Source organism: Streptomyces sp. CNT372 (assembly GCF_000377145.1).
The window spans coordinates 339,637-395,914 of record NZ_KB897781.1; the positions used below are offsets into that span (position 1 = coordinate 339,637).

The 56,278-nt window shown below is 72.4% G+C and carries 50 protein-coding genes and 2 pseudogenes (2 of these 52 running past the window's edge); 24 read left to right on the top strand and 28 right to left on the bottom strand.

The genetic code is table 11. The features are described 5' to 3' along the window. The 7 genes from pulA to C593_RS0114345 form a co-directional block, all read right to left on the bottom strand. Positions 1 to 5,106 carry the 5' portion of a pullulanase-type alpha-1,6-glucosidase gene (gene pulA, locus C593_RS0114315; protein ID WP_018847984.1) on the bottom strand. The gene continues 288 nt to the left of window position 1, outside the view, so the window shows 5,106 of its 5,394 coding nt (coding positions 1–5,106); it begins with the start codon at positions 5,104 to 5,106; its stop codon lies beyond the left edge, outside the window. Positions 5,107 to 5,425: 319 nt separating this feature from the next. Beyond that, the gene (locus tag C593_RS0114320) at positions 5,426 to 7,126 is read right to left on the bottom strand and encodes a carbohydrate-binding module family 20 domain-containing protein (RefSeq protein WP_026277685.1); all 1,701 of its coding nucleotides are present in this window, start codon (positions 7,124 to 7,126) and stop codon (positions 5,426 to 5,428) included. A gap of 369 nt (positions 7,127 to 7,495) precedes the next feature. Next, positions 7,496 to 8,557 (bottom strand): LacI family DNA-binding transcriptional regulator, encoded by a 1,062-nt coding sequence (locus tag C593_RS0114325; protein WP_037745851.1) that lies wholly within the window; start codon positions 8,555 to 8,557, stop codon positions 7,496 to 7,498. Beyond that, on the bottom strand, positions 8,542 to 10,191 hold the full coding sequence (locus C593_RS0114330) for a glycoside hydrolase family 13 protein (RefSeq protein WP_018847987.1): 1,650 nt from the start codon (positions 10,189 to 10,191) through the stop codon (positions 8,542 to 8,544). Before C593_RS0114330 ends, C593_RS0114325 begins: the two co-directional genes overlap by 16 nt. A gap of 103 nt (positions 10,192 to 10,294) precedes the next feature. Further along, on the bottom strand, positions 10,295 to 11,179 hold the full coding sequence (locus tag C593_RS0114335; RefSeq protein ID WP_018847988.1) for a carbohydrate ABC transporter permease: 885 nt from the start codon (positions 11,177 to 11,179) through the stop codon (positions 10,295 to 10,297). Continuing rightward, positions 11,176 to 12,186 carry a carbohydrate ABC transporter permease gene (locus C593_RS0114340; protein ID WP_018847989.1) on the bottom strand — a complete coding sequence of 337 codons (1,011 nt, stop codon included), beginning with the start codon at positions 12,184 to 12,186 and terminating at the stop codon, positions 11,176 to 11,178. The genes C593_RS0114335 and C593_RS0114340 overlap by 4 nt, the downstream gene beginning before the upstream one ends. Before the next feature lie 54 nt (positions 12,187 to 12,240). Then, positions 12,241 to 13,515, bottom strand: a complete 1,275-nt coding sequence (locus C593_RS0114345; protein ID WP_018847990.1) for an extracellular solute-binding protein — start codon at positions 13,513 to 13,515, stop codon at positions 12,241 to 12,243. Between the two features lie 408 nt (positions 13,516 to 13,923). On the opposite strand from C593_RS0114345, the gene C593_RS0114350 reads away from it, so the two are divergent. From C593_RS0114350 to C593_RS0114360, 3 genes are all read left to right on the top strand, one after another. Further along, the gene (locus C593_RS0114350; RefSeq protein ID WP_026277686.1) at positions 13,924 to 14,946 is read left to right on the top strand and encodes a LacI family DNA-binding transcriptional regulator; all 1,023 of its coding nucleotides are present in this window, start codon (positions 13,924 to 13,926) and stop codon (positions 14,944 to 14,946) included. A gap of 275 nt (positions 14,947 to 15,221) precedes the next feature. Next, positions 15,222 to 16,046, top strand: a complete 825-nt coding sequence (gene uppS, locus C593_RS0114355) for a polyprenyl diphosphate synthase (protein ID WP_018847992.1) — start codon at positions 15,222 to 15,224, stop codon at positions 16,044 to 16,046. Further along, a complete protein-coding gene (locus C593_RS0114360) occupies positions 16,043 to 17,638 on the top strand; it encodes an oxygenase MpaB family protein (protein ID WP_018847993.1) in 1,596 nt (531 codons plus the stop codon). Before uppS ends, C593_RS0114360 begins: the two co-directional genes overlap by 4 nt. Before the next feature lie 103 nt (positions 17,639 to 17,741). Here the strand turns inward: C593_RS0114360 and C593_RS0114365 are convergent, their stop codons facing one another. Continuing rightward, positions 17,742 to 20,066 carry a SpoIIE family protein phosphatase gene (locus C593_RS0114365; RefSeq protein ID WP_018847994.1) on the bottom strand — a complete coding sequence of 775 codons (2,325 nt, stop codon included), beginning with the start codon at positions 20,064 to 20,066 and terminating at the stop codon, positions 17,742 to 17,744. Positions 20,067 to 20,438: 372 nt separating this feature from the next. On the opposite strand from C593_RS0114365, the gene C593_RS0114370 reads away from it, so the two are divergent. Beyond that, the gene (locus C593_RS0114370) at positions 20,439 to 20,975 is read left to right on the top strand and encodes a hypothetical protein (RefSeq protein ID WP_018847995.1); all 537 of its coding nucleotides are present in this window, start codon (positions 20,439 to 20,441) and stop codon (positions 20,973 to 20,975) included. Positions 20,976 to 21,041: 66 nt separating this feature from the next. Here C593_RS0114370 and C593_RS0114375 read toward each other — a convergent pair whose 3' ends face one another. The 3 genes from C593_RS0114375 to C593_RS0114385 all read right to left on the bottom strand — a co-directional run bounded on the left by C593_RS0114375 (position 21,042) and on the right by C593_RS0114385 (position 24,452). Beyond that, positions 21,042 to 21,959, bottom strand: coding sequence for a carbohydrate ABC transporter permease (locus C593_RS0114375; protein ID WP_018847996.1), 918 nt, complete (start codon positions 21,957 to 21,959; stop codon positions 21,042 to 21,044). Beyond that, entirely contained in the window at positions 21,956 to 23,011 is a 1,056-nt protein-coding gene (locus C593_RS0114380; RefSeq protein ID WP_018847997.1) for a carbohydrate ABC transporter permease, read from the bottom strand. The genes C593_RS0114375 and C593_RS0114380 overlap by 4 nt, the downstream gene beginning before the upstream one ends. Positions 23,012 to 23,102: 91 nt before the next feature. Then, complete coding sequence (locus C593_RS0114385) at positions 23,103 to 24,452, bottom strand: ABC transporter substrate-binding protein (RefSeq protein WP_018847998.1); 1,350 nt, start codon at positions 24,450 to 24,452, stop codon at positions 23,103 to 23,105. Positions 24,453 to 24,875: 423 nt separating this feature from the next. Here C593_RS0114385 and C593_RS0114390 point away from each other — a divergent pair, with 423 nt between their 5' ends. From C593_RS0114390 to C593_RS0114400, 3 genes are all read left to right on the top strand, one after another. Further along, a complete protein-coding gene (locus C593_RS0114390) occupies positions 24,876 to 25,901 on the top strand; it encodes a LacI family DNA-binding transcriptional regulator (protein WP_018847999.1) in 1,026 nt (341 codons plus the stop codon). A gap of 315 nt (positions 25,902 to 26,216) precedes the next feature. Next, positions 26,217 to 27,632: a GH1 family beta-glucosidase gene (locus tag C593_RS0114395; RefSeq protein WP_018848000.1), complete on the top strand. Its 1,416-nt coding sequence runs from the start codon at positions 26,217 to 26,219 to the stop codon at positions 27,630 to 27,632. A gap of 155 nt (positions 27,633 to 27,787) precedes the next feature. Further along, the gene (locus tag C593_RS0114400) at positions 27,788 to 28,690 is read left to right on the top strand and encodes an endo alpha-1,4 polygalactosaminidase (protein ID WP_018848001.1); all 903 of its coding nucleotides are present in this window, start codon (positions 27,788 to 27,790) and stop codon (positions 28,688 to 28,690) included. A gap of 117 nt (positions 28,691 to 28,807) precedes the next feature. Here the strand turns inward: C593_RS0114400 and gdhA are convergent, their stop codons facing one another. Next, positions 28,808 to 30,319 (bottom strand): NADP-specific glutamate dehydrogenase, encoded by a 1,512-nt coding sequence (gdhA, locus tag C593_RS0114405; protein ID WP_486591134.1) that lies wholly within the window; start codon positions 30,317 to 30,319, stop codon positions 28,808 to 28,810. Positions 30,320 to 30,417: 98 nt separating this feature from the next. Beyond that, positions 30,418 to 32,076: an FAD-dependent oxidoreductase gene (locus C593_RS0114410; RefSeq protein WP_018848003.1), complete on the bottom strand. Its 1,659-nt coding sequence runs from the start codon at positions 32,074 to 32,076 to the stop codon at positions 30,418 to 30,420. Positions 32,077 to 32,318: 242 nt separating this feature from the next. Here C593_RS0114410 and C593_RS0114415 point away from each other — a divergent pair, with 242 nt between their 5' ends. From C593_RS0114415 to C593_RS0114445, 7 genes are all read left to right on the top strand, one after another. Continuing rightward, complete coding sequence (locus C593_RS0114415; protein WP_026277689.1) at positions 32,319 to 33,440, top strand: SchA/CurD-like domain-containing protein; 1,122 nt, start codon at positions 32,319 to 32,321, stop codon at positions 33,438 to 33,440. 135 nt (positions 33,441 to 33,575) lie between these two features. Continuing rightward, positions 33,576 to 34,004 carry a cupin domain-containing protein gene (locus C593_RS0114420; RefSeq protein ID WP_018848005.1) on the top strand — a complete coding sequence of 143 codons (429 nt, stop codon included), beginning with the start codon at positions 33,576 to 33,578 and terminating at the stop codon, positions 34,002 to 34,004. Beyond that, positions 34,001 to 35,269, top strand: a complete 1,269-nt coding sequence (locus C593_RS0114425; RefSeq protein WP_020610310.1) for a beta-ketoacyl-[acyl-carrier-protein] synthase family protein — start codon at positions 34,001 to 34,003, stop codon at positions 35,267 to 35,269. Before C593_RS0114420 ends, C593_RS0114425 begins: the two co-directional genes overlap by 4 nt. Further along, entirely contained in the window at positions 35,266 to 36,516 is a 1,251-nt protein-coding gene (locus C593_RS0114430; RefSeq protein ID WP_018848007.1) for a beta-ketoacyl synthase N-terminal-like domain-containing protein, read from the top strand. The genes C593_RS0114425 and C593_RS0114430 overlap by 4 nt, the downstream gene beginning before the upstream one ends. A 51-nt stretch (positions 36,517 to 36,567) precedes the next feature. Then, positions 36,568 to 36,825, top strand: coding sequence for an acyl carrier protein (locus C593_RS0114435; RefSeq protein ID WP_018848008.1), 258 nt, complete (start codon positions 36,568 to 36,570; stop codon positions 36,823 to 36,825). Between the two features lies 1 nt (position 36,826). Further along, the gene (locus C593_RS0114440) at positions 36,827 to 37,309 is read left to right on the top strand and encodes an SRPBCC family protein (protein WP_018848009.1); all 483 of its coding nucleotides are present in this window, start codon (positions 36,827 to 36,829) and stop codon (positions 37,307 to 37,309) included. A gap of 36 nt (positions 37,310 to 37,345) precedes the next feature. Beyond that, a complete protein-coding gene (locus tag C593_RS0114445; protein WP_018848010.1) occupies positions 37,346 to 37,681 on the top strand; it encodes a TcmI family type II polyketide cyclase in 336 nt (111 codons plus the stop codon). Positions 37,682 to 37,773: 92 nt separating this feature from the next. Here the strand turns inward: C593_RS0114445 and C593_RS0114450 are convergent, their stop codons facing one another. Beyond that, positions 37,774 to 38,802 (bottom strand): methyltransferase, encoded by a 1,029-nt coding sequence (locus C593_RS0114450; protein ID WP_018848011.1) that lies wholly within the window; start codon positions 38,800 to 38,802, stop codon positions 37,774 to 37,776. A gap of 23 nt (positions 38,803 to 38,825) precedes the next feature. Further along, on the bottom strand, positions 38,826 to 39,908 hold the full coding sequence (locus C593_RS0114455) for a right-handed parallel beta-helix repeat-containing protein (RefSeq protein WP_018848012.1): 1,083 nt from the start codon (positions 39,906 to 39,908) through the stop codon (positions 38,826 to 38,828). Positions 39,909 to 40,106: 198 nt separating this feature from the next. Between C593_RS0114455 and hemC the strand changes: the two genes are divergently transcribed. Then, positions 40,107 to 41,057, top strand: coding sequence for a hydroxymethylbilane synthase (gene hemC, locus C593_RS0114460; RefSeq protein ID WP_026277690.1), 951 nt, complete (start codon positions 40,107 to 40,109; stop codon positions 41,055 to 41,057). Positions 41,058 to 41,141: 84 nt separating this feature from the next. On the opposite strand, the gene C593_RS0114465 is transcribed toward hemC, so the two are convergent. Together C593_RS0114465 and C593_RS0114470 are read right to left on the bottom strand one after the other, a co-directional pair. Beyond that, a complete protein-coding gene (locus C593_RS0114465; RefSeq protein ID WP_018848014.1) occupies positions 41,142 to 41,597 on the bottom strand; it encodes a hypothetical protein in 456 nt (151 codons plus the stop codon). Positions 41,598 to 41,911: 314 nt separating this feature from the next. Further along, positions 41,912 to 42,475: a hypothetical protein gene (locus tag C593_RS0114470; RefSeq protein ID WP_018848015.1), complete on the bottom strand. Its 564-nt coding sequence runs from the start codon at positions 42,473 to 42,475 to the stop codon at positions 41,912 to 41,914. A 191-nt stretch (positions 42,476 to 42,666) separates the two neighbouring features. Here C593_RS0114470 and C593_RS0114475 point away from each other — a divergent pair, with 191 nt between their 5' ends. After that, positions 42,667 to 43,359, top strand: a complete 693-nt coding sequence (locus tag C593_RS0114475) for a 4'-phosphopantetheinyl transferase superfamily protein (protein ID WP_018848016.1) — start codon at positions 42,667 to 42,669, stop codon at positions 43,357 to 43,359. A gap of 183 nt (positions 43,360 to 43,542) precedes the next feature. On the opposite strand, the gene C593_RS0114480 is transcribed toward C593_RS0114475, so the two are convergent. From C593_RS0114480 to C593_RS0114500, 5 genes and pseudogenes are all read right to left on the bottom strand, one after another. Continuing rightward, a complete protein-coding gene (locus tag C593_RS0114480) occupies positions 43,543 to 43,974 on the bottom strand; it encodes a VOC family protein (protein ID WP_026277691.1) in 432 nt (143 codons plus the stop codon). Between the two features lie 404 nt (positions 43,975 to 44,378). Continuing rightward, positions 44,379 to 44,588 (bottom strand): hypothetical protein, encoded by a 210-nt coding sequence (locus C593_RS0114485; RefSeq protein ID WP_078521504.1) that lies wholly within the window; start codon positions 44,586 to 44,588, stop codon positions 44,379 to 44,381. 199 nt (positions 44,589 to 44,787) lie between these two features. After that, a pseudogene (locus tag C593_RS32500) lies at positions 44,788 to 44,880 on the bottom strand (IS5 family transposase); the annotation flags it as partial. Positions 44,881 to 45,301: 421 nt separating this feature from the next. Next, positions 45,302 to 45,847 (bottom strand): CAP family protein, encoded by a 546-nt coding sequence (locus C593_RS31010; RefSeq protein WP_158686845.1) that lies wholly within the window; start codon positions 45,845 to 45,847, stop codon positions 45,302 to 45,304. A gap of 375 nt (positions 45,848 to 46,222) precedes the next feature. Then, positions 46,223 to 46,774 carry a hypothetical protein gene (locus tag C593_RS0114500; protein ID WP_018848021.1) on the bottom strand — a complete coding sequence of 184 codons (552 nt, stop codon included), beginning with the start codon at positions 46,772 to 46,774 and terminating at the stop codon, positions 46,223 to 46,225. 90 nt (positions 46,775 to 46,864) lie between these two features. Between C593_RS0114500 and C593_RS0114505 the strand changes: the two genes are divergently transcribed. Next, positions 46,865 to 47,206 carry a helix-turn-helix transcriptional regulator gene (locus C593_RS0114505; RefSeq protein ID WP_018848022.1) on the top strand — a complete coding sequence of 114 codons (342 nt, stop codon included), beginning with the start codon at positions 46,865 to 46,867 and terminating at the stop codon, positions 47,204 to 47,206. Continuing rightward, on the top strand, positions 47,203 to 47,871 hold the full coding sequence (locus tag C593_RS32505; protein WP_018848023.1) for a permease prefix domain 1-containing protein: 669 nt from the start codon (positions 47,203 to 47,205) through the stop codon (positions 47,869 to 47,871). The genes C593_RS0114505 and C593_RS32505 overlap by 4 nt, the downstream gene beginning before the upstream one ends. A gap of 14 nt (positions 47,872 to 47,885) precedes the next feature. Here C593_RS32505 and C593_RS32510 read toward each other — a convergent pair. Further along, positions 47,886 to 48,311 (bottom strand): annotated as a pseudogene (locus C593_RS32510) (ATP-binding protein); the annotation flags it as partial. Between C593_RS32510 and C593_RS29675 the strand changes: the two are divergent. Together C593_RS29675 and C593_RS0114520 are read left to right on the top strand one after the other, a co-directional pair. Beyond that, positions 48,283 to 48,897 carry a Scr1 family TA system antitoxin-like transcriptional regulator gene (locus tag C593_RS29675; protein ID WP_018848024.1) on the top strand — a complete coding sequence of 205 codons (615 nt, stop codon included), beginning with the start codon at positions 48,283 to 48,285 and terminating at the stop codon, positions 48,895 to 48,897. The pseudogene C593_RS32510 and the gene C593_RS29675 sit on opposite strands and share 29 nt — an antisense overlap. Continuing rightward, positions 48,894 to 49,091, top strand: coding sequence for a DUF397 domain-containing protein (locus C593_RS0114520; protein WP_018848025.1), 198 nt, complete (start codon positions 48,894 to 48,896; stop codon positions 49,089 to 49,091). Before C593_RS29675 ends, C593_RS0114520 begins: the two co-directional genes overlap by 4 nt. Before the next feature lie 80 nt (positions 49,092 to 49,171). Here C593_RS0114520 and C593_RS31015 read toward each other — a convergent pair whose 3' ends face one another. The 4 genes from C593_RS31015 to C593_RS0114545 form a co-directional block, all read right to left on the bottom strand. Then, positions 49,172 to 50,053, bottom strand: coding sequence for a hypothetical protein (locus tag C593_RS31015; RefSeq protein ID WP_158686846.1), 882 nt, complete (start codon positions 50,051 to 50,053; stop codon positions 49,172 to 49,174). 456 nt (positions 50,054 to 50,509) lie between these two features. Then, positions 50,510 to 51,031 carry a chloramphenicol phosphotransferase CPT gene (cpt, locus tag C593_RS0114535; protein WP_018848027.1) on the bottom strand — a complete coding sequence of 174 codons (522 nt, stop codon included), beginning with the start codon at positions 51,029 to 51,031 and terminating at the stop codon, positions 50,510 to 50,512. Positions 51,032 to 51,104: 73 nt separating this feature from the next. Then, positions 51,105 to 51,959, bottom strand: a complete 855-nt coding sequence (locus C593_RS0114540) for an alpha/beta fold hydrolase (protein WP_018848028.1) — start codon at positions 51,957 to 51,959, stop codon at positions 51,105 to 51,107. Between the two features lie 215 nt (positions 51,960 to 52,174). After that, a complete protein-coding gene (locus C593_RS0114545; protein ID WP_018848029.1) occupies positions 52,175 to 53,233 on the bottom strand; it encodes a PP2C family protein-serine/threonine phosphatase in 1,059 nt (352 codons plus the stop codon). A 208-nt stretch (positions 53,234 to 53,441) separates the two neighbouring features. Here C593_RS0114545 and C593_RS0114550 point away from each other — a divergent pair, with 208 nt between their 5' ends. Further along, on the top strand, positions 53,442 to 53,945 hold the full coding sequence (locus C593_RS0114550) for a MarR family transcriptional regulator (RefSeq protein WP_037745872.1): 504 nt from the start codon (positions 53,442 to 53,444) through the stop codon (positions 53,943 to 53,945). Between the two features lie 193 nt (positions 53,946 to 54,138). Here the strand turns inward: C593_RS0114550 and C593_RS31020 are convergent, their stop codons facing one another. Further along, positions 54,139 to 54,621, bottom strand: coding sequence for a MarR family transcriptional regulator (locus C593_RS31020; RefSeq protein WP_018848031.1), 483 nt, complete (start codon positions 54,619 to 54,621; stop codon positions 54,139 to 54,141). Positions 54,622 to 54,761: 140 nt separating this feature from the next. Between C593_RS31020 and C593_RS0114560 the strand changes: the two genes are divergently transcribed. The 3 genes in view from C593_RS0114560 to C593_RS0114570 are tightly spaced (each overlapping or abutting the next) and all read left to right on the top strand, a layout consistent with a single transcriptional unit that may run on beyond the window. Then, on the top strand, positions 54,762 to 55,640 hold the full coding sequence (locus C593_RS0114560; protein WP_018848032.1) for an STAS domain-containing protein: 879 nt from the start codon (positions 54,762 to 54,764) through the stop codon (positions 55,638 to 55,640). Next, on the top strand, positions 55,637 to 56,047 hold the full coding sequence (locus C593_RS0114565; RefSeq protein ID WP_018848033.1) for an STAS domain-containing protein: 411 nt from the start codon (positions 55,637 to 55,639) through the stop codon (positions 56,045 to 56,047). The genes C593_RS0114560 and C593_RS0114565 overlap by 4 nt, the downstream gene beginning before the upstream one ends. Then, positions 56,025 to 56,278, top strand: the 5' portion of a protein-coding gene (locus C593_RS0114570) for an ATP-binding protein (protein WP_020610312.1). It continues 223 nt past the right edge of the window; the window shows 254 of its 477 coding nt (coding positions 1–254); the start codon lies at positions 56,025 to 56,027; its stop codon lies off the right edge, out of view. Before C593_RS0114565 ends, C593_RS0114570 begins: the two co-directional genes overlap by 23 nt.

Below are 56,278 nucleotides of genomic sequence, written 5' to 3' on the forward strand. Positions count from 1 at the left end.
GAACACCGGCTCGCCGGTGCGGATCCGGAGCAGGTCCCGGTAGGCGGCCGAGGCGCCCTCGATCTCGGCGCACCCCGCCTTCAGGCCCGGCGCGGTCAGCAGCGGCTTGGCGTACGGCCACTTGTCCTTGTTGTCCGCGGCGGGCGGCAGGCCCCGGCCGAAGCCGTTGCCCGCGCGGCAGTCCCAGTGGATCTCGTTGAACCAGTCGCCGCTGTCGTAGGAGTTGCGGTCCAGCGACTTGGAGCGCAGCAGGTCGGTGCCCGCCTGGGAGAGCGCCGGGCCCTGCGAGAGGGCGGCCGTCGCCATCGCGAGGACCTGCATCCTGGCCCGGTCCGCCGCCGGGGTGGCGGCAGGGAGCTTGAAGGCGAGGGCGTCGTACAGGGTCTCGTTGTCGTGGGCGTCCGCGTAGGCGAGCGCGTCACCGGGGACGGCGGCGTATCCGGCCGGAGAGCCGTTGTAGTCGACGTCCGAGCCCTTGACCTCGCGGCCGGAGGTGTCGGTGAAGCGGTACGAGGCCAGGTTCCCGGAGAGGCCGACCTTGACCAGGTCCTGGTAGTGCAGCAGCCGGGCCTTCTGCTCGGCGGGCGTGCCGTTGGCCTTCGAGTCGTTGGGCTCGGTGAACAGGCCGGAGGCGAACCCCTGCACACCCGGGTCCTCGTCGAACGGGCCGCCGCCGCGCACCGCGTCACGGGCCCGGTCGGAGAAGGTGGCGATGCCGGTGCCGGCCATGTTCTTCTGCGTGGCCTGCACGAAGCGGGAGTCGTCGGCGATCTCGCCGAAGTTCCAGCCCTCGCCGTAGAGGACGATCTTCTTGCCGTCGACGCCGTCCCGGGCGGGGGTCAGCTCGTCGAGGGCGGCCCGCACGGCGAGCATGTTCTCCTTGGGGTGGTGGCCCATCAGGTCGAAGCGGAAGCCGTCGACCTTGTACTCGCGGGCCCAGGTGACGACCGAGTCGACCACCAGCTTGCCCATCATGGCGTTCTCGGGCGCGGTGTTGGCGCAGCAGGTGGAGGTGGCCACGGAGCCGTCCTCCAGCAGCCGCTGGTAGTAGCCGGGCACGATCCGGTCGAGCACGGACTTGTCCGACTGCCCGGCGGCGACGGTGTGGTTGTAGACCACGTCCATCACGGTGCGCAGGCCCTGCTCGTTGAGCGCCTTCACCATCTGCCGGAACTCGACCGTGCGCCGGGTGCCGTCCGGGTCGGTGGCGTAGGAGCCCTCGGGGACGGTGTAGTGCAGCGGGTCGTAGCCCCAGTTGTAGGCGTCCTTCGCGGCGGCCTTCGCCACGCAGGCCTGCTGCTCCTCGGAGTCCGGTGCGTAGACCTTGAGGTCGCAGTCGGGGCGCTGCTGGTCCTTCTTCTTCTCGGGGATGGTGCCGATGTCGAAGGCGGGCAGCAGGTGGACGTGGGAGGTGCCGGCGTCGGCGAGGGCGCGCAGGTGCTTCGAGCCCTTGCTGTCCTTGTCGGCGAAGGCGAGGTAGGTGCCCCGGTGCTTCGGCTTCGCGGTCGCGTCGGCGATCGAGAAGTCGCGCACATGGAGTTCCTGGATCTGCGCGTCGCGCAGCGGGACGGCGGCCGGCTTGCGCAGCCGGTCCCAGCCGGCCGGGGCGAGGGAGCCGTCGGCGAGGTCGACGACGAGGCTCTTCCCGGAGTCGGCGGTGAGCGCGAGGGAGTAGGGGTCGGTGACCTTGTTGGTGACGACCTTCCCGGCGGCGGGCGCGAACACGGTCACCCGGAAGCGGTACGCCTTGCCCTTCCAGTTCTTGCGGCCCTCGGCGGTCCACACCCCGCTGGCCTCGTCCCGGCGCATGGCCACGGTCCGGCCACCGATCTCCAGGGCGACCCGCTGGGCGGTGGGGGCCCACAGGCGCAGGGTGGGCACCCCGCGCCGGTCGAAGACGGGGCCGAGGTCGGCCTTGGTGGCCTTCGCCGCGTAGAGGTCGTCGAGGACACCGGCGATCTGCACCCCGGTGGCGGTGAGGACGGCGCCGTTCGCCGTGTACTGCGCGGCGACGAGCTGGCCCTTCAGGGCCTCGCGCACCCGGTCGCGGTCGCGGTCGTCGACCGAGAACGCGGGATATTCCTTCAGGTGCGGGAACTTCTTCTTCTGGCTGTTCGTCAGTTCGGTGGGGTTCAGACGCAGGACCCTGTGGTCGCCGGTGAGGAAGCCGTCCTTCACCGCGAGCGAGCCGTCGCGGGAGTAGAGCAGCGCACTGGAGGCGGCGGTCGGCGCGCCCTTCCAGGCGAGGGTGTTCCGGTCGATCCAGACCGCGTGCGCCTTGGTGAGGTCGAGTGCGGCGCCGCTGCCCTTGGGCTGCGGGAGGAGGTACTTCTCCTGGCCGGCGAGCAGCCACACCTCGTGGCCGTTGGCCTTGAGGTCCAGGGACTGGTCGGAGGGCAGGTCCTTCTCGTCGCCCTTGTGGAGGATGTAGCTGAGCGAGGTGGCCCCGGGTGCGAGGGGCACCTCGAAGACGGCCCCGTAGGCGTCGGTGCGCACCGGCTCCAGGGGCTTGCTCCAGTCGGTGGGTTCGGCGGCGCCGGTCCAGGTGTGGAGGCCCCAGCCGTCGTACGCGGCGTCGGGGCGCTGGTAGTGGAGGACGGCCTTGGTGGTGTCCTGGGGCGGGTAGGCGCCGTCGGGGGCCTCGGTGCGGACCTCCGGCTTGCCCTGCTCGATCCAGACCTCGCCGGTCTTCGACAGGTCGATGGTGCGGTCGGCGTCGGTGTCCTTGACGCCGTCCTTGTTCACGGCGATGAACCCCAGAGAGGAGGCGCCGGGCTTGAGTTTGACGTACGCGAAGGCGCCGTAGGCGTCGCGGCCGGTGAAGGGCTTGCCGGCGGGCCAGGTGGTGCCCTCGCCGTCGGCGATGTCACCCCAGGTGTAGAGGCCCCAGTCGTCGTAGTCCCCGTCGGGGCGGTGGTAGTGGACGATCGCGTAGTCGCGCTGCGTGGCGGTGGGCGGCTGCGGGACCTCGGGGGCGCCGCTGGTGGTGGCGGCCGTGGCGCCGGCGGTGCGGCCCGCGCTGTCGACCACGACGGCCTTGTAGCGCAGAGCGGTTCCGGCGGGGGCGTCGACCTTGTGGGTGACCTTGTAGGGGGCGTGGTCGGCGGAGCCGAGGACCTGCCACGTGCCGTTGCCGGTCTGGGCGGCGAAGACGACGCGGTTCAGGCCGCCGCCGTCGGTGTCCGCCGTGATCTCGACGGTGCCGGTGGCGCCCGCCTCGGGGGCCTTCAGGGTGACGGAGGGCTTCGCGGTGGGCGCGGGCAGCGGCTTGGCGGCCTTGAGGACGAGGGAGCCGAGGGCCGGGACGGTGACGCGGACCGTGCCGTCGGCGCCGCTGGTGACGCGGGTGTCGCCGCCGTGGATCGCGGTGTACGCGGCGCGCGCGGGGCCGGCCGGGATCTCGACGGTCCTGGCCTCGGTGGCGCTGTTCACGGCGACCAGGTAGTCGGCGCGGGTGCGGGCGTCGGTCCGGGAGAAGGCGTACACCGAGCCCTCGGCGTACCGTTCCCGCTGGACGCCGTCGCGCAGGGCCGGGTGCTCCCGGGTCAGCTTCGACAGTGCGGCGATCCCCCGGTACAGCGGGTGGGAGGGGTCGTAGGCGTCCTGGGCGTGGGTGCGGTCGGTGCCGATCCGGTCGTCGTCGAGGTAGTCGGCGGTCTTCGAGGCGAACAGGGTCTGGCGGGCGTCCTTGTCGCCGCCCGCGCCCGCGAAGCCCTGCTCGTCGCCGTAGTAGACGACCGGGTTGCCGCGGCTGAGGAACATCAGCTCGTTGGCGAGGCGGTAGCGCTTGAGCAGTTCGGCGTCGTCGGCCTTGGGGTTGTCCTGCTTGAGGAAGGTGCCGAAGCGGCCCATGTCGTGGTTGCCGAGGAAGGGCACCGACTCATAGGCGTTGGCCTTGTCGGTGGTGTAGCGGTAGTCCTGACCGAAGAGGTTCGCCAGCTTGGACGCGGGCGCGCCCTGGGAGGCGAAGGCGCGGGCCGCGTCCTGGAACGGGAAGTCGAGGGTGGCGTCGAGCCTGCCCTCGGTGACATAGGGGGCGGTGACGGCCGGGTCGGCGGAGTAGACCTCGCCGAACATGAAGAAGTCGTCCCGGCCGCGCTTGGCCGCGTAGGCGTCCAGGGCCGTGGCCCACTGGGTCCAGAACTCCATGTTGACGTGCTTGACGGTGTCGATCCGGAAGCCGTCGATACCGAAGTCGCGCACCCAGCGCTGGTAGATCTTCTCCATGCCCTCGACTACCTCGGGGCGCTCGGTCCACAGGTCGTCCAGGCCGACGAAGTCGCCGTACTCGGAGGACTCCCCGGCGAACGTGGAGTCACCGCGGTTGTGGTACATCGACGGGTCGTTGAGCCAGGACGGGACCTTGAGGTTCCGCTTCTCCTTCGGCACCACCGGGGTGCGCGGGAAGGAGTCGTCGTCCACGCGCGGGAAGGGCCGGGAGCCGTCGGCGTAGTCGCTGTCGTCGAAGGGCTTCCCGTTCTTGGTCAGATAGGGGAGGGCACCCTTGGACAGGTAGTCGTAGGACTTCTCCTTGTAGTCCACGACGTCGGCGGTGTGGTTGGTGATGACGTCGAAGAAGACCTTCATGCCCTTGGCGTGGGCCTTGTCGATGAGGCGCTCCAGGTCGGCGTTGGTGCCGAAGTGCGGGTCGACCTGCGTGAAGTCGGTGATCCAGTAGCCGTGGTAGCCGGCGCTGGCGTCCTTGCCCACGCCCTGCACGGGCTGATTCTTGAAGATCGGCGCCATCCAGATGGCGGTGGTGCCGAGGCCCTTGATGTAGTCCAGCTTCTCGGTGAGGCCCTTGAGGTCACCGCCCTGGTAGAAGCCCTTGTCGGTGGGGTCGAAGCCGTGCTCCAGGCGCGAACCGGTGAGTCCGCCGCGGTCGTTGCGCCGGTCGCCGTTGGCGAAGCGGTCCGGCAGGACGAAGTAGAACTGCTCGCGGGTCAGGTCGTGGCGGGCCGGCTCGGCGGCCAGCGATCTGTCCGAGGGCGGCGGGGGTGGCTTCGGCGCGGCGGCCGCCGGCACGGCGGACACCAGCGCCGCGACCGTCGCCGTCGCCACGGCGGTGGCGGCCGCGGAGCGCAGTCGGAGGCGGGGGCGTATCACAGCGGGACTCTCCTGGTGAGGGTGGTCTGCTCGGTGGAGGAGGTAGGACAGGTACGAGAGGTACGAGTAGTACGAGAGGTGCGAGTAGTACGAGAGGTACGAGTAGTACGAGAGGTACGTGAGCTACGTCGGAGTGCGAGAGGTACGTCAGGCGTGAGAGGCACGTCAGGGCACGGGAGGTACGTCGCGGTGTGAGAGATGCGGGGCGGGTGGGGTGCGGGGCCGCCCCGCGCCCGGAAGGGGCGCGGGGCGGTCGCGGGGCCCGGCCCGGGCGGGCCGGCGCGGGATGGCGGCCGGGTCGGCCGCCGCACGGGGCGCGTCAGCCGCGCCAGGTGTCGTTCAGCACGACCTTGCCGGAGGCCGGGACGGTCGCCGTGCGGTCGGCACCGCTCTCCCAGGTGACGTTCCCGGCGCCGTCCTTGCGGAGGTACTTGTACGCGAAGGAGGTGCCTGCGGGCAGGTCGCGGTCGAGCTTCCACACCGGGTAGCTCGCCGGGTCGAGCTTGACGGCGGCGGCCGGGCTCCAGTTGCCGAGCTCGGCGCGGTTGCCGGTGACGTAGATGTTCTGGCCCATCACCGTGGTCGCGTTGACCGCGAAGGAGGCGCCCGTGTTCACCGGCGCCGGGTCGGAGCCGCCGGAGCAGTCGCGGGCCCCGGTGTGCAGGGCGACCGCCGTGTTGGGGCCGAGGGTGGCGGTGAAGCGGCCGGAGCCGTCCACCGAGACCGCGTTGCCGCTCTGCACATCGCAGTAGGAGCCGGAGGGCAGCGAGGTCTGGAAGGTGCGGGTGAGCGAGGAGCCCTCGTGGTTGATGGCGACATACGCCTTGCTGCCGCGGCCGAAGGCGATCCGGTCGCCGCCGTTGTCCCACCAGTCGGTGACGGCCTGGCCGCGCGCGGTGTTGCGGAAGGCGACCATGGAGGAGATCTCGCGCCAGGCGTGCTGGCACTTCCAGCCGTCCTGGTAGCAGGCGTTCACCCGGCCGCCGTTGGGCGGGCCGGCGTCCTTGTCGGACCACTCGTAGCCGGAGTGGACATCGGGCGCGCCGTAGGGCCAGGCGAGCATGAAGACGCTCGCGAGGGTGTACTCGGCGCCGTTCTTGTAGCTGAGGGTGTCGCCCACGCGCTCGGTGTCGTGGTTGTCCACGAACACCCCGGACTTGCCGGACGGCATGAAGCCCCAGCCCTCGCCGTAGTTCTTCAGGTGGGCGAGCTTCTCGTTCTGGAACACCTGCTTGAGGCCTCGGGCGTAGCGGAACTCCTGGACGTCGCCGCTGCCGAGGTACTCGGAGGGGTCGACGGCCTCGCCCGCGCCGTGGATGGCCTCGTGCTTCCAGTAGACGTTCGGGTTGGTCAGCTTGGCCTTGATGGCGGCGAGGTCCCCGGCGGCCATGTGCTTGGCCGCGTCGATCCGGAAGCCGTCCACGCCGAGGGAGAGCAGGTCGTTGAGGTAGCCGGCGATCCGGGTGCGGACGTACTCCTCGCCGGTGTCGAGGTCAGCGAGGCCGACCAGTTCGCACTCCTGGACGTTGAAGCGGTCCCGGTAGTTGCTGACGGTGGCCGTGCAGGTGTCGAAGTCGGGCGCCGAGTAGATTCCCGGGTAGTTGTACTTGGTGTACGAGGAGCCGCCGGTGCCCGTGCCGTTGCCGGCCGACATGTGGTTGATGACCGAGTCGGCGACGACCTTCACTCCGGCCGCGTGACACGTGTCGATCATGTTCTTGAACTGGGCCCGGTCGCCGAGGCGTCCGGCGATCCGGTAGCTGACGGGCTGGTACGAGGTCCACCACTGGCCGCCCTGGATGTGCTCCTGGGGCGGGGAGACCTGGACGTAGCCGTATCCGGCCGGGCCGAGGCTGTCGGTGCACGCCTTGGCGATCGAGTCGAACTTCCACTCGAACATCACGGCGGTGACGTCCTTGCCGCCGGGCGGCGCGGCCTGGACGGCGGGGGCGGGCGCGGTCACGGCGAGGGCGGCTCCTGCGGTGACGGCGAGTACCGCGGCCATGGTTCTGCTGGCCATTGTTTCCTCCTGCTGCGGGGGAGGTGCGGGTGACGTGGGGGTGGGGGCAGCCTCGTGCGGCAACGCGCCATGCCCGCAAGGCCATTGAAGAGGTTTTCGCAAGAAGTCTGAAACTTGTTGCGGTCGAGACCGTACGACCCGCCCGGGCCTCGGTCAAGCCTTCGAACCAAGCTTGACCCAGGGCTTTGTGACGACGGGGAAACGTAGCCGTTCTGTGTCCGCAAACTCTTTCGCAAGTCATTGCAGCGGTGTTACGTTCAACCACGACTCCGGTCCGGTCGGCCGGTGGCTCCGGTCCGTACCGGCGCCTCACGCGCCCGGCCGGCCGGACCGGTCCCCGGCACGGCCCCACCGGGCCCGCGGAAAACCTCAGTGGCGCGGCGCACCCGTGGAACCGCGCACCACCAGCTCCGGCTGGAAGACGAACTCCGTGCGCTGGACCGGGTTTCCGCCGATCTCCTCGATCAGGGCGTCCACCGCCGCCGTCGCCATCGCCTGCACCGGCTGGCGCACCGTCGTCAGCGGCGGGTCCGTGAACGCGATCAGCGGGGAGTCGTCGAAGCCGACCACCGACACGTCCGCCGGCACGTCCAGCCCCCGGGCCCGCACCGCACGCACCGCGCCCAGCGCCATCAGGTCGCTCGCGCAGACGATGCCCGTGCACCCCTCGTCGAGCAGGGCACCCGCGGCGACCTGGCCGCCCTCCACGCTGAACAGGGTGGACCTGACGAACCGTCCGGCCTCCTCGTGCGACAGCCCGGACTCGGCGTGCAGCGCGGCGAGGAAGCCCTCCGTCTTGCGCCGGGAGGGCACGTACCGGGCGGGCCCGACGGCCAGCCCGATCCGCTCGTGCCCGAGGTCCGCCAGGTGCCGCACCGCCATCCGGGCCGCCGAGCGGTCGTCGGGCGAGACGAAGTGCGCGTCGATCCGCTCGTTGTAGCCGTTGATCAGCACGAACGGCACCCCGCGTGCGGACAGCCGGGCGTAGCGCCCCGGGTCCTCGGCGGTGTCCGCGTGCAGACCGGACATGAAGATGATCCCGGTGACCCCGCGCTCCTCCAGCTGCTCCACCAGCTCGTCCTCGGTGGCCCCGCCGGGCATCTGGGTGCACAGCACCGGCGTGTACCCGTGCCCGCCCAGGACCTGCTCGATCACCTGGGCGAACGCCGGGAAGATGGGGTTCGTCAGCTCGGGGATGACCAGGCCGACCAGGCCCGCGCTGCGCTGCTTCAGCCGCACGGGCCGCTCGTAGCCGAGGACGTCCAGGGCGGCCAGCACCCGGTGGCGCGTCGGCGCGGCGACGCCCGCCTTGCCGTTGAGCACCCGGCTGACGGTCGCCTCGCTGACCCCGGCCTGGAGCGCGAGGTCGGCCAGCCTCGGGACGGCGTGGGCGCCGTCCCGGGGCAGGGGGAGCGTCACACCGCCCACCAGACGGTGGTGTCCGCCGGCAGTTCGGCCTCGCCACCGGTGATGTGCACGGTGTCGTTGGCGAGCAGCACCCGGCCGTGCGCCGGGACGCGCACCGGGGCGCCGGTGGTGTTGGCGGTGCACACGAAGCCGTCGCGGGCGAAGGAGAGCACGCCCTCGGGCGCGTCCAGCCACTCGACGGACTCGCCCGCGCCCATGCCCGGCTGAACCCGGCGCACGGCGAGCGCGCTGCGGTACAGCTCCAGGGTGGAGCCGGGGTCGCCGGTCTGGGTCTCGACGCTCAGCTCGGCCCACTGCGCGGGCTGGGGCAGCCAGCTCCCGCCGCTGCCGAAGCCGTACGAGGAGCCCTCCGCGGTCCACGGGATCGGCACCCGGCAGCCGTCGCGGAAGCCGTCCTGGCCGCTGGCCCGCCCGAACGACGGATCCTGGCGGACCTCGTCCGGGAGGTCGGTGACGTCCGGGAGGCCGAGTTCCTCGCCCTGGTAGAGGTAGGCGGAGCCGGGCAGGGCCAGCATCAGCAGGGTCGCGGCACGGGCCCGGCGCAGGCCGAGTTCGCGGTCGCCCGCCTCGCGGAGCTGGGTGCCGAGGCCGGCCGGGTTGGCGAACCGGGTCGCGTGGCGGGTCACGTCGTGGTTGGAGAGCACCCAGGTGGTGGGGGCGCCGACCGGGCGCATCGCCTCCAGGGAGGCGTCGATGACCTTGCGCAGCTCGGCGGCGTCCCAGTGGGTGCCCAGGTACTGGAAGTTGAACGCCTGGTGCATCTCGTCGGGGCGCACGTAGTTGGCGGTGCGCTCGACGGTGGGCGTCCACGCCTCGGCGACCAGGACGCGGTCGTCGCCGTACTCGGCGAGGACCTGGCGCCAGCTGCGGTAGACCTCGTGCACGCCGTCCTGGTCGAAGAAGGGCATGACATCGTTCCCGAGCAGCTTGAGCTGGTCGTGGCCGCCGATGTCGGGCAGCCCCTCGGCCTTGATCAGGCCGTGCGCCACGTCGACCCGGAAGCCGTCGACGCCCATGTCCAGCCAGAAGCGCAGGATCGAGCGGAACTCGTCGCGGACGGCCGGGTGCTCCCAGTTGAAGTCGGGCTGCTCCGGGGCGAACAGGTGGAGGTACCACTCGCCGTCGGCCACCCGGGTCCAGGCCGGGCCGCCGAAGATGGACTCCCAGTCGTTGGGCGGCAGTTCGCCGTTCGCGCCCTTGCCGGGGCGGAAGTGGTAGCGCTCGCGCAGCGGGGAACCGGGGCCCTCGGCCAGGGCGCGCTGGAACCACTCGTGCTGGTCGGAGGAGTGGTTGGGGACCAGGTCGACGATGATCCGCAGGCCGAGGCCGTGGGCCTCGCGGATGAGGGCGTCGGCGTCCAGCAGGCTGCCGAACATCGGGTCGATGGCGCGGTAGTCGGCGACGTCGTAACCGGCGTCGGCCTGCGGGGAGGCGTAGAAGGGGCTCAGCCACACGGCGTCGACACCGAGGTCCCGCAGGTACGGCAGCCGGCTGCGGATGCCCTCCAGATCGCCCATGCCGTCGCCGTTTCCGTCGGCGAAGCTGCGGGGGTAGACCTGGTAGATCACCGCGTCGCGCCACCAGCCGGTGTCCGTGCCGGAGGTGGGGGCGGCGGGGGCGGCAAGGTGCTGGGTCATGTCATCCCTGGAAGTCATGGGGTGGGGTGCGGCGCCGGCCCGGGTTGCAGGCACGGACCGGCGCCGCGGCTTCATACGCGTGGTGGGCGCTCGGTGCCGCCGCTCAGCCCTTGACGGCGCCGGCGGACATGCCGGTCACCAGGTGGCGCTGGGCGAACAGGAACACGATCGCCGCGGGGATCGCGATGAGCACCGAGGCGGCGGTCATCGGGCCCCACTGGGCGCCGTACTGGTTGACGAACTTCTGCAGACCGCCCGCGAGGGTGAGGTTCTCGTCGCCGATCATGAAGGCGGAGGCGTAGGCGACCTCGCCCCAGGCGGTGATGAAGGAGTAGAACGCGGTCACCGCGATGCCCGGCTTGGCGAGCGGGAGGATCAGCCGCCAGAAGGTGCCGAACGGGGTGAGGCCGTCGACCTGCCCCGACTCGTCGATCTCCGTCGGGATGGTGTCGAAGAAGCCCTTCATCATCCAGGCGCAGAACGGGACGGCGATGGTCAGGTAGGTGATGACCAGGCCGGCGGGCTCGTTCAGCAGGCCCATCGACGACATGATGTTGTAGATCGGCACGATCAGGACGGCGACCGGGAACATCTGCGTGATCAGCAGGGTCCACATCAGGCCGCGCTTGCCCGGGAAGCGGAAGCGGCTGACCGCGTAGCCGGTCGTCGAGGCGACGAACACGCCGAGCACGGTCGTCAGTCCGGCGACGAGCAGGGAGTTCCAGAACCAGGTCAGGAACGGGGTGTCCGCCAGCAGGTTGGTGTAGTTCTCGAGGGTCGTCTCCTTCACGAAGTCGGTGGTGGTCGCGTACTGCGCCGGCTTCAGCGAGGTCAGCAGGACCCACAGCACCGGGAAGACGGCGATCACGGACGCGACGACCAGGGTGGTGTGCAGCCCGATGGAGGCGAGCGGCGAACGGGTGCCGCGGGGGCGGTGCTTCACCCGGCCGGGCTTCGCCCGCCGGGAGGTTCCGACAGCGGTGGTCACCAGACTTCTCCCTGCTTGCGGAGGACTCGCCGGTAGACCGCGGCGAAGACCATCAGGAGCACGAGGATCAGCACGCCCCAGGTGGAGGACTGCGCGAAGTCGCGCGGACTGATCTCGAACGAGAACTTGTACGCCTGGGTGACGAGGATCTGCGTCGCCTCGCCCGGCCCGCCCCTGGTGAGCAGGAAGATCACCGGGAACATGTTGAACGTCCAGATGGTGCTCAGCAGGACCACGGTGGTGCTGACCGAACGCAGCCCGGGGAGCGTGATGTTGCGGAACCGCTGCCAGGGGCCGGCGCCGTCCATCTCGGCGGCCTCGTACAGCTCGCCGGGTATGGACTGCAGACCGCCGAGCAGGGCGACCATCATGAAGGGCACGCCGAGCCAGACGTTGACGGCGATGACGGAGAACTTCGCCCAAGTGGGGTCGTTGAGCCACGGCAGGGCGTCGATGCCGGCGCCGCCGAGCATCTGGTTGAGCAGGCCGCGGCGCTCGTCGTAGAGGAAGCGCCAGGCGAACACCGACACGAAGCCCGGTACCGCCCACGGCAGGATGAGGAACATCCGGTAGAAGGAGCGGCCGGCGATGCGCCGGTTGAGCATGTTGGCGAGGGCCATGCCGAGGGCGAAGGTGATCGCCACACAGGAGAGGGTCCACACCAGTGTCCAGCCCAGGGTGTCCAGGAACTGCGAGCCGGTGAGCGCTTCCTTGTAGTTCTCCAGCCCCACGAACTCGTAGGTGGCCGGGATCTCGTTGACGCCGATGGACCGCGCGACGTTGCGCTCGTTCGCGTCGGTGAGCGACAGGTAGATACCGCGCACCAGCGGGTATCCGATGATCACTCCCAGCACGACGACCACGGGGGCGACCATCGCCCACGCGTACCAGTGCGTGGAGAAGGAGCGGCGGAGCTTGCGCTCGGGCCCGCCAGCACGGCGGCTCCGGCCGCGGGCGCTCTCGCCCGCGGCCTTCACCACCGACTGGCTGCTGGTGTCCACAGCCATCAGCCGGTCAACCTTCCTTGTTCTTCCTCGTACTTCCTGGCTTTCCGGTACCGGCTACTTCCAGTCCTTCAGGAGCTTGCGGTACTCCTCGGCCGTGGCCTCGGCACCCTTCTCCGGGGTGGTCTGGCCGGTGAGGACCTTGGTGTACTCGGTCACCAGCGGGGCGAAGAGGGAACCGGTCTCGGGGATCCAGGGGCGCTCGACCGCCTTGTCGACGACCGGGCGGAAGAAGCCGATGATCTCGTTGGAGGCCACACCGGGCTGCGAGTAGACCGAGTTGCGGGTCGGCAGCAGGCTGAGCTCCTTGGCGACCTTGGCCTGGGACTCGGCGGAGGTCATGTACTCGGTGAACGCGTAGGAGGCGTCCAGGTTCTTGGAGCCCGCGTACACGGCGAGGTTGTGGCCGCCCTGGGGAGCGCCCTGGCCGGCGGAGCCGGCGGGCACGGGGGCGATACCGAGGTTGGCCTTGTCGGTGAACTCGGCGCCCGCGTAGGTGTCGGCGACGGCCCACGGGCCGTTGATCATCATGGCGACCTTGCCGTCCTTGAAGGACGCCTGCATGTTGTCCCAGCCGTTGGTCGCGTCGGTGATCGCGGTCTTGGAGTCGACCAGGTCCTTGACGGTCTCCAGGGCCTTGACGCCGGCCTCGCCGTCGATGGTGACCTTCTTCTCCTTGGCGTCGACCAGGTCGCCGCCCTCGCCGTAGAGGAAGGAGAGGAACCAGTAGGCGTCGTCGCCGCGGAGGTAGAGGCCGGTCTTGCCGGTCTTGTCCTTGATGGTGGCGGAGACGGTCTTCAGCTCGTCGATGGTCTTGGGGACCTCGACACCGGCCTCCTTGAAGATCTTCTTGTTGTAGAAGATGCCCATGGAGTCGATGACCTGCGGCACGGCGTAGGTCTTGCCGTCGTACTTGGTGGAGGCGGCGGCCTGCTTGAGGAAGTCGTCCTCGTTCTTCAGCGCGGCGGTGCCGTCGAGCGGGGCCAGGTAGCCGAGGTCCGCGAACTCGGGGGTCCAGGCGACCTCGGAGCGGATGACGTCGGGGGCGCCGGAGCCGGACTGGGCGGCGTTCTTGAACTTGTTCTGCGCCTCACCGAACGGCACGTTGACGTAGTTGACCTTCACCTTGGGGTGGAGCTTGGTGAAGTCCTGCGCGAGCTTCTTGAAGACCTTGTCCTCGCTGCCGACGCTGGAGGTGTCCCACCAGGTCACGGTGCCGCTGAGCTCGCCCGAGCCCTTGCTGCCACCGTTGCCGCCGTCGTCCCCGCCGCACGCTGTCGCCGACACGGCCAGTGCCGCGACCAGAGCGGTGGCCGCTATGCCACGCCGCATGTGAACTCCTTCAGTGAAGCCCGGAAGGGCGGAGGCACAGCTCTCGGCCTCCCGCCGTCCGCTCCCTCGCGGTGCCGGGTTGCCAGGAACGTAACAGGGCTGAAAACCATCGGAAAGACCTTGCGGCAATTTTCTGCAAGGACGGGTGATCGTTACATCCGCGTGTCCGGAGAGTTGCCGACGCATCGCTTGACACCGGCACCGGTACAGGGTGCCTGCTGCCGCAAGGACGCGGCAAGGAGCTCGCAAGACTTTGCAGGATGTGTGACGCGGGTTACGGGGGACGGCCGGGGTGGGGAGGTCTTCGGCCAGGCCGCCGAAGGCCCGACCCGATCGGGCAGGGGTCCGGACCCACCGGGGCCCGCACCTGGTGGGCAATCCCCGGCACGCCCGGTACAGTCCCCTTCCATGACCGCGCGGCTCGCCGACATCGCAGCCCAGGCGGGGGTCAGTGAAGCCACAGTCAGTCGCGTGCTCAACGGCAAGCCGGGTGTGGCCGCGGCCACCCGCGAATCCGTCCTCGCCGCACTCGACGTGCTCGGCTACGAACGGCCGGTACGGCTGCGCCGCAGCAGCGCCGGGCTGGTCGGCCTGATAACTCCGGAACTGGACAACCCGATCTTCCCCGCGCTCGCGCAGGTGATCGGCCAGGCCCTCACCCGGCAGGGATACACCCCGGTCCTCGCGACGCAGACCCCGGGCGGGTCGACCGAGGACGAACTGACCGAGATGCTCGTCGACCGCGGCGTCGCCGGGATCATCTTCGTCTCCGGCCTGCACGCGGACACCACGGCCGGCACCGAACGCTACGACCGGCTGCGCGCGCAGGGCGTCCCGCACGTCCTCGTCAACGGCTTCTCCCCCAAGGTCCAGGCACCGTTCGTCTCCCCCGACGACCGGACCGCGATGCACCTGGCGGTGACGCACCTGGTCTCCCTCGGCCACACCCGCATCGGCCTCGCCCTCGGCCCGCGCCGCTTCGTCCCGGTGCTGCGCAAGATCGAGGGCTTCCAGCAGGCGGTCGCGGAACGCCTCGGGCTGGACGCGGAGCAGTCGCGGGAGCTGATCCAGCACTCCCTCTACTCCCTGGAGGGCGGCCAGGCGGCGGCCTTTGAACTCATCGATCGGGGCTGCACGGCGGTCGTCTGTGCCAGCGACATGATGGCGCTGGGCGCGATCCGCGCGGCACGGCAGCGGGGACTGCACGTCCCGCAGGACGTCTCGGTGGTCGGCTTCGACGACTCCCCGCTCATAGCGTTCACCGACCCGCCCCTGACCACCATCCGCCAGCCCGTCCAGGCCATGGGCCAGGCCGCCGTCCGCGCCCTCCTGGAGGACATAGGCGGCACTCCGGCCCCGCACAGCGAGTTCGTCTTCCTCCCGGAACTGGTCGTCCGCGGGTCCACGGCGGCGTGCGGGGCGGTCGCGTAGGCACCGTCGTCCGCCCCGCGGAGGCGCCCGTCCCTCGCCCCCGGCGCCGGGCGCGGGTCACGTCGCGACGCACGGCGCAGGGATTCGGACGTGTGAGTGAGGGGTGACGGCACCCGTTCCCGTACCCCGGCGCGGCTCGCGCCCTGCCAGAATCCCGGCAGACAGGCGCGGCTGCGGGGGCGGCGCGCGAGGGGCCGAGGCGGGGTGGCATGAAGCATGGCGGCGCGGTCGGTGCTGCGGGACCGGCGGGTGACACGGCACGAGGTCCGGACCCGGTGGGAGGGCTGCGGACGGCGGTAGGCGCACAGGGGCACGACCGGGACCGGAACCGGACGGCGACCGCCCCGGCGCCGGACCTTTCCCGGCCCCCCGGCCCGGCGCCGGGGGCGGTCCCCCGGCACGTCGCCTGCGTGATGGACGGCAACGGCCGGTGGGCACAACGCCGTTCGTTACCCCGCACGGCGGGCCACCGTGCGGCCGAGGCCACCGTCATCGAGATCATCGAGGCGGCCCGTACCGCGGGGGTTGAGTGGCTGAGCCTGTACGCCTTCTCCACCGAGAACTGGAACCGGCCCGAGGACGAGGTCGAGTACCTCATGCGCCTGGTCCGCCGGGTCGTGCGCAAGCACGCGGCCCTGCTGCTGGCCCGCGGCGTCCGCTGCCGGTTCCTCGGCGCCTCCGATCCGCGCATTCCCCGCCCGCTCGGCCTCGACTTCGACGACCTGACCACGCTGACCGGTGACAACCGGCGCATGACGCTGACCGTGGCCTTCGACCACGGCGGGCGACGGGACATCGTCGAGGCCGCGCGTTCCCTGATCCGCAGCGGCCGGCCGGCCGAGGACCTGACCGAGCAGGTCTTCGCGGAGCACCTGCCGTTCCCCGACACACCGGACGTGGACCTCGTGATCCGCACCTCGGGCGAGCAGCGCATCTCGAACTTCATGCTCTGGAAGGTCGCCTACGCCGAGTGGGTCTTCCCCGAGGTGCTCTGGCCGGACTTCCGCGCCGCCGACTTCCTGGACTGCCTGCACACCTACCGGCGGCGCGAGCGCCGCTACGGCGGTCTGCCGCCGCGGACGAACGGAGACACACGATGACCACCGCAGACTCCCGCACCGCAGGAGCCGCGGAGACCGCGGGAGCCACCGGACCGGAGGGGCGTGAGGAGCCCGCCGGCGCCGGGGCGACCACCGGCACGACCGGCGCCGCGCACACCCCCGGGCCCGACCCGAGGCCGCCCCTCTTCGGGCCCGACTCCCGGTTCCACGCCTTCTTCGACGACCCGCGCTGGGCGCTCGCCCTGATCCGCGCTACCGTCCTGGAGGCCGCCCACCCGCAGGTCGGCGCGGCCCTCGTCGAGAACTCGACCTTCACCACCCACCCCTGGCGCCGGCTGCGCAACACCTATCTCAGCCTGCGGCGCATGTTCGGGACCGACCCCGCGGCGCGCGAGCGGGAGGCGGCCCGGCTCAACCGGCTGCACGCCCGGATGAGCGGTGCCGACTCCCGCGGCCGCCCCTACGACGCGATGGACCGCCCGGCCCGCGCCTGGGTGGTCGCCACCCTGTTCGAGAGCACGGTCACCATGTGCCGGCTGAGCGGTCAGCCGCTCGACCAGGACGCGCTGGAGAGGATGTACGCGGAGTACCGCGCCTTCCTCGCCGCCCTGGACGGCGACGCCACGGAACTCCCGGAGGAGGTCCACGACTTCTGGCCGTACTTCGACCGGGTCGTCGCGAACGAGCTGGAGAACACCGAGGCGGCCCGTGTCATCCTCTACCGGCTCTTCGACCACCTGCCCGCACCCGCCCTGTTCGAGGGGGCCCCGGCCCTGTGGGCGGCCGGCCGGGCCGTGGTGGGTCCGCTGCTCGGCGCGATCACCGTCGCCTCGCTGCCCGAGCCGTACCGGCGCCGGGCAGGACTGCCCGAGACTCCCGGTGCCCACACCCTGATGCAGGGTGCCTACGTCGCGGCCGGACTGGCGCGCTTCCTCCCCGAGGGCTGGCTCAACGCCGAACGCGTCATCGAGATCCTTTCGCTCGCACCGGGAAGCGACGACCCCGGGGCCAGGACGGCCGCCGCCCTGCATCGCCACATGAAGCGGGCCTCCGCACTCCTGCGTCTCCTCACCCCGCTGGGCGCCGACGAGGACCCGGACGCGGCGCCCGCCCCGGCTGCCGGGACCGGGCAGGTCCGGCGGTCCGCGGCGGGCAGGCGATCGGCCGAGGAGTTCTTCCGCCAGGTCCTCGACCAGACCGGCGACGGTCATCTCGACTGGCCCGATCTCGCCGCCATGGCCCGGGAGCTGTCCACCCGGCTCGACCTGGACGAACCCGAGGAGACGCGCCTCTACGACGCCTTCGCCGCCTGGTGGCGCGAACTGCAGGCCGCCCTCGACACCGACGGTGACGGCCGCGTGTCGGCGGACGAGTACGCCGCTGCCGTCCCCTCCCTGGCGGGCCCCGCCCTGATCCGCGTCGCCGAGGTGCTCTTCGACGCCACCGACCGGAACGGCGACGGGACCATCGACGCGGACGAGTACCGGGCGCTCTTCCGGACCGCGTTCCACCGCGACCTCGGCGACACGGGACGCGGCTACGACCGGACCGCCTTCGTCGGCGACTTCCTCGCCTTCATGTCCGCTCGCCGCACCAGCACGCCGTACGACCCGCTGCTGGCGGACGCGTGACGGACGCCGGGCACCCGTCGCCGCTGCCGCACCGGCACGGACCGGCCGCCCGAGGCCGGTGCCGGGCACCCGTCGCCGCTGCCGCACCCGCCCAGGACCGGCCTCAGGCCGTCGCGATCCGCAGGAGGAGCAGGGCGATGTCGTCCGTGTAGTGGGCGGCGGGGCGGGCGTGGTGGAGGAGACCGTCGAGGGTGCGGCCGAGGGGGTCGCCGGTGTGGCCGGCCAGCCGGCCGGCCAGATCGCGGGCGACGTGGTCGGCGTCGGTGCCGGGCGTCTCGACCAGGCCGTCGGTGTACAGGACCAACGACGTCCCCGTGTGCAGCTCCAGGGTGACCAGGGGGAAGGCGAGACCGGGGTGGATGCCCAGCAGCGGGCCGGGGTCGAGCTCGACGACGGTGCCCGCGCGCCCCGCCCGGTGCAGCAGCGGCGGCGGGTGCCCGGCACTGGCGAGCACGGCCCGCCGGCGCTCCAGGTCGATGTGCACATAGAGGCAGGAGACCAGGAGTTCCGACTCCAGGTCCGCGAGGACCCGGTCCGTCCGGGCGAGGACCTGGTCCGGTGGCGCGCCGGCGGCGGCGAGGATGGCGGTCCGCACCTGGCCCATCAGGGCCGCCGCCTCGACGTTGTGGCCCTGGACGTCGCCGATCACGGCGGCGGCGGTCGTGTCGTCGACGCGGATCAGGTCGTAGAAGTCGCCCCCCACGTTCATGCCGTGGCTGGCCGGGAGGTAGCGGGCGGCCGTCTCCAGCCCGGGGACGCGCGGCAGGCGCCGGGGCAGGAGGGTCTGCTGCAGGCCCCGGGCGAGTTCCCGGGTGGTGTCGTAGAGCCTGGCGCGGTCCAGTGCCTGGGCGATCAGACCGGCGAGCGAGGTCAGGACGGCGCGCTCGTCGGCGCTGAAGTGGTGGGGCCGGCTGTAGGAGAGGATGCAGCAGCCCACGGGGCGGCCCGAGATGATCAGAGGCAGGAAGGCCCACGCCTGTTTGCCGCTGAGCCGGGGTGCGTCCGGATACTCCAGGGCCATTTCCCCGGGCCCGGCGAAGAAGCGGGCCGTGCCGTCGGAGAGCGAGCGTCCGGCCGGTGTCACATCGGTGTCCAGCGGCAGCCCGTCGAGCCGGTCGATGGTGCGCTGGTCGTAGCCGTGGTACCCGGTGATGCGCAGGCGGCCCGCGTCGGCGGCGGACAGCACCAGCCCGTCCGCCCCGAAGGCGGGCAGCACCTGGTGGGCGAGGAGGTCGACGACGTCACGGACGACGACGGTCTCCGTCAGCGCGGCCGCCAGGTGCACGAGCTGGTACAGGCGTCCGGCGTGAGCCGCCGCCCCGGGCCCGGCAGGCGGTGCCCGCGGTGGGACGGCCCGCGATGGGGCGGGCACGGTGGACGGAGGCGGGGCGGGATCCGGCGACGGGGCCGGAGCGGTGGACGGGGGCGGGGCGGGAGAGGGATCCGGCGACGGGGCGGGAGCGGTGGACGGGGGCGGGGCCCCGGGCCGGGTCAGGTGGGAGGGCCCCTGCGGGGTCGGGTGCGGCGGCGGGTGCACACCCGGGGGCGCGGTGGCGGAACCGGGCACGGACGCAGCGGCCCCGGTGACCCGCACGCTGATGCCGCTGGCGTCCGGGTACAGCTCGAAGCGGAGCGGGCGGTCCGGTGGGCGCAGCGCGGTGAAGGCCACCGGGTCACGGCTGATCACCGCGGTGCGGTAGTGGTCCTCCACCGCCGCGGTGTCGAGCCAGGGCAGCGACTGCCAGGGACGGGTGCCGCGCAGCCGCTCGACGTCGAGCCCGAGGAGGGGACGGGTCGCACCGGCCGCGAAGGTGATCCGCCCTTCGAGGTCGAGGCCGAGAGCCGCCTCCGGCATCCGGTCGAGGTAGTCCCGCGCGGCGAGCAGCGGCTGTCCGCTGCGGGCCTCCTGGAGGGCACCGGCGGGGATGAGGAGAGGCTGGTCCGGCAGGGGTGCCGGACGCGCCTCGTCGAGCACCCGGGCGAGACTCCGCGCCGCGGCCTTGAGCAGCGTCCGCTCCCGCCGGGTGATCTCGGGCGGATGACTGGCGGGCCACAGGAGCATGAGGCCGCCCCGGCAGCGGCCCCGGAACCGCAGGGGCAGGACGGCCAGCGCGAAACGGTACGGCAGGCTGGCCGCGGTGCGCGGATAGACACGGGCGAGCTCCTCCTGGGAGCCCACCCAGACCAGGTGCTCGTCCCGGACCGCGTCGCTCGCCGGCGTGGAGGCGCTCAGGGGCACGCGCCGATACGGCCAGACCACCTCGACCGGCACACCGCACAGCAGCGCGAGCCCGATGACGCCCGCGGACTCGTCGAGGAGGTAGACGCCGCCCGCAGAGGCACCGGTACGGCGCACGATGTCCACCAGGGCGCCCGCCGGGGCACCGCCGTCCACGGGCCGCCCGCTCAGATCGGCCGTGCCGGACACGGCGCCTCCCGCCGTCGGCCGGGACCGGCCGGGACCGGCCGCCGCCGCCCGGCAACGCCGCGCGCGGCCGGCCAGGAGGCCGGGGTGGTCCTGTCTGCGGTCATCGGTTGTCACCGCCCGGGTACTGTGCCGGTGCCTCGGGTCCTGCTCGTGCCCTGCTCCGGGCAGGTGCGTCCGGCGGACACACCCACCCTCGCAGCGTAACCACTCGGCACGCACTCGTCCCGGCCCGGCCGCGCGGGACGGGCGCCGCCGCGCCGGCGCCGTCCGCGCCGCGGTGCACCCCGTTACGGCAAGCAGCCCCGCCCGCTTCCCCGGCTGACTACGCTGAGAACACGCCCTGTCGCCCAACGCAGCCACCGAGAGGAACCCGTGACTTCGCCCTGCTCTCCCCAGTTCGCCCCGGTCGGTGATGTCGGCACCGCGCTGATGATGATCGACTCCAGGCTCAGGAGCATCCATGACACCGAGGGCACGAACGACGCCGAACAGCAGGCCCTGCTGGAGCAGTTCACCGCGTCGATGGGTCCCGAGGAGGCCGATGACGTGCTGGACGGGGCGTGCACGCTCATCTACATGTTCATGACGTGGCTGCGGAAGGCGCACGAGGAGCACGACAAGGACGTCGTCGAGTACGTGGTGCCCCACCTCGTGGCCACGATGCGCATGATGCCGAGGAGCATCCGGCCCGAGGCCATCCCCACCATGGCCGGTCTGGTCATCGCCGCGGGCACCGGGCTGAGCCCCACCCTGTGGCGCAAGCAGTACGGGGAGTGGACGGACGTGGAGATGAACCCGCTCGAAGCCACCGCCTTCCTGCTCGCGGAGCACATCAACCGCATCGCGGGCGACCGCGACTTCGCCACCCGCATGATCGCCGAGGCGCTCGCCGCCTCGGAGGAGGCGTGACACCCGCAACGGACACGGCCGGCCTGCCGGTTGGCCCGGTACCGGCGGCCGGCCGGCGCGCCCGCGTCAGCTCTTCACCGCCCCCGAGGTGATGCCCCCGACGATGTGCTTGCCGAGGAACGCGAAGACGAGCAGCAGCGGCATCGTGGCGATCATGGCGCCGGTCAGCACGATCGCGTGGTTCACCGTGTGATTGCCCGCGCCCAGACCGGCCAGGGCCACCTGGAGTGTCGGGGAACCGTCGGGGGTGAGGGCGATGAACGGCCAGAAGAAGTCGTTCCACGCCTGGACGAAGATCAGCATGCCGAGGACCGCCATCGCGGGCCGGGCGACCGGGAAGACCACGTGCCAGATGATGCGCAGGCTGTGCGCCCCGTCCATCCGGGCCGCCTCGATCAGTTCGACGGGCAGTGCCTCCAGCAGGTACTGCCGCATGAAGAACACCCCGAACGCCGCGACCAGGCTCGGCAGGATCACCGACTGGAGCTGGTTGACCCAGCCGAACTCGGTGATCAGCTGGTAGAGCGGGATCACGCTGAGCTGCGGGGGCACGGTCATCGTCGCCACCACGATCGTCAGCAGCACGTTGCGGCCCTTGAAACGCAGCTTGGCGAAGGCGAATCCGGCGAGGGTCGCGAAGAGGACGGTGCTCATGGCGACCGCGCTCGCCACGATCGTGGTGTTGACGAGGGCCACTCCCATGTCGACCTGGTTCCAGGCAATGGAGAGGTTGTTGATCAGCTCCCGGCCGGGCAGCAGGGGGCTCGGCGCCTGGACGACGCGTTCGCCGGTGTGGGAGGCGGCGACCAGGTTCCAGTAGAGCGGGAACAGCGAGACCAGGGCGGCGAAGCCGAGCAGCAGATAGGTGAACGGCCCGGCGTGGTGCTGGCGTCCCGCTCGTGCGGCGCCGCCGAACCTCCGGCGCGGGCCGGGCCGGGGACGGGGCGGCGTGGGGCGCCGCGTGGTGTCGATCGCGTGTGTCATGAGCGGACCGCTCCGTCCTTCGTCTTCCGTCCGGCGGACGTCTTCCGTCCGCCGGAACGCCGGCCGAGCAGAAACCGCACGAGCCCGATGAGCAGCAGCAGAAGCAGCATCACCCAGGCGATGGCGGCCGCCTGCCCGAGCGCCCCCGTGACCCACCCCTTCTCGTACATCAGCAGACTGAGGGTCTGGTACTGGTTGCCGCTGCCGCCGCCGATGCCGAGGCTGCCTCCGAAGAGAAGCGGCTCCCCGAAGAGCTGGGTGGCGCCGATCGTGGAGACCACGACGGTGAACAGGATCGTCGGCTTGATCGAGGGGATGGTGATGCTGATGAACTGCCGGAAGCGGGAGGCCCCGTCGAGGGCCGCCGCCTCGTAGAGGTCGTTCGGGACGGCCTGCATGGCGGCCAGGTAGATCAGCGCGTTGTAGCCGGTCCACCGCCAGGTCACGATCGTGGAGATGGCGATCTGCGCCGGCCACTTCTCCGTCTCCCAGTTGACCGGGTCGAGACCGACATGGCCGAGGAGCTGGTTGATCAGGCCGTAGTCGGTGTTGAAGAGCTGGGCGAAGACCAGGGCCGCCGCGGCGATCGAGGTGGCGTACGGGGCGAGGACGGCGACCCGGTAAAAACCCCGGCCCCGGATGCGGTAGTTGAGCAGATGCGCGAGGCCGAGGGCCATCAGCAGCTGCGGGACCGTGGAGATGACACCGATGGTGAACGTGTTGGCCAGGGCGTTCCAGAAGAAGTCGCTGTCCCAGAGCCGGGTGTAGTTCTCCAGGCCGCGCCACTCGGCCTCGCCGCCGAGTTCGACCTTCTGGAGGGAGAGCCAGCCCGTGTAGAGCAGGGGGAAGAGCCCGAAGGCCCCGAACACGAGGAAGAACGGGGCGACATAGACATAGGGCGTCGCCTTCAGGTCGATCCGGTAGATGCGGCTGCGCCAGCCGTCGGGGTCGCGGGGCGGGGCGGCGGCCCCGGAGGTGGTGGAGGGGCGGGGCCCGGGCGGGGGTGCGGCGGGCGGTGCCGGGTCCTGGCCGGGCTGGAGGGAGGTGGCCATCAGGCGCCCTTTCCCTGGTGCGTCATGAGTCGGGGACGGTCGTGGAGCGCGCCGGCCGCCCGGTCGGGGCGGGCGGCCGACGCCGGGCGGGCTACTGGTCGATCTTGTCCTCGATCAGCTTCTTGACGTTGTTCCAGGCCGCGTCGGGCGCGGTGCCCCGGGTCTCGATGTCGAGGATCCCGTTGTCCGTGAGGAAGGTCTTGACCTGGCCGTCGTGGCGGCCGATGGGCGCCGGGGAGATCTTGCGGGCCGCCTCGGAGTAAATCGCGCCGACGGGGACACCCGGGAAGTACTCCGGCTGGGCGTTCTGCACGGTGTCGGAGGCCAGCCCGGCGGTCGTGGACGGGATGTTGCCGTTCACCGCGAAGACCTTGGCCTGCTGCTCGGGCGCGGTCAGCCAGGCGGCGAGCTTGGCGGCCTCCGCCGTGTGCTTGCCCGCCTTCGGGACGGTGAGGAAGGAGCCGCCCCAGTTGGCCGGGACGGGCGCCTGGGCGATGTCCCACTTCCCCTTGTTGGCGGGGCCGGCCTGGTCCTTGATGATGCCGGTCATCCAGCTCGGGCAGGCGACGGTGGCGAACCGGGAGTTCTTGAAGGCCGCGTTCCAGGTCCCCTTCTCGTCGAACTGCCGCAGCTTGGCGGTCAGTCCGCCCTCCGCGGCCTTCACCGCGATGTCCCAGGCCTTGGCGACGCCGGGGCTGCCCTCCCAGTGGAGCTTGCCGCTCTCGTCGGAGTACTGGTCGGGCTCGCTGGAGATCACCGCGTTGAACAGACCGCTCGCCGAGTCGTGGAACGCGGTGCCGGCCGGGGCCTTGGCCTTGTACTTCTGCCCCTGCTCCAGGAACTTGGCCCAGTCCCCCGCCCACAGCGCGCCGACCTTCTCGCGGTCGGTCGGCAGGCCCGCCTTCTCGAAGAGGTCCTTGCGGTAGCAGATGGCCATGGGACCGATGTCGGTGCCGAGGGCGACGACCTGGCCGCCGCGGGTGGTGGCCTGCTTGACCTTCCAGTCGAGGAACGCGGAGGTGTCGACGCCCTCGGCCTCGCGCAGGTCCACGAACTTGCCCGCCATCGCGTCGCCGGTGGCCTCGGCGATGTAGCCGACCTCGACGGCCTGGATGTCGGCGAGCCCGCTGCCCTGGGAGAGCCGCAGCTTGAGCGCGTCCCAGTACTTCTGGCCGTCGGCGACGTTCGTCTCGACGATCGTGATGTGCGGGTTCTGCTTCTCGTACTCGGCGTAGAGCTTGGCGCCGGTCTTGTCGTCGAAGCCGAAGGACCCGAAGGTGCCGACGCGGAGGGTGATCTTCCCGTCCCCGGCGCCGTCGTCGGCGGCACCGCCGCCACCTGCCGAACAGCCGGACAGGACGAGCGCCAGAGTGGTCAGGCCGGCGGCGGTGAGGGTGATCGCCCGGGTTCCGGGCCGGGCGACACCGGTGGATATGCGCATCTGATGCTCCTACGACGACGACTGATTCGGCTGGCGGCGGCAGGGACCGGTCACGGCGGGGGGAGGGTGGGGACGCGGTGCACGAACAGCCCGGACGGGCGCCCGAATCCGCATGGGAGCGCTCCCACTTCTGCCTGGTTCGAAGCTTCCCGGCGGCACCACGCACTGTCAAGGCCGGACAGCAGAGCTTTATTGCTCCGAGATGTCGGGAGTGTGAGAACTGGGTATGCCCCGAACGGCAGTTGCCGGTGCGCGCGCCGCCCCCGGTTCCCGCCCGCCCCCTCCCCTGAGCTGCACGGAAACCCCCGCGATCGGGAGCGCTCCCGATCACTCTGGCACCATGACCTTTCGGGGACGGTCCGCGGACACGGCGGTCCGGGGACAATCGAGCACGACCACCACCGCGCACCGGAGGACACGCACATGGCTGTACGCGGACGCCAGGGCCCGCCCACGCTGGAGCAGGTCGCCGCACGCGCGGGAGTGGGGCGGGGCACCGTGTCCCGGGTGATCAACAACTCCCCCGGGGTGCGGGACTCGACCCGCCTCGCGGTCGAACGGGCCATCGCCGAGCTGGGCTACGTCCCGAACCACGCGGCCCGGGCCCTGGCCGGGAGCCGTACGGACGCCGTGGCCCTGGTCGTCCCCGAGACGGAGAAGCGGTTCTTCACCGAGCCGTACTTCTCCGAGATCATCCACGGCGTCGGGATGGGGCTGGCCGACACCGAGCTCCAGCTCCTGCTCACCCTGGTCCGCACCGAGCGCGAGCGCACCCGCTTCCTCCAGTACGCGAAGGCCCGCCGCGTCGACGGCGTACTCCTGGTCTCCGTGCACCGCAGCGACCCGCTGCCGGACCTGCTCGCCGAGATGGACATGCCCACCGTCCTGGGCGGCCGGCGCACCGCCGACGAGACGGTGTCGTACGTGGACTCCGACAACGCGGGCGGTGCGCGGCTCGCGGTGCGCCATCTGCTCGCGACCGGCCGGCGGAAGATCGTCACCATCACCGGGCCCGGTGACATGTACGTCGCGCAGTGCCGGCTGCGGGGCTACGAGGAGGCCGTGCGCGCGGCCTGCCCCGACCACGGGGCGTCCCGGGTGGCGCACGGTGACTTCACCGAGGAGAGCGGCCGGCACGCCGTGGCCGAGCTGCTGCGCCGCCACCCCGATCTGGACGCGGTCTTCGCCGCCTCGGACGTCATGGCGGCGGGCGCCCTGCACGCCCTGCGCGCGGCCGGGCGGCGGGTGCCCGAGGACGTGGCGGTGGTCGGCTTCGACGACTCGCCGCTCGCCCAGCACACGGACCCGCAGCTGACCACGGTCCGCCAGCCGGTGGAGGAGATGGGCCGGACGATGGCGGGCGTCCTCCTCGACCAGATCGCCGATCCGGGCGCGGCCTGGCGGAACGTGATCGTCCGCACGGAGCTGGTGCGGCGCGGCACGGCCTGACGGGCCCGCCCGGGCCGGCATACGGCCCCGCGTCGGGCGCCCCGGCCCGGCGGACCGCCCTTGACAAGCTCCGCCCTCTGCGACCAATCTCATGGGAGCGCTCCCACTCCCCCGTCCGAGCGGTGGCTCCGTCCATCAGCCTGCCCCGCACGGAGCCGGCGGGCCGGGGAAGGGAGCGCTTCCCCGCCGTATGCCGGGAATCCCACGGCCGGACCTGGCCCGCCCGGCCGCCCCGACGCGACCCGACGCGACCCGAAACGGGCAGCACCCGCGCCCCCCGTATGCCCACCCGCCCCATCCACCCCGAGGACGACGATGACCACAGAGCACGATCCGGCCCCGCGCCCCCTCCCCCAGGCACCCGGTGGCGGCGCCGAGTTCCCGCAGGGGTTCCTGTGGGGGGTGGCCACCTCCGCCTACCAGATCGAGGGCGCGGCCGACCGGGACGGCCGGGGCGCCTCCATCTGGGACACCTTCGCCCACACCCCCGGCAAGGTGGCGCACGGCCACACCGGTGACACGGCAGCCGACCACTACGACCGCTACGAGCAGGACGTCGCGCTGATGTGCGAACTCGGCATCGGCGCCTACCGGTTCTCCGTCGCCTGGCCCCGCATCCAGCCGGACGGCCGGGGCCCGGCCGACCCCCGGGGCCTGGACTTCTACCGCCGGCTGGTCGACAGCCTGCACGAGCACGGCATCGAGCCCGCGCTCACCCTCTACCACTGGGACCTCCCGCAGACCCTGGAGGACGCGGGCGGCTGGCGCAGCCGGGACACGGCGTACCGTTTCGCCGAGTACGCCCACCTGGTGAGTGAGGCACTCGGCGACCGCGTGCGGCTCTGGGGGACGCTCAACGAGCCGTGGTGCGCCGCCTTCCTGGGCTACGCGAGCGGAATCCACGCCCCCGGTGTCACCGACCCCGCCGGCTCCCTGGCCGCCGCCCACCACCTGCTGCTGGGTCACGGTCTCGCGGTTCCGGCGATCCGCGCGGCGGCGCCCGCCGCCGAGGTCGGCATCACCCTCAACTTCTACCCGGTGCAGGCCGATTCGGAGAGCGCGGCCGACCGGGACGCGGCGCACCGCGTCGACCTCCTCCAGAACCGCCTCTTCCTGGACCCGGTGGTGCGGGGCGCCTACCCGGACGACATCCGGGAGCACCTCGACCGGGTCGGCTGCACCGCGTACCTCCGCCCCAAGGACGAGAAGGCGATCGGCGCGCCGGTCGACTTCCTGGGCGTCAACTACTACTCCTCGTACCGGGTCGCGGGCGGCGGCGAGCCGTCGGGCCCGTCGCCCTGGCCGGGCGCGGAGGATGTGCGCTTCGTCGACCGGGGGCTGCCGCGCACGGACATCGGCTGGGAGATCGACGCCGACGGACTGCGCCGCCAGCTGCTCCGGATCGCCAGCGAGCACCCGGGCCTGACCATGTACATCACGGAGAACGGCGCTGCCTTCGACGACGTCCCGGACGCGGACGGCCGGGTGCGGGACGACGCGCGGACCGCGTACATCGAGTCCCATCTGCGGGCGGTGCGCGAGGCGGTGGAGGCGGGCGCGGAGGTCGGCGGGTACTTCCTGTGGTCTCTGCTGGACAACTTCGAGTGGGCCGAGGGGTACGGCATGCGCTTCGGCATCGTCCGGGTGGACTTCGACACCCAGGTCCGCACGCCCAAGCAGAGCGCGCTCTGGTACGGGGACGTGGCCCTGCACAACCGGCTCCCCGGCTGACTCGACAGGCGGCCCGGCTCTCAACCGGGTCCGCCCACGCGTCACTTGAGGGGAGGCCGGATCCGCCGGGCGCCGGGACACGTGCCACCATGAGCCCACGGGACGGACCACTTGACCCGCCCCCGTGCCCACCGGACCGAGCGAGGTACCCGCCCGTGAACAAGCCGACCGCCCACGGCCACCGCGCCCCGCGCGAACCGGTGCGCCTCCTGGCCCGCACCGCGCGCGGGGCCGCCGCCGGCGCCGCGGCCGCGCTCCTGCTGCTGGTCGTCGCGTGCACCACGGGCGGCGGCGGCGCCCAGCCGCGCCCGTCGGCGCAGGGGGCGAGCGGCCCGGCGGTCCGGCCGCCCGAGCCGGGCGCGGTCTTCGACTACCAGATCGGCGGCCCCTACCGCCCGGCGAAGACGGTGGCCGCCGTCGCCCGGGACCGCAGCGCCGACCCCGCCGAGGGCGTGTACAACATCTGCTACGTCAACGCCTACCAGGCCCAGCCGGGCGCGGAGACCGACTGGTGGCACAAACACCACCCGGAGCTGCTGCTGCGCGGTGTCGACGGCGGGCTGGTGATCGACGAGGACTGGGACGAGCCGCTGCTCGACATCTCCACCCCCGCCCGGCGCACGGCCGTGATGAAGGTGGTCGGCCCCTGGATCGACGGCTGCGCCGAGTCGGGCTACGACGCGGTCGAGCCCGACAACCTCGACTCCTGGACCCGGTCACAGGGGCTGCTCACGGCGGACGACGCGGTCGCCTTCGCCCGGCTGCTGACCGACCGGGGCCACGCCCGGGGCCTGGCCGTCGCCCAGAAGAACACGGCCGAACTCCTGGACGCGCGCGACCGGACCGGTTTCGACTTCGCGGTGGCCGAGGAGTGCGCCCGCTACGACGAGTGCGCGGCCTATCTGACGGCGTACCAGGGGCGGGTGTTCGCGGTCGAGTACCGGGGGCGCGACTTCACGGCCGCCTGCCGGGCCTGGGCCGGGAAGCTGTCCGTCACCCTGCGGGACCGGGAGGTGCGCCCCGCGGGCGAGCAGGGCCACCTCCGCCGCACGTGCTGAAAGCCCGGCCCCCGGTCCCGCCGCACGTCCTGACCCCGGCCCGCCGCACCTGCCGAAGCCCACCCCCGGCGCCGCCGCACCTGCTGGAAGCCTCCTCCCGGGCCCCTCTCCCCTGCCCTACACGACCCCCTGCGCCAGCATCGCGTCCGCCACCCGCTCGAAGCCCGCGATGTTCGCGCCCGTCACATAGTCGCCCGGCGCGCCGTAGCGTTCGGCCGTCTCGTGGCAGACGCGGTGGATGTCCGCCATGATCCGGGCCAGTTCGCCCGCCACCTGCTCCTCGGTCCAGGAGTCGCGCGCCGCGTTCTGCCGCATCTCCAGGGCGCTCACCGCGACCCCGCCCGCGTTGGCCGCCTTGCCCGGACCGAAGGCGACGCCCGCCTCCTGGAAGACGCGGACCGCCTCCGGGGTGCAGGGCATGTTGGCGCCCTCGGAGACGGCGCGGACCCCGCCGCGCACCAGCTCCCGGGCGGCGTCCGCGTCGAGTTCGTTCTGGGTGGCGGAGGGGAAGGCGATGTCGGCGGTCACGTCCCAGACCCGGCCGGCGGGCACGAAGCGGGCGGAGGAGCCGCGCCGCTCGGCGTAGTCGCTCACCCGGCCGCGCTCCACCTCCTTGACCTGGCGCAGCAGTTCGGTGTCGACGCCCTTCTCGTCCACCACATAGCCCTGCGAGTCGGAGCAGGTGACGGGGTGGGCGCCGAGGGCGGCGAGCTTCTCGATCGTGTGCACGGCGACGTTCCCGGAACCGGAGACCACGGCGGTGCGCCCGGCCAGGTCCTCGCCGCGCAGGGCCAGCATCTCGGCGGCGAAGAGGACACTGCCGTAACCGGTGGCGGCGGCCCGGCCCTGGGAGCCGCCCCAGGCGGTGCCCTTGCCGGTGAGAACGCCGGCCTCCCAGCGGTTGGTGATCCGCCGGTACTGGCCGAAGAGGTAGCCGATCTCCCGGCCGCCGACGCCGATGTCCCCGGCCGGCACATCGGTGTGCTCGCCGATGTGCCGGTGGAGTTCGGTCATGAAGGACTGGCAGAAGCGCATGACCTCGTGGTCGGAGCGGCCGCGCGGGTCGAAGTCGCTGCCGCCCTTGCCGCCGCCGATGCCGAGCCCGGTCAGCGCGTTCTTGAAGATCTGCTCGAAGCCGAGGAACTTGACCACCCCGAGGTTCACCGAGGGGTGGAAGCGCAGGCCGCCCTTGTAGGGGCCGAGGGCGCTGTTGAACTCCACCCGGAAGCCGCGGTTGACGTGCACCTCGCCCCGGTCGTCCTGCCAGGGCACCCGGAAGACGATCTGCCGCTCGGGTTCGACGAGCCGTTCGACGAGGCCGGGCTCCGCGTACTCGGGGCGTGCCTCGAAGACCGGGCCGAGGCTTTCGATCACCTCGTGGGCGGCCTGGTGGAACTCCGGTTCGCCGGGGTTGCGGCGCACCAGCTCCGCGTACAGTCCGGCCAGGCGCTCCCTCGGGGCTGCGATTGCCACGGCGTCTCCCTTCCCGCCCGCGGCCGGCTCGCTGCCGGGTCCGGGCGGTGCTCGGTGTTCGGTCGTCCGGGTACGGTCGCCGGCGGAAGGTACGGCGTGCCCGCCCCCCGCGTTCACCTGCCCGCCCCGCGCGGCGGCCACCCGCGTGTCCCGCATGGTGGTCACCGCGCCTTCCCCCGGGCAGGTCGCCACCCGCGCGGGAGAGGCGGCCGGGCCGCCTCTCCCTGGGTCGGACGCTACCAGCCGCTCCGGGATCAGCCCCGGGGGCCCGCCTCGCGGTGCAGCAGCGCGGTCAGCACCCCGGTCAGCTCGCGGGCCGGGTCGGCGGCGGGGCCAGCGGAGCGCCAGGCGACGAAGCCGTCGGGGCGGACCAGCAGGGCGCCGTCCCCGGTGACGCCGTGCGCGTCGGCCCAGTCGGCACCGTCCTCGGTGATCAGGTCGGCGTCCTCGCCGGTGCCGAGGGAGTGGACGGCGAGGGGGACGCCGAGCCGGCGGGCGGCCTCGGCGCCCCCGTTCTGCCAGTCGGCCGCCACCGCGCCGGTGCCGGTGAGCAGGACGAGTTCGCGCTCGTAGAGGTCGAGGGTGGACAGCGGGCGCTGCTGGCCGGGGCGGCGCAGCCACAGGTGCGGGGCCCGGCTGCCGGGCTCGCCGCGCAGCTCGGACTCCTCGGGCACCACGGGGAGCGCGGGGTCGGTGCCGAGCACGGCACCGTCGCGGTAGCGGTAGCCGACGGCCACGGCGAGCATGCCGCGCTGCTTCCCTCCGCCGCCCGGCCCGGGGGCGTAGCCGGGGTGGCTGTGCTCGCGGGAGCGGGCGGAGGCGCGGGCGCTGGTGGCCACGGCGACGGGCCGGCGTTCGCGTTCGTAGGTGCCGAGCAGTCCGGGACCCGCCGTGCCCGCGAGGACGGCGGCGAGCTTCCAGGCGAGGTTGTGGGCGTCCTGGATACCGGTGTTGGAACCGAACGCGCCGGTCGGGGACATCTCGTGGGCCGAGTCGCCGGCGAGGAAGACCCGGCCGTCGGCGTAGCGGTCGGCGACGCGTTCGGCGGCGTGCCAGGGCGAGCGGCCGGTGATCTCGACGTCGAGGCCGGGGTCGCCGGCGGCCCGGCGGATGTGCGCGACGAGACGTTCGTCGGTGAAGTCCTCCAGCTTCTCGCCCTGTTCGGGCTGCCAGGGGGCGTGGAAGACCCACTGCTCGGCGTTGTCGACGGGCAGCAGGGCTCCGTCGCCGCCGGGCTCGGTGAGGTAGCAGACGATGAACCGCCGGTCCCCGACGATCGCGGCCATCCCCCGGGAGCGGAAGGTGACGCTGACGTTGTGGAAGAGGTCGCCGGGGCCACAGTGGCCGATGCCCAGGTGCTCGCGGACGGGGCTGCGCGGGCCGTCGGCGGCGACCAGGTAGTCGGCGCGCACCACGAGGTGCCTGCCGCTCTCCCGGTCCTCGACGACGGCGGTCACACCGTCCGCGTCCTGTTCGAAGGAGAGCAGCTCGGTGGCGAAGCGGAGGTCGCCGCCGAGCTTGCGGGCGTGGTCGAGGAGGACGGGCTCCAGGTCGTTCTGGCTGCACACGCACCAGGCGGCGGGGCTGACCCGGGCGGAGCCGTCGGCGGTCTGGACGCCCTGGACGAGCCATTCGTCGTCGCCCGCGGTCAGGGTCCGGGCCTGGAGGATGCCGTGGTTGCCGGCGAGGAGATGGGCCGCGTCGAGGATCGCGTCGTCGATGCCGGCGGTGCGGAACAGTTCCATGGTGCGGAGGTTGTTGCCGCGGCCGCGCGGATGGCGCGAGGTGCTCGCGTGGCGTTCGACGAGCAGGTGCTCGACACCGAGTCTGCCGAGGAAGAGAGAGGTCGACAGGCCCACCAGGGAGCCGCCCACCACCAGGACCGGAACACGTACGTCGGGGGCTTGCTGCATCTGTGGCTCCTTGACGGGCCGCGGGGAGGGGGAACGACCTTTCCATGCCCCCGCACGGGGCGTTCCCTCGCCTCTTCACCCGGCTGGTTCACACATCTCGCGCCACCCGTGGTAGCGGCCGAGGATCGGATACGGACCGCCACAGTGCGTGCACGCGACATCGGCCCGTGCGCAGCCGCTCAGGACCGGGTTCGTTCTCCGACCCGGGTGGCGACACCTCACAGTCTAGGAGAGGCGTGACCATGACGACGCTGTCCGAACGCATATCCCAGTCCGCCTTCGACGGCTCCCGGCTGCGCGTGGTACTGCTGCTGGACCTCCACGACGGCGCGCAGCAGGAGTTCCTCGACGCCTACGAGCACATGCGCCACCAGGTGGCCTCCATCCCCGGTCACATCAGCGACCAGCTCTGCCAGTCCATCGAGAACCCCTCGCAGTGGCTGATCACCAGCGAGTGGGAGAGCGCCCCGCCGTTCCTCGCCTGGGTGAACAGCGAGGCGCACCTGGACACGGTCAAACCGCTGCACAACTGCGTGCGCGACACGCGCTCCTTCCGCTACAGCGTGCTCCGCGAGACGGACGGGGTGAACGCCCCGGCCCCGGACCGCCCGCGTCCGCTCCTGCAGGCCGAGCCCCGGGTCGGTGACGGTGTGGTCCGCCACGCGCTCACCTTCACCGTGAAGCCCGGCAGCGAGTCGCAGGTCGCCCAGATCCTCGCGCACTACGCGTCCCCCGCCGCCCGGGTCGACGAGAACACCCGGCTGCGCCGCACCTCGCTGTTCATGCACGGCAACCGGGTCGTGCGGACGGTCGAGGTGCAGGGCGACCTGATGGCCGCGCTGCGGCACGTCGCCCGGCAGCCCGAGGTGCGGGCGGTCGAGGAGGCCCTGAACCCCTTCCTGGAGCAGGACCGCGACCTCGACGACCCGCAGTCGGCGCGGACCTTCTTCACCCGCGCGGCCCTGCCCTCCGTGCACCATCTGGCGACGCACGGCACCCCCCGCCAGGAGGTCGAGCGGCACGCGCTGTTCTACCCGGCCAAGGAGGGCTGCGGCATGGCGCTCGCCAGGCTGCTGGCCCGTCAGGACGAGGCGGCCGCGGACGACCCGAGCGGTCTCGTCGACAGCAGCACGGTCTTCCACCGCGACGACATCGTGGTGCGCCTGGTCGACGCCCGCGGTCCGCTGGACGCCGACCCGCTGCTCGCCGTCGGGGCGCGCGGCCCCCGCAAGGCTGCCGTACTGGCCCGTCTGATCGACCTCGGCGCGCTCGGTCTGGACGCCTCGGCGGCCGGCGCCGACCTGGCGGCGCGGCTGCTGCGCTCCGCCGACATGCGGCTGGTCACCGACCGCCGCGCCGTCTGATCTTCCGCCTCGGGGTGCGCGGCTCCTGATCCGCCGCACACCCCCCGCCGCACCGCCCCCTTCCGCCGCCGTGCGCCCGCGCGGGCCGCCCGCGCGCCGTCCGAGGCCCCACCGCCCTTCACGGAGGAAACAGTCATGAGCACCAAGCACCGCATCGTCGACCTCGGCGAGACCGAGCCCAACCGCAGGCGCGGAGGCGACCTGCGCGCCCTGCTCACGCCCACCGCCGTGGGCGCGACCAGCGGCTTCATGGGCCTGGCGCTGGTCGAGCCCGGCGACCGGATCGGCGAGCACTACCACCCGTACTCCGAGGAGTTCGTGTACGTGGTCGCCGGGGAGCTGGAGGTCGACCTGGACGGGGAGACCCACGCGATCCGCACCGACCAGGGCCTGCTGATCCCGCCGTACGTGCGCCACCGGTTCCGCAACGTCGGCTCGACCGAGGCCCGGATGGTGTTCCACCTCGGCCCGCTCGCGCCGCGTCCGGAGCTGGGGCACGTCGACACCGAGGAGACCGTCCGCCCCGAGGACGCGGCGGCCCAGCCCACGGGGGCGGTTTCGTGAACCGTCGTGTGGCGGTGACCGGCGTCGGCATCGTCGCACCCGGTGGCGTGGGTGCCCCGGCGTTCTGGGACCTGCTCGCGGCCGGCCGGACCGCGACGCGGGGCATCACCCTCTTCGATCCGGCCGGGTTCCGCTCCCGGATCGCCGCCGAGGTCGACTTCGACCCCGCGGTGCACGGGCTGGAGGCGCAGACCCTCCAACGGGCCGACCGCTATGTGCAGTTCGCCATGGTCGCAGCCCGTGAGGCGCTGGCCGACGCGGGGCTGGACATGGAGCGCGAGGACCCGTGGCGGGTCGGGGTGTCGATGGGCACCGCGGTCGGCGGGACGACCCGGCTGGAGCAGGACTACGTCAGGGTGAGCGCCTCCGGGCGTCGCTGGGACGTGGACCACAGCGAGGCCGCTCCGCATCTGCACCGCGCGTTCTCGCCCAGCGCCCTCGCCTCCGAGGTGGCCGAGCAGACCGGGGCGCACGGCCCGGTGCAGACCGTCTCCACGGGCTGCACCTCGGGGCTGGACGCCATCGGGTACGCCTTCCAGGCCATCGAGGACGGCCGGGTGGACGTGTGCGTCGCCGGCGCATCGGACTCGCCGATCTCGCCCATCACCGTGGCGTGCTTCGACGCGATCCGGGCGACCTCGGCGAACAACGACGACCCGGAGCACGCCTCCCGCCCCTTCGACGCCCGCCGCGACGGCTTCGTGATGGGCGAGGGCGGCGCGGTCCTGGTGCTGGAGGAGCTGGAGCACGCCCGGGCACGCGGCGCCACGGTGTACTGCGAGATCGGCGGCTACGCCACCTTCGGCAACGCGCACCACATGACCGGTCTGACCCGTGAGGGCCTGGAGATGGCCCGCGCGATCGACCACGCGCTGGACCACGCCCGTCTCGACGGGTCGGACGTGGACTACGTCAACGCCCACGGCTCCGGCACCCAGCAGAACGACCGGCACGAGACGGCCGCGGTCAAGCGGTCCCTCGGGCAGCACGCCTACGACGTCCCGATGAGCTCCATCAAGTCGATGGTGGGGCACTCGCTGGGCGCGATCGGCGCCATCGAGATCGTCGCCTGTGTCCTGGCGCTGGCCCACCAGGCGGTGCCGCCGACGGCGAACTACGAGAAGCCCGATCCGGAGTGCGACCTCGACTACGTGCCGGGCACCGCGCGGGCGGCGAAGCTGCGGAACGTGCTGTCCGTGGGCAGCGGTTTCGGCGGCTTCCAGTCCGCGGTGGTGCTGACCCGGCCAGGTGGGAGCAGCGCATGAGCACCGAGGAGAACCGTCGTCCGGTGGTGACCGGCATCGGTGTCGTCGCCCCCGGCGGCATCGGTACGGACGCCTTCTGGAAGGCCGCCGTGGAGGGTGTCAGCTCGCTGGACCGGGTGACCCGCGAGGGCTGCGGGCATCTGCCGCTGCGGGTCGCGGGCGAGGTCCGCGGCTTCGACGCCGAGTCGCTGGTCGAGGAGCGGTACCTGGTCCAGACGGACCGGTTCAGCCACTTCGCGATGGCCGCGGCCGACATGGCGCTGGCGGACGCCCGCGTCCCGGCGGCCACGGACGCCTCCGACCCGTACGCGGTCGGCGTGGTGACCGCGGCCGGGTCCGGCGGCGGCGAGTTCGGCCAGCGGGAGCTCCAGCGTCTGTGGGGCCAGGGCTCCACCTATGTGGGCCCGTACCAGTCGATCGCCTGGTTCTACGCGGCGAGTACCGGCCAGATCTCGATCCGGGGCGGCTTCAAGGGCCCCTGCGGGGTGGTGGCGAGCGACGAGGCGGGCGGTCTGGACGCCCTCGCGCACGCGGCGTCGGCGGTGCGCCGGGGCACGGACACCGTGGTCGTCGGCTCGGCGGAGGCGCCCCTCGCGCCGTACTCGGTCGTCTGCCAGCTCGGCTACCGCGAGCTGAGCTGCGTCGAGGAGCCCGAGCGCGCCTACCGGCCGTTCACGGCGCACGCCTGCGGCTTCGTGCCCGCCGAGGGCGGGGCGATGCTGGTCGTCGAGGACGAGGCGGCGGCGCGTCGGCGGGGCGCCGCGGTACGGGCCGAACTGGCCGGGCACGCGGCCACGTTCACCGGCGCCTCCCGCTGGGAGGAGTCCCGCGAGGGCCTGGCCCATGCGATCCGGGGCGCCCTGCGGGCGGCCCGCTGCGCGCCCGAGGAGATCGACGTGGTCTTCGCGGACGCCCTCGGCCTGCCGGACGCCGACCGCGCCGAGGCCCTCGCCCTGACCGACGCGCTGGGCCCGCACGGCTCCCGGGTGCCGGTCACCGCGCCCAAGACGGGTACCGGCCGGGCCTACTGCGGCGCCCCGGTGCTGGACACCGCGGGCGCGGTACTGGCGCTGGAGCACGGCGTCGTCCCGCCGACCCCGCATGTCCACGAGGTCTGCCACGACATCGACCTGGTCACCGGCTCGGCGCGCCCCGCCGAACTGCGCACGGCCCTGGTGCTGAGCCGGGGCCTGATGGGCTCCAACGCGGCGCTCGTGGTGCGCCGCGCGGACGCGCCGGCCGGGTGAGAACGACTCCCGCCGGGGCGCGTGCCCCGGCGGGCGGACAAGGAGGACCCCATGACCGAACGACTCACCGCAACCGAACTGTCGGCTCTGATGAAGAAGGGCGCCGGCATCACCGTCGACGCGGCCGTCATGGACCGCGACCCCGACACCCCCTTCGAGGTCTACGGCCTCGACTCGCTGGGACTGCTCGGGATCGTCGGCGAACTGGAGAACCGGTACGGCCGGGCGCTGCCGCCCGACGCCGACCGCTGCAAGACCCCCCGCGAGTTCCTCGACCTCGTGAACGACTCTCTGATGGCAGGAGCCTGACATGTCCGGGCACACCGAGAACGAGATCCTCATCGACGCCCCTCTGGACCTGGTCTGGGACGTCACCAACGACATCGACAACTGGCCGCAGCTGTTCACCGAGTACGCCTCGGTGGAGGTGCTGGAGCGGGACGGCGACCGGACGGTGTTCCGGCTGACCATGTACCCGGACGAGAACGGCAAGGTCTGGAGCTGGGTCTCCGAGCGCGAGGCCGACCGGGCCGCCCTGAGCGTCCGCGCCAGGCGCGTCGAGACCGGCCCCTTCCAGTACATGAACATCCGCTGGACGTACACCGAGACGCCCGAGGGCGTGCGGATGCACTGGACGCAGGACTTCGCGATGAAGCCGGACGCGCCCGTCGACGACGAGTGGATGACCGACAACATCAACCGCAACTCGCGCGTGCAGATGGGTCTCATCCGCGACCGCATCGAGCAGCAGGCCCGCAGCGGCCGCGAGACCGCCCCGGTGAGCCGGGGCTGAACCGCCCCGGTCCGACGGCCCCGAAGGGACGCCCCGATGCACCACGCACTGATCGTCGCCCGCATGGCACCCGGTTCGGCACCGGACATTGCCCAGGTGTTCGCCGACTCCGACAGCGGTGAGCTGCCGCACCTCGTCGGGGTCCGGCGGCGCAGCCTGTTCCACTTCGGCGACGACCTGTACATGCACCTGATCGAGTCGGACCGGCCGCCCGGTCCGGCCATCGCCAAGGTGACCGAGCACATCGCCTTCCGCGACGTCAGCGAGCGGCTCGCGGCCTACGTCAGCCCGTACGATCCGGAGACCTGGCGGAGTCCGAAGGACGCGATGGCCACCCAGTTCTACAGCTGGCAGAGCGAACCGGGCCGCTGACCCCGGCCGGGGGAACACGGCACGGCACGGCAGACGGCGGAGGCCGGACCCGCAGGGCGCGGGTCCGGCCTCCGCCGTCGGTGCACGGTCCGTCAGGCGGGGACGGTGCTCTCGAAGGCGTGCAGATAGGCGTTGACCGGACGGACCTCGCCGAGCACCAGGCCCGCCTCGGTCATCCGGGCCGCCATGCTCGCCCGGGTGTGCTTGGCGCCGCCCACGTTCAGCAGCAGCATCAGGTCCATCGCGGTGGTGAACCGCATCGACGGGGAGTCGTCGACCAGGTTCTCGATGACGACCACCCGGGCGCCGGGGCGGGCGGCCGCGATGACGTTGCCCAGGGTCCGGCGGGTGGACTCGTCGTCCCACTCCAGGATGTTCTTGATGATGTACACGTCGGCCTCGACCGGGACCTCGCGGCGGCAGTCGCCGGCCACGATCCGGGCGCGGTCGGCGAGCGCCCCGCCCTCGCGCAGCCGGGGGTCGGCGTTCTGGGCGACGCCCGGCAGGTCGAGGAGGGTGCCGCGCAGGCCGGGGTGCTTCTCCAGCAGGCTGGCGAGGACATGGCCCTGGCCGCCGCCGATGTCGGCGACGGTGGCCGCGCCGGTGAGGTCGAGGAGGTCCGCGACGTCCCGGGCGGACTGGACGCTGGACGTGGTCATCGCGCGGTTGAAGACGTGCGCGGACTCGGGGGCGTCCTCGTGGAGGTAGGGGAAGAACTCCTTCCCGAACAGGCCCTCGAAGACGCTGTCGCCGGTGCGCACGGCCTCGTCCAGCCTGGGCCAGGCCGCCCAGGTCCAGGGCTCGGTGCACCACAGCGCGATCCAGCGGAGGCTGTGGGGGTCGTCCTCGCGGAGCTGGCGGGACATGTCGGTGTGGACGAAGCGCCCGTCGGGCTCCTCGGCGAAGACGCCGTAGCAGGTCAGAGCCCGCAGCAGGCGGCGCAGGGCCCTGGGGTCCGCCTTCACGGCGGCGCCGAGGGCCTCGGCGTCCTGCGGGGTGTCCTCCAGGGCGTCGGCGACGCCGAGGCGGGCCGCGGCGCGCACGGCGGCGGCGCAGGCGGCCCCGAAGACCAGCTCGCGCAGGCGCATGGCGTCACGGGGCGGAGTGGTTGCGGTGGTCATACCGTCTCGTTTCTGGTTGTCGGTCAGCACAGGCCGGCGGGCTCGGAGACGTTGCACACGTTGGCGTCGAAGCGGTTGCCGGTACCGGCCGTGTCGCGGTTGGCGAGGTCGGCGGAGCCGTTGCCGAGGACCACGTTGCCGCGGACGACGTTGCCGGTGCCGGGGACGCCGACGACGCTCTTGAACAGGACGACACCCCCGGAGAACGGGGAGTCGCCGACGTTGTTCCAGATCATGTTGGACTCGACGAGGGTGTCCTCGGTGCCGGTCAGCACGATGCCCGCGCCCTGGATCCGGGGCAGCCGCGCCGTGGCCGGGCAGGAACGGTTGTTGGCGATGATCCGGTTGTCACGGACCGTCAGGGCGCCGGCGCGGGGCTTGGACTCGTCGCCGACGAGGAAGAGGCCCGCGCAGTTGCCGGTGATGTGGTTGTCCTCGACGGTCAGGTTCCGCACCCGGCGCACGGTGGCGCCGATCCGGTTGCCCGACATGTCGTTGCCGCGGACGCGGGTGCCGAGGGTGTCGGTGGCGCCGGCCTCCTCGGTGACGGTGTTGGCGACGAAGATGCCCGCGTCGCCGTTGCCGCTGACCGAGTTGTGGGACAGGTCGGAGCGGGTGGAGCGCTCCTGGGCGATACCCCAGGTCCCGTTGTCGTCCGAGCTGACCTGGCGGACCGTCAGCCGGTCCGTCCACAGCGCCCAGACGCCGCTCTTGGCGTACCCGGACAGCGCGAGGGAGCGCAGGGTCACGCCCTCGACCGGCTCGGCCTCGGTGCCCTGGACGCAGATGCCGTTGCCGGCCGCGGCGCAGCTGTCCGCGGCGGCCTTCCCCGTCTTGACCGGCGCACCGGGGGCGGGCAGCAGCCTGGTGGCCTCGCCGGCGCCGCGCAGGGTGATGCCCGAGGTGGTGATGCGGACGCTCTCGCGGTAGGTGCCGGGCGCGATCCGGACGGTGTCGCCGGGCTTCGCCGCGTCCACGGCCGCCTGGATGGAGTCGCCGGGGGCCACCTGGAGGGTGGTGGCGGATGCGGTGGGGGCGGAGAGGCCGAGGCCGGAGGCGGCGAGGAGGACCGCGCAGCCGAGCAGGGGGATTTGTCGTTTCGTCATAATCCGAAGCTATGTGCCGGATCAGGTGATTCGCGGTGAAGCTCCGCCTGTGCGGTGTCGTGTCGCCCGCGACGCGTCCCCGGGCAGCGCAATGCCCGTCCGCCTCCCGGGGGCGTCGCCGGGGAGCGCTCCGGGGGCCGCCCGGCCCGGGGGGCGACTCGTCCGGGGCACGAGTCCCGAGGACCTATCGTGTACGCCATGACTGCCGCGCCGACTGCCGCGCCCGAGCGCATCCGCATCGTCTCCCGCTCCTCCCCCATGGCCCTCGCCCAAGTGGAGCGCGTCCGCGCCGAGCTGGCGGCACGTCACCCCGGCATCGCCACGGAGGTCGTCCCGGTGACGACCACCGGGGACCGCTGGATGGGGGACCTGGCGCTGGTCGAGGGCAAGGGCGCGTTCACCAAGGAGGTGGACGCGGCGCTGCTGGCGGGCGAGGCGGACCTCGCGGTGCACTGTGTCAAGGACATCCCGGCCGACCGGCCGCTGCCGGCGGGCACGGTGTTCGCCGCGTTCCTGAAGCGGGACGACATCCGGGACGCGCTCGTCCACCCGGGCGGGCTGAGCCTGGACCAGCTGCCCGCGGGCTCCCGGATCGGCACCTCCTCCGTCCGCCGCAGCGCCCAGCTCGCCGCCTCGCACCCGCACCTGGAGTGCGTACCGATGCGGGGCAACGCCAACCGGCGCCTGGAGAAGCTGGCGGCGGGCGAGGCGGACGCGCTGCTGCTGGCCGTCTCCGGCCTGGAGCGCATCGGCCGGCCGGATGTGATCAGCCAGGTGCTGCCGGTGGAGACGATGTGCCCGCCGATCGGCGCGGGCGTCCTCGCCCTCCAGTGCCGCGCGGGCGACGAGGCCGTGATCGACGTGGTCAGCGGCCTCGGCGACCCGGCCACCCACCGTGAGACGACCGCCGAGCGGATGTTCCTGCACGTCCTCCAGGGCCACTGCAACAGCCCGATCGCCGGCTACGCGCGGGCCGAGGGCAACGGCGACCTGTCCCTGCGGGCGAAGGTCTTCACCCCGGACGGCAAGACGGTCCTCAACGCCCACGAATGGGCGGGCCGCCTCGACCCGGCCACCCTGGGCACCTCGGTGGCGGTGGCCCTGCTGCGCCAGGGGGCGCGCGAACTCATCGACGGGATCGCGCACTAGGGGCAGTGCCCTGGGAGGCCGGGTCGGGCGAGGCGGTGGTGCGGCACCCCGGGCCGGGGTGCCGCACACGGGTGACGGGGCAGGTCACCACCACGTGGTACAGCGGACCGGGCCGCCGTTGAGGTTGCCGCAGGCGCGGAACTTGTAGCTGCTCGAGGTGCTGGTCGTCTTGGCGGCGCTCGTCTTGCTGGCGCCGGTGGTCCCCACGGTGAAGGGTCCGCACTGGAGCCAGCTCGACCCTCCGTTGGTGGTCCAGTCCATCCACACCCGGTCGCCGCTGAAGGTGCGGCCGCTGATCTTGGCCCAGCCGCGCTGGGCTCCGGAGACGGTGCCGTACTGGAGCGTGATGCTGACACCCGCCCCCATGTCCAGGGTGCGGACCGGTGTCCCGGTGGCGTTGTCGGAGATGTCGACGAAGCCGTTCCGTCCGCGTTCGCAGTCCTGCGGTGCCGCCTGCGCGGTCGCCGTGGGCACGAGGAGAGCGGCGCCGGTCAGTCCGACGGCCGCCACGGAGGACGCGAGCGCGCGTCGTAGCGTCATGAGAACTCCCTTGTGGTCTGCGGCGCGGTGCGCTCCGAGGCACCGTCGGGTCCGCTCGACAACTGTCGTCAGGGAGCGAGAGCGGCGGCAAGCATTTCAACGATCGCCGAAACGTCGGCCCGGACCTCTCATGGGCACCGGCGGGGCGGGCAGGTGCGCGAGCAACCGGGGGAGCCCGGCCCTTCGTCATGAACCGTGGGGCCGGACAGGGGGAATGATGGCGAGCGCGTCCTGAACGCGGGGGCCCGGACGCGCGTCGGCCCCGGGCGGCTCGCGTCCGCCCGGGGCCGGCCCGGTTCCGCCTCCCGGAGTTCCTACTCCTCGAAGTAGGCGTCGAGGACGGCGTCCAGCCCCGCCTCCCACTCCTGGAGCCGGCTCCGGGAGTCCGCCTGGACCTCCGCGTTGAACCAGCGGGCGGCGGCGACGTGGACGGTCACGGTGAAGCGCCGGCCGAAACGGGGCAGCGAGATCTCGACGGCGCGGACCTCGTCCCAGCGGAAGTCGGCCTCCTGGTCGTCGAGACGGAAGACGATGCCGGCGCGGTCGGCGGTGATCGAGCCGCGCCGGTCGCGGGCCTCGAAGGACGGACCGCCGGCGGCGGGCTCCGCGTCACCGTCGTCCGCACGGTCCGCGGATTCCTCGCTGCCCGTGGTCTCAGCGGCGGCGGCCGTCGCCTCTTCGTCGGCCGCCGTCTCGGGCAGGGCCTCGGCCTCCGCCGGGTCCTCGCCGGGCTTCTCGGACTGCTCGGACCGCTCGGCCTCCTCGGCTTTCCCGGTGGCCGGCTTCGCGGCGGCCTGCATGCCGACCAGGGGCACGAACGACGGGTCCGTACCGGCGGCGAACTCGGGCTGGGCGTTCGGTTCTATGCGCTGCTCCACGGCGGGCAGTATGGACGACGAACCTGTCAGAGGCCAATGAGGCGGCCGCCCCGCGGCGGGCCGCGCCGCCGCCACCGGTGGCCGGGGTGGGCCCGCCGGCGGGGCGCGGATACCGTGGGCGGGTGCGGGGCCGTGGCGTACCCGCTGGTCAACGCCGTAGCGCTGAGCGCCGTCGCCCTGGAGGGACCCCCTTGATCGAGACCGTGCTGCCCGCCGGGGTGCGCTGGGCCGAGGCGTTCGACGACATGGTGGCGCCCGACTGGTTCCCGGAGGAGGAGGCGCTGGTCGCGCGCGCGGTGGCCGTGCGGCGCGGTGAGTTCGCGACGGTCCGCCGCTGCGCCCGGCAGGCGCTCGCGGAACTGGGCGTCCCCCGGGTGCCGTTGCTGCGCGGGCCGCGCGGGGCGCCGCGCTGGCCGGGCGGGATCGTGGGGAGCATGACCCACTGCGCCGGGTACCGGGGCGCGGCGGTGGCGCGGCAGGAGGAGTTCGCCGCGCTGGGGATCGACGCGGAGACCGATGAACCGGTGCCCGACGAGGTGTGGGACATGGTGGCCCTCCCGCCGGAACGGGAGCAGGCACTGCGCGCCCTCGGCGTACGGGACCGGACGGACGGGGCGGGCCCGGGGCCGTGTCCGGACAAGCTGCTGTTCAGCGCCAAGGAGGCGGTGTTCAAGGCGTGGTATCCGCTCACCCGGGAGGAGTTGGAGTTCCACGAGGCGTCGGTGCTCTTCACGTACGCGACCGCGCGCTCGGGTTCCTTCGAGGCGCGGCTGCTGGTACCGGGCCCGGTGGTGGGCGGCCGGCGGCTGGACGCCTTCGCGGGGCGCTGGGCGTCCGGGCGGGGCCTGATCCTCACGGCGGTCGCGCTGCCGGTCACCGGCTGAGCCGGACCGGTCCCCGACTGAGCCCGGCTCGCCCGGGAGCCGTGCGTGCCCCCGGACGGGCCGGTGCGGATCAGCAGCCCAGGTTGCCCCGCTTGAAGGCCCGACGGGGTTCGCGGGCTCCCGGCCCGGGCGGGGCAGCCGACCGGGCCGGGCCGCCGACCGGGCCGGGCCGCCTGGGGGGGGTCAGGTCCGGGCGTAGGGGCGGGTCATGATCTCCATGTTGTGACCCGAGGGGTCGTCGAAGTACGCCCCGCGCCCGCCGAAGAGGCGGTTGATCCGACCGGGCTCGGTGTGGGACGGGTCGGCGTAGTACGTCACCCCGGCCGCCTCCAGCCGGGCGATCATGCCGTCGAAGGCGTCGTCCGGCACCAGGAACGCGTAGTGCTGGGACTGGACGGGCTCGTCGCGCTGCTCGTAGTAGTCGAGGGTGACGCCGTTGCCGAGGTCGACGGGGAGGAACGGCCCGAAGGGCGCGTCGACCGTCAGCCCCAGGATCGTCGCGAGGAAGTCGGCGGACAGCCGCCGGTCCTTCGCGTACACCACGGTGTGGTTGAGATGGACGGTGCCGACGGGCAGTTCGGGGCTCGTCGGCGTGGACTGCGGGTCCGAGGGCATGGGCTTGGGCATGGGATACGACTCTCCGGTCTGTCTGGGCTTCGAGGGGACCACGCGCGCCGTGCGCGCGGGCCGGGGGCTCTGAAACGGGACACGGAGAAGAACGGCGGACCTCTGGCCCGCCCCGTCCTCACGCCGGGGCCGGGCGCCTCACTCGTGTGTGGCCCATGGCCGACCCGGCAGTCACGCGTCCCACGCTACGCGGCGGTCGGGGCGCGGGACAACGCGGTTTCCGGCCGCCGTGCCAGGGCGCGGGGCGGCCTGGGGCCTGGACCGGGCCGGGGCCCGGGGCAGGGCCGGGGCCCGGGGCAGGGCCGGGGCCCGGGGCAGGGCCGGGGCCCGGAACCGGGTCGTGGCCCGGGAGCCGAGTCAGGGACGGACCCGGCCGGGCCCAGGCGTCAGCGTCAGGCGACGAGCCGGATGTTCCCCGCACAACCGAACATGGCGGCTTCCATGCAGGCCGTGATGGCGACGCGCGTGCCCTCGGCGATGTTGAAGGTCGACGTCAGGGAGGTACCGGAGTCGACCCGCCGGCTCCTGTGCTTCTTCCAGCCGTCCGAGGTGCGGATGTGCAGGGTGAACACACCCTTATAGGCCTGCCAGGTGTTACGCATGATCACCTTCTCCCCCTTGGCCTGGAATTCGACCCGGGCGTACTCCCCCGTGGTCGTAGTGAGGCGGATGGCCCCGCTGCGAGCGGCGCGGCGAGCGTGACGGCAGCCGAGGCAAGGGCGAGAACGACACTCGTCCTGACCTGGACCATGATGTCGCGCCGGCCCTGCTCGGGCGGCCGGCCAAGTGCAAGGCTCTGCTTCGGCGCTCGAGCCGCCATGCGGCAAGCACCGGCTCGATCAACTCCCAGCGGGCATCGGACAGATCACTTGGATACGGACGTCGCTTCGCCATGCTTCCGGCGTACCGCCGCGAACCGTATGCGCCCAGGCGCGGGGTAGCCGCAGTTGAAGCACACGACCGCGAAGACCGGGCGTCCTGGGATGAGACAGGATTACGTCGTCTTCCGTCCCTTCGACAGCCTCACACGCCCCGTAGGCATCGACGATTTCCACAGCCTCACCCGCATCACCATCTGCTGCGTCAAGATCGACTGATACGCATGCATCACAGGCGAGAACAACCTCTTGCAAAGCTTGTAAGTACGGCTGTTGGCGCCTCTGGCCGAGCCGCCCACGTGGATCAAGGCGCCTGGCCAAGCATTCGCAGTGCAGGGAGCAGTGGGGCCGCGCCCTCGGGCGAGGTCGTCCCCTATACGAGCCGACTCCGGTGGGACGGGAACGTGCCGGCCACCGCTCCTGCATCACGTGGTCCTTCAGTTCACGGGAGGCCGGACGTTCTCGGCGAACCGCCTGTAATCGTTGCCCCGCGGGTCGTAGAAGGCCACGACGACCGTGCGGCCGTGCACGTCCGTGGCCGCGCCGAAGCCAACGCGTCGGGAGGCAGCCCACACCAACTGGGTGAAGTGGCCGGTGGCCTGGGAGAACCCGGGCCGACGGAAGTCGTAGTGGCTGACTTCGCTGTACCAGGCCTCAACGCACTTCTCCGCCGCAGCCGCGAAACTCCCGGAAGTCAGGCAAATATTCTGACCGTATGGGGAGTTCGGATGGTTGCCGAAAGTACCTGAACGCCCTAGGTGTGCGGCCCACGCCTGGGCGTCCGCGCTGATCGCAGCGTCCAGGGTGAGCGGGTCCGCCTGGTGCAGGGCCCGGTAGGTGTTCGTCCGCTCCATCGCCTGCTGCCACTCCCCGGCGGCAGGGGCCTGGACGGCGGCAAGCGGAGCCGTCTGAGCCTCGTGACCGCCAGTGGCGGCGGTGGCGGCGGTGGCGGTGCCACCACCGAGCAACAGCAGCCCGAGCACGGCACCCAGCGTTCTGCGCAACATCTTTTCTCCCAGGATCGGTTCAGCACGACAACGCCATGATCGGCCACAGCCCGCGGGCCGGACCGGATCGCGGGCACGGGAACCACCCGAAGGAGGTGGAGACACCACCCGCCAGGGTGCACAGACCGGAACAAGAGCTTCGGGTAAGCGCTCGGGGAAGAGTCCCGCCGACCGTTCCCCGAACGGAAACTCTGAGACTGGTGCGGCAGGAGAAGAAGGAGGCCGCGAGGCCGATCAGCGTCGCCACTCCGCAGGGGCGGGACACAGGACGGCGCGGAGAGTCACGCTGCCTGGCGCGCGTCGTCATGAGCCCTCCCCGCCTCCCGCCCGTGCCCGGCCGGGGCGCCGCGTTCAGGCGCTGGTCGTCGAGCCCGGGCGGACGATCATCAGGACGACGACCACGGCCCACAGCAGGTTGAACACGCCCGTGAGCATGGCGAGTCGGGCGGCAGCGGCGCGGGGCGGGACCGGCGCCGGGGCCGGGGCGTCCGCCCCGTCCGCGTCCGCCGTCGCGAGCAGGCGCTCCTGGCCGGGCAGGATGGCCGCGCCCAGCACCACGGCCGCGGCCGTGGTCAGGACGAGGGACACGATCAGCCACGCGTCCGTGAGCACCCCGAGCTGCGCGCCGGTGGCGATGCCGAAGACCGGGACGGTCACGCCGACGACCGCGTAGACCCGGCAGATCCGGTGCAGGAACGCGGCGGTGACCCAGCCGCCGAGCCCCGGACTCCCGCCGCCCTCCGTCCCCGTCCCTGTCCCTGTCCCCGTCCCTGTCCCTGTCCCTGTCTCCGTCCCTGCCTCCGTCTCCTTGGCCACGCGCGGAAAGAGCGAAGCGGCGACGGCGACCGGGCCGATCGCGAGGATCGCCGCCAGAACGTGTATCGACAGCAGGAACTTGGTCACCGCGGATCCTCCGGAGACGAGCGGAATGGTTGATGCATTGCCTGCCAATACATAGCACGCCAAGGTAAGCCATGTGTAGGCTGGCTACCCATGAGAGGCGACCATGTACGAGGACATCTCGACGGCCTGCTGCTCGCCGCCCTGGAATCCGGGCCGAAGCACGGGTACGCGATCATCACGGCCGTCCAGGAACGCAGCGGCGGCGCGCTGGAACTGCGGACCGGCACGACATACCCGGCGCTCAACCGGCTGGAGCGGACCGGGCTGCTCAGCAGCAGGTGGGAGTCGGTCGGCGAGCGTCGCCGGCGCTGCTACGAACTGACCGACGCGGGACGCTCGGCGCTGGCCGAGGAGCGCACGTCCTGGCGGGAGTTCACCGCCGCGATCGGCTCGGTGCTGGACCCGCGCCCGCTGCCGGGGGTGGCGTCGTGACCGGGCGGAAGGCCCCGGCCGCGGACGGAGACGGGTACGGGGGCGGCCCCGTCGAGCGGCACCTCACCGCCCTCGCCGCCGGGCTGCACGGGCCTCGGAAGGTCCGGGACCGACTGCTGCGCGAGGCGCACGACGGACTCGCCGACGCGGTCGCGGACCTGGTGGACCAGGGCGTCCCCGCCGACCACGCGGCCGAACGCGCCGTCCGGGACTTCGGCCCCGTCGACGAGGTGCGACCCGCCTTCCAGCGCGAACTCGGCGTCGCCCAGGCCCGCCGGACCGCGCTGCTGCTCGCCGTCGGCCTGCCGGCGCTGATCGCCTGCTGGTACCTGGCGGGCACCGCCGTGCCCGCGGCGCTGCTGCTCGCGCTCGGCGGCCTCACGGCCGCGACCGCGCTCCTCGCCGCCGGGGCGGCCCTCCTCACCGGCCCCCTGGGACGCCGCGTCCCCGTCCCGGACCGGCTGCCCGACGCGGTCGCCTGGACGGCGACCTGCGCGAGCGTCGCCCTCGCGGTCGGGGCGCTCTCCCTCACCGCGTTCTCGGTCTCCGCCGGCGACTGGGCCCCCGCGGCGGCCGCAGGGGCGCTCACCCTGGTGGTCCACGCCCGCCTCGGCTCATCGGCCCGCGCCTGCCGCCACTGCGCCGGGCTCGCCACCGCGTCCTGACGGCGGGGTGCCCCGAGGGCGCACTCCGCCCAGACCGTCTTCCCCGGCCCACCGCACCGGTCGTCGACGCCCCAGGCCGATGCGAGCGCCTCGACGAGGAGCAGCCCCCGCCCGTGCTCGGCGTCGGGGGCGGGCAGGGCCGGCGGCGCGCCGGACGGTCGCGGTCGTGCGGGGTGGGTGTCGGCGACCTCGACCCGGACGGTGGCGCGCTGAGCGTCGTACGCGATCCGCAGGGCGAAGTCCCGCCCGGGGACACGGCCGTGGCGAGCGGCGTTGGCGGCGAGTTCGGCGACCACGAGTACGACCGCGTCATGGGCGTCGGTCCCGCGCGGGTGGCCCCACTCGGTGAGCTGATGCGCCGCCAGCAGCCGCGCCAGCCGGGCGCCCCGGCGGGTGGCGGAGAGTCGCTGCGTGAAGGTGCTCTCGGCGGCGGCACGCAGCCTGACGCGACGGGCGGGGCTGGCGAGCTGGTTCCTGGAGTGGGCGGCGATCGAGGAGAAGGCGACGACTCTGTGCACCTACGAGTGCCGCGCCGTACCGGGGTTGCTGCAACCGGAACCCTACGTCCGCGCCCTGTTCGAGCGCAGGCTGCCACCGCTGACGGAGGACCAGTTCGAGCAGCGCGTCGAGGGCCGGCTGGACCGGCAGCGGTTGCTGGCGGAACGCCCCGGCACGGCCTTCGGCTTCATCATCGAACAGGCGCTGCTCGACCGGGGGCTGGGCGGTCGAGAGGTGACGCGCGCGCTGCTCGATCACCTTCTGGCCACCGGACGGCTGCGGAACGTCGAGATCCAGGTGATGCCTCGGACGCAGGAGGAACACGCGGGCTCCACCGGCCCGTTGAGCGTGGCCGAAAGGCAGGACGGCCGCTGGGCCGGATACGTGGAAGCCCACGATCACAGCATCCTGATCACTGACGCGAAAGCGGTCAGCGCCATGCTCCAGCGCTATGGGAAGATGCGCTCGCAGGCCCTGAGCCACCAGGCGACCGCCGGCCTGCTGGAGCAGATGCGAGGAGCGCTATGAGCACCACCGAGCCCGCCTGGTTCAAGAGCAGCCACAGCGACGACGGCGGCGGCAACTGCATCGAGGTCGCCGTGAACCCCGGCTCCGTCCTGGTCCGCGACTCCAAGGACACCAGCCGCGCGCCTCTCAGCCTCTCCCCCACGGCGTGGGCCGCGTTCACCGGCCACGCGCGAGGTGGGGACGTGACCGGCTGACGGCCTGCCCACGAAAGAGCCGCCGGCTGCGGACCCTCCGATTTCGGAGGGTCCGCAGCCGCCGCCATCGCCGGATCAGGTCACTTGGCCACCTGGAGACTGGCGCTCCATCGAATGTGCTTGTCGGCCTCGATGTGGAAGCGTCCCTTGCGACCCTCGGCCAGGTCCAACTGGTTGACGCTGATCCGGGCTTCCGTGCTCGGGCAGTCGACCGTGAATTCTCCCACGGTGTCGATGGCGATGACGAGCTTGCCCGTACCGGAGTCCGCGACGCAGTTGACGTTCACCCACGAAACCCCCTTGGTGAGCGTGACGGCACCGAGGTCCCACGCACCACGTCGAGGCCCGTCCGCAGCAACCTGCCGATAGCCTGGCTGAATCTCCGGCGGCGTCAGCTTCACGTCGGATACCGGCTTCGACGGCGAGCCCGAGGGGGCGGGCGGAAGCGGCTCGGTCGTGTCCGTCTTCGTGCAGCCGACAACCGTGGCCACGGTCGCGATGACGATCGCTGCAGTCGCGGCACCGCGCGAAAGTGAAATCACGAGCGGGTCTCCCAACTTCTCCCACGTTGCCGAGTGCCCCCAGGAGCCGTACTGGGTATTTCCGTACCTGCCGCTTGCCACGTTGCGCCGGTACTGGTGATCGGTGCCCCAGCTGACTTCCTTCGCAGACTCCCTGCTGATTTCCGCCTTCGCCTGGGCGACAGCGTAGTCCACCGTCACTCCCGCGGTTCCGGTGACGGACGAGCCCACCTTTTCCGCAGTGGTTCTCGTGATCACCATCGTCCCACCGGGGCCGTCCTTGTAGACGGGCCCCTTGCCAATGTGGGTGGCCTTGTAGCCGTACACATTCTTGCGCCAACCGCCGGAGCAGACTTCCGCCGGGGCAGGGTCGGGGCCACCGTCAGCGGCGAACGCCGCGCCGGGAGTCACGACGGAAGCAGCGATCGCGATCGAGGCCATGACAGCAGAGGATATTCGCATACGCACCATGAAGAAGGCTCTCCCCGTTTCAACGCGAATTTCCTTCGACCCGTGGTCGGCGGGTCGAGAGACAGCCAAGCACACGGCGTCATATCCGCTGCACAGCACCGAGAATCGGTTACCGGACCGTGATCATTTGACGGGAATCTGAGATTCAGGGGTACCCGATCGCGCCACCACATCGCGGACTCGACGCGAAATAGCCTTGCTGGGCATTCCAGTGAATCACCCTTGGAGAATCGGATGCCCAACGCCTCTTGCCGCACTCCGGGCCCGCTCACCGGGCCCGGAGGAGGGCGCCGAGGCCCCTTCGGCGACCAGGTCGGGACCCGCTCGGGCCAGGTCATCGGCCGGGCCGGGGCGAGCAGGGACGGACGCCGGTCGGCCACGCGCGAGGTGGGGGCGTGACCGGCTGAGGCAGGCCGGCGGCGCGCGTCAGTCGATGCGGGCCGCGATCGTGCGGGCGCACTCCATCGCCTCGGTGCGCGTGGTGTCCACCTCCAGGTCGTAGAGCACGCCCCGGTGGACCAGTTCGGCCTGGGACGCGGCCATGCCGGGGGTGCGGTCGCCGCGGGCGATCTCGCGGCCCGCCGCCACCCCGGCGTCGCAGCGGACGCCGACCCAGAGCACCGGCAGGTGGCCCAGCGCCTGCTGCCATCGCCGCTGGGAGGACGCGCCGCCGAGGAAGACCTCGTCGACGATGACCCGGGCGCCCGCGCGGGCCATCGCGGCGACGCCCTCGATCCAGGCGGCCTCCAGCGTGCGGAAGGCCGGGCCGACGTGCACGCCGCCGTCCGGGGCGAACTCGATCCCGCCGTCCGCGGCCCGGATGGACGCCGGCATCGCGTCCACCAAGGTGTCCGTCCCGAGGGCCAGCCACGGGTCCGGCAGGACCGTCTGCAGGCAGCGGACGATGCCCGACTTTCCCGAGCTGGAACCACCGTTGAGCACGATCACGTGAGTCGTCACCGCGCCACGGTAGACGCACCGGATCGCGGAGCGCAGCGGATTTCCGGTGACGGGTACCGGGTCAGGCCGGCGGCGCCGCCAGGTCCGCGAGGAGGCGGGCCGCCTCGGACGGGGCGGTGAGCCACTTGAGGTGGCTGCCGGGGAGGGTACGGACGTCGTAGGGGTTGTCCGGGGTCAGTTCGTCGCCCTCGCGGATCAGGCGGTCCTGGAGGGCGAGGGGCAGGCTGGCGTCGTCGGCGAGGCGGACGTAGGTCTTCGGGATGCGGCCCCAGGTCGCGGCCCGGGCGCGGTCGGCGGAGGTGCCGACGTCGAGGTTCTCGTCCGGCTGGAAGGTGTTGAGGAAGGTCAGGAACTCCTCGTCGGTGCCGTCCGCGAGGAAGGCGGCCTTGAAGGCGGCGAGGGCCGCCGGGTCCGCCGTGCGGAAGTTGACGCGGAGGACGCCGAGTTCGGCCGGGTTGGCGCAGGCCGCCAGGGCCAGGGAGGCGGGGTCGACCGTCGCCATCTCCGGCTCGGCGTAGTAGTCGCCGACATCGAGCGCGACGGGGCACCAGGCGGAGACGTAGACGATCCGGTCGATCAGGTCCGGGCGCGCGTTGGCCGCCGCGGTGGCCGTGATGCCGCCGCGGCTGTGCGAGACGAGGACGACCGGGCCGTTCTCCTTGGCCCGCTCCAGGATGCGGATCAGGTGCGCCGCGTTGTCCGCGAGGGTGACGCCCTTGAGCGCACCGGGCGCGGTGGCCAGCGCGGCCGGGTCCTGCGGGGTCTGGTACGCGTGCAGATAGGTCGCGGCGAAACCGTGGCCGGGCAGGTCGACGGCGACCGAACGGTGGCCCAGCAGGCCGATTTCGGCCTGGAGCGGTGCGAAGGAGAAGGAGTTCGCGAACGCTCCGTGGACCAGGACGAACGTGGGTTGCATGACGGGCGACGCGCCTTTCGGTCGGTGTGCCGTACCGCCCGGGCGGGCCGGACGAGTCGGCCCGTCAGGCTAGTGGCTCAGGGGCCGCCGGCTCCACCGGGAGCGGTCCTTCCGCTTGCGCCGCCAGGTGTCACGGCCCCGCACGAGCGGTCCTTCCGCTTGTGCCGGCGGCGTCACGGCCCCGCGGACACCGGGTTCACGCACCCGGCGTCCGGTCAGCGGCCGTGCCAGTCGAGGCAGACGACCATGGCGTCGTCGTCGGCCTCGATGCGCCCCCGGTGGCTGGCGAGTTCCTGCAGGACCGCCCGGGGCACCTGGGAGGGCGGGATCAGGCGCGTGGCGGCCATGGCACGGACGAGCGCCTGCTCGCTGTACCGCTCGCCGGCCGGTGAGGCCACGTCGTACACGCCGTCGCTGAGGAAGAAGAAGCGATCGCCGGGCTCCGCGGTGAAGGACTGCGTGGTATAGACCGTGTCCTCGAACATGCCGAGGGGGAGCTGCGCCTCGAACTCGACCGGCTCCGCCCGGCCCTGCCTCAGCCGCCACATCTTCGGCGATCCCGCATCGATGATCTCGACCTGCCCGGTGTCCAGGTCGAAGCCCAGGAGGAGGACCGACACATGGGCGGCGCCCCGGTAGTGCCCGTAGATGGCCTGATCGGCGAGGTACGCCTGGTCGGCGAGGGACAGCCCGGCACGCCGGGCGTTGCGCAGCGCGTTGACCGCCAGGTTGGTCAGGAGGGCGGCCTCGATGCCCTCCCCCATGCCGTTGCTGACGGTCAGGGTGAGGTGGTCGGCGGAGGTGGACCAGTCGAAGTTGTCGCCGTGGATCGCGTAGGCGGGTTCGAGCTGCGCGCCGATCTCGTACTCCGGCCGGGAGCAGGAGCGGCCCGGCAGCAGCTGCCACTGCATCTCGGCCGCGAGGGTGAGCCTGCTGGCACGGCGCGCCTGGAGGTAGAGGTCGGTGTCGCGTTCGGCCACCATGATCTCGTGGCCGAGGATCTCCGCGACGTCCTCCAGCTCCGCCCCGGTCTCCGGGTCGTACCGGTCGCCGGGGAGGCGGACGGTCAGCACACCCAGCCGGTCCCCGCGCACGCTGACGGGCAGGTGCACCACCGCCTCGTCGCCGCCCGCTGTCGCCTCGACCTGTGGCTCCTGCGAGCCGAAGGCGCGCCCTGCCGCGCCGGCGTGCGCGGGCACGGACTCGGCGGTGAAGGGGAGGGCGCTGACCGGTTGCAGTATGGTCATCGCGTAGTCCGCCATGAACAGGTCCACGGAACGGGCACCGTAGTGTTCGGCGAGCGCATGCCGTACCGCGTCGAGAAGGGCGTGGGGAGAAGCTGCCCGCAGAGCGCGCTCTACGGTCGAGAGTCTGTCCACCGTGCGATGACCGCCTGTTCAGGGGGATTGAGCAAAAAGGAGTGTATGGCCTCTTATGTCCCGGAGACTGACAAGGCCGTTGCAAAGTGTCACAGTTGAGGGCATGCATTCCGAGACTTCTTCAGGCGCCGATCGGGATCGGGATGCGGCCGCGTCTGCCGTCGGGGAGGTCATCGAGCTTCTCGAGGTGTTGTGGAATCAGGGGAGGGACGCGACCTCGCCCGCCCCGGTCTCCTCCTCCCAGCTGCGCGTGCTGTACGTCCTGGACCGCGACCAGCCCATCAACCTGCGCACCCTGAGCGACGTGCTGGGCTCCGCCCCCTCGTCGGTGAGCCGCATGTGCGACCGGCTCGACGCCCTGGGCTTCGTCCAGCGGGCCGCGAGCACCGCCAGCCGCCGGGAGATCGAACTGCGCCTGTCCGCCAGGGGCCGGACCTACCTGCGGGAACTGCGGGGCCGGAGGGAGGCGGCGCTGCTCCACGTGATCGCCGCCATGCCGGCGGGGGAGCGGGCGGCACTGGCGGCCGGCCTGAGGGGCTTCCGCGTCGCCTTCGACCGCGCCTCCCCCGGCACGGGGGCGAGCGCGACGGAGGCGGAGTCCGCCTGACCGCTCCGGTCTCGCGCCATGTGACCCCCCAAGTCCGCCGACCTCCACTCCCAGGCGCACTCCCCCGGTCCGGGCCGTGGACACGGCAGTCCGGGTTCGCGCCGCTCAAGAGTCTTCCCTCTGCCGCTGATTGTCAAACGGCAACTGTTTCCACGCGTTAATCAACCCTGGGGAGGCGGCCGGCCACGTCCCGTCACCGCTCCGGGCAGGTGTCATCGCCCGTGGCCGTCGCCCGCCGCAGGTGCCTCTCCGCGAGGGCGCAGGCGTCCAGGACGCCGGCCAGGGACTCCGGGGACCGGGGCAGGGCTCCGGCGAGGGACGCGGCCCGGCGGGCCCGCATCCGGGCCAGCGCCTGCGCCCCGGACCGGGTCAGCTCCAGGAACCGGCGGCGGCGGTCGCCCGCCCCGGAGCGCCTGACCAGGAGGCCCTCGTCCTCCAGTTCCCGGCAGAGGCGGCTGGCGGAAGGGAGCGTGGCTCCCAGCACGGCGGCCAGGCCGGTGACCCCCAGCCCCTCGCACCGGTCGACCGCCGCCAGCGCGCGCACGGACAGGGGGAACTCCGGGACGGGGACCGTGTCCGCGTACTCCGACAGGGCCACGAGGGCGGCGGCCAGCCGCTCCGCCTCCTCACCCCTCCCGGCCGCCGTGCCCGCTTCCTCCGCACTGCCGCCGTCCATGCCTCACCCGGGCTCGTCGCTGGTCGCCTACGTCTGTGCTGGTGCCCGGAACGGGCTGCCGTAAGCGGCCGACCGGGGTTACGGCCTCTCCCGGCCCGGGGTAAGTTTGCCGCGCGACAACTATTGCCGAGGTGGATGAAATGAACGCCAGTGAGCCGGAGGCTCGCAAGCTCGTCCTCACCGCGCTGCGGGACCAGCCCGAGAGCGTTGCCGACCGCTGGGTGCAGCTCCAGACCGAGCGGGCGGACCCGGGACCCGGACTCACCGAGCCGGATCTGCGCGAGGAGGCGGACGGTCTCGTCGACACCCTGCGCACCGCACTCGAGGACGACCGGACGCCGGCGGGAGCGATCGCCGCGCAGTCCGTCCTGCACCAGGCGGTCGTCGACCTCTCGTCGCGCCGCGCACGGTGCGGGGCGACCCCCACGGCCACCTTCCTGGCGGTGCTGGCGCTGAAGGAGGCCCTCCTCGAGGCCGTGCAGCGCACGACCCACGACGCCGACGCCCTGTACGCGGCGGCACTGCTCGTCAACCGGGTCCTGGACGGAGCCGGAGCGGTGTCGTTCGAGACCTACGTGGAGGGGCGCGAGGAGATCATCAGACGGCAGAGCCGTCAGCTGCTCGAGGTCTCCACACCGGTGGTGCGTCTGTGGGACCGGATTCTCGCCGTGCCGCTGATCGGCACCCTGGACACGACTCGGACCCAGATCGTGATGGAGAGCCTCCTGGAGGCCATCCAGCGGGACGAGGCACGGGTCGCCATCATCGACATCACCGGCGTGCCGACGGTCGACACCGCCGTGGCCCACCACCTCATGCAGACGGTGAACGCCGTTCGTCTGATGGGGGCGGACTGTCTGATCAGCGGCATCCGGCCGCCGATCGCCCAGATGATCGCGCAGCTCGGTATCGACCTGTCGCCGATCCTGACCCGGGCGACCGTCGCCGACGCGCTGGCCGCCGCCATGGCGCTGACCGAAGAGGCGGACCGGCGCGCCGGGGCAACGGTGGAGCGTTGAACGGCTCCGCCGGCGCGGGCGTCCCCATCCTGCGTCTCGGGGACGTCCTGGTGACCGGTCTGCTCAGCGAGCTCGACGACAGAGCCGCCGTGGCCTTCACCGAGGAGCTGACGGAGCGGATCGTCGGCGACCGCGCGCGCGGCGTCCTGATCGACATCTCGCGGCTGGAGATCATCGACTCCTACGTCGCCAGAACCCTCATGGAACTGACCGTCACGGCCCGCCTCCTGGGCGCGAGAGTCGTGGTGGCCGGCATGAGGCCCGCCGTCTCGATCACCCTGGTGGAGCTCGGACTGCGGCTCGACGGAGTGGAGACCGCTCTCAACGCCGAACAGGGCATGACCGCCCTGGGCTGGTTCCGGGCCCGCCGACCCCACGAAGGGCATGCCGATGCTCCCCCGCGGTGACGTGGACGAATCCCCGCACGCCGGGTCGGACTCCGGCGCCACTGAGCGACCCGAGTGCGCCACCCATCCCCTGCGTTCCGAGAAGGACCTCCTGGCGCTCCGGCACGCCGTGCGCGCGGCGACGGTCCGCGCCGGTTTCGGTCTCGTGGACCAGACGCGGGTGGTGACCGCGGCCAGCGAACTGGCCCGCAACGCCTACACGCACGGGAGGGGCGGGGACTGCCAGGTCGA

What these genes read in the sequence shown, in the direction of transcription:
- C593_RS0114320 (WP_026277685.1), bottom strand. Translation starts at nt 7,126, where the DNA reads ATGGCCAGCAGAACCATGGCCGCGGTACTCGCCGTCACCGCAGGAGCC.
- C593_RS0114330 (WP_018847987.1), bottom strand. Translation starts at nt 10,191, where the DNA reads ATGACCCAGCACCTTGCCGCCCCCGCCGCCCCCACCTCCGGCACGGAC.
- C593_RS0114340 (WP_018847989.1), bottom strand. Translation starts at nt 12,186, where the DNA reads ATGGCTGTGGACACCAGCAGCCAGTCGGTGGTGAAGGCCGCGGGCGAG.
- C593_RS0114345 (WP_018847990.1), bottom strand. Translation starts at nt 13,515, where the DNA reads ATGCGGCGTGGCATAGCGGCCACCGCTCTGGTCGCGGCACTGGCCGTG.
- C593_RS0114350 (WP_026277686.1), top strand. Translation starts at nt 13,924, where the DNA reads ATGACCGCGCGGCTCGCCGACATCGCAGCCCAGGCGGGGGTCAGTGAA.
- C593_RS0114360 (WP_018847993.1), top strand. Translation starts at nt 16,043, where the DNA reads ATGACCACCGCAGACTCCCGCACCGCAGGAGCCGCGGAGACCGCGGGA.
- C593_RS0114375 (WP_018847996.1), bottom strand. Translation starts at nt 21,959, where the DNA reads ATGACACACGCGATCGACACCACGCGGCGCCCCACGCCGCCCCGTCCC.
- C593_RS0114380 (WP_018847997.1), bottom strand. Translation starts at nt 23,011, where the DNA reads ATGGCCACCTCCCTCCAGCCCGGCCAGGACCCGGCACCGCCCGCCGCA.
- C593_RS0114385 (WP_018847998.1), bottom strand. Translation starts at nt 24,452, where the DNA reads ATGCGCATATCCACCGGTGTCGCCCGGCCCGGAACCCGGGCGATCACC.
- C593_RS0114390 (WP_018847999.1), top strand. Translation starts at nt 24,876, where the DNA reads ATGGCTGTACGCGGACGCCAGGGCCCGCCCACGCTGGAGCAGGTCGCC.
- C593_RS0114395 (WP_018848000.1), top strand. Translation starts at nt 26,217, where the DNA reads ATGACCACAGAGCACGATCCGGCCCCGCGCCCCCTCCCCCAGGCACCC.
- gdhA (WP_486591134.1), bottom strand. Translation starts at nt 30,319, where the DNA reads ATGCGGGACACGCGGGTGGCCGCCGCGCGGGGCGGGCAGGTGAACGCG.
- C593_RS0114410 (WP_018848003.1), bottom strand. Translation starts at nt 32,076, where the DNA reads ATGCAGCAAGCCCCCGACGTACGTGTTCCGGTCCTGGTGGTGGGCGGC.
- C593_RS0114415 (WP_026277689.1), top strand. Translation starts at nt 32,319, where the DNA reads ATGACGACGCTGTCCGAACGCATATCCCAGTCCGCCTTCGACGGCTCC.
- C593_RS0114420 (WP_018848005.1), top strand. Translation starts at nt 33,576, where the DNA reads ATGAGCACCAAGCACCGCATCGTCGACCTCGGCGAGACCGAGCCCAAC.
- C593_RS0114430 (WP_018848007.1), top strand. Translation starts at nt 35,266, where the DNA reads ATGAGCACCGAGGAGAACCGTCGTCCGGTGGTGACCGGCATCGGTGTC.
- C593_RS0114435 (WP_018848008.1), top strand. Translation starts at nt 36,568, where the DNA reads ATGACCGAACGACTCACCGCAACCGAACTGTCGGCTCTGATGAAGAAG.
- C593_RS0114440 (WP_018848009.1), top strand. Translation starts at nt 36,827, where the DNA reads ATGTCCGGGCACACCGAGAACGAGATCCTCATCGACGCCCCTCTGGAC.
- C593_RS0114445 (WP_018848010.1), top strand. Translation starts at nt 37,346, where the DNA reads ATGCACCACGCACTGATCGTCGCCCGCATGGCACCCGGTTCGGCACCG.
- C593_RS0114450 (WP_018848011.1), bottom strand. Translation starts at nt 38,802, where the DNA reads ATGACCACCGCAACCACTCCGCCCCGTGACGCCATGCGCCTGCGCGAG.
- C593_RS0114455 (WP_018848012.1), bottom strand. Translation starts at nt 39,908, where the DNA reads ATGACGAAACGACAAATCCCCCTGCTCGGCTGCGCGGTCCTCCTCGCC.
- hemC (WP_026277690.1), top strand. Translation starts at nt 40,107, where the DNA reads ATGACTGCCGCGCCGACTGCCGCGCCCGAGCGCATCCGCATCGTCTCC.
- C593_RS0114465 (WP_018848014.1), bottom strand. Translation starts at nt 41,597, where the DNA reads ATGACGCTACGACGCGCGCTCGCGTCCTCCGTGGCGGCCGTCGGACTG.
- C593_RS0114480 (WP_026277691.1), bottom strand. Translation starts at nt 43,974, where the DNA reads ATGCCCTCGGACCCGCAGTCCACGCCGACGAGCCCCGAACTGCCCGTC.
- C593_RS0114485 (WP_078521504.1), bottom strand. Translation starts at nt 44,588, where the DNA reads ATGCGTAACACCTGGCAGGCCTATAAGGGTGTGTTCACCCTGCACATC.
- C593_RS0114505 (WP_018848022.1), top strand. Translation starts at nt 46,865, where the DNA reads ATGAGAGGCGACCATGTACGAGGACATCTCGACGGCCTGCTGCTCGCC.
- C593_RS0114520 (WP_018848025.1), top strand. Translation starts at nt 48,894, where the DNA reads ATGAGCACCACCGAGCCCGCCTGGTTCAAGAGCAGCCACAGCGACGAC.
- C593_RS31015 (WP_158686846.1), bottom strand. Translation starts at nt 50,053, where the DNA reads ATGGCCTCGATCGCGATCGCTGCTTCCGTCGTGACTCCCGGCGCGGCG.
- C593_RS0114540 (WP_018848028.1), bottom strand. Translation starts at nt 51,959, where the DNA reads ATGCAACCCACGTTCGTCCTGGTCCACGGAGCGTTCGCGAACTCCTTC.
- C593_RS0114550 (WP_037745872.1), top strand. Translation starts at nt 53,442, where the DNA reads ATGCATTCCGAGACTTCTTCAGGCGCCGATCGGGATCGGGATGCGGCC.
- C593_RS31020 (WP_018848031.1), bottom strand. Translation starts at nt 54,621, where the DNA reads ATGGACGGCGGCAGTGCGGAGGAAGCGGGCACGGCGGCCGGGAGGGGT.
- C593_RS0114560 (WP_018848032.1), top strand. Translation starts at nt 54,762, where the DNA reads ATGAACGCCAGTGAGCCGGAGGCTCGCAAGCTCGTCCTCACCGCGCTG.